This is a genomic window from Streptomyces iranensis (genome assembly GCF_017874715.1).
GTDB lineage: Bacteria > Actinomycetota > Actinomycetes > Streptomycetales > Streptomycetaceae > Streptomyces > Streptomyces iranensis.
In genome coordinates this window covers 1-54,286 of record NZ_JAGGLR010000008.1, presented here as the reverse complement: position 1 = coordinate 54,286, position 54,286 = coordinate 1, and the positions used below count along the sequence as shown (strand labels likewise).

The window sequence follows — 54,286 nt, the reverse complement described above, 5'->3', positions numbered from 1 at the left end:
GGGGGCCGCGCCAGCGGCCGGTCAAGACCCCAGCGGCGGTAGGCGTCGGACGCGCCCGCCGGGGCCGTACCGGGCGGCCCGGCGGCCGGGGCGGACGCCGGGGCGTCGCCGGAGGGCGACGCTTCCCGGGCCCGGCCGCCCTCGACCCCTCCGCCGTCCCCCTCGCCCTCCTCGCCCTCCTCGTACCCCTCGTCTCCCTCGCCCCCCTCGTACCCCGGCCCGGACGACGCCGGTGGCCGCTGCTGCGGCTCCCGTCCGGACGGCGGCTGCGACGGCGCCGAGGGCGGGTCGTCGAGCCGCGAGGCGAGGGAGGCCGGTGGCATGGGAGCGCCGTGGCGGGAGCCGGTGTGCGGCTCGGGGGCGGCGGCGAGGGATCCGCAGGCCGTGAGCACGGCCGCCGCGCCGACGAGAACCAGACAGCGAGGAAAACCAGTCTTGATCATCATCACATAAGTGATCTTCAACCCGAGGGGGCGCATATGCGCGCCGTGCGCGGGCGAATGCGCTCGCGGGAGCGGGGAGAATGGGCCATGTGGACGTTGACGCCTTCGATTCACTGCTCGGCGACGAGGGGCAGGCGCTGCTCTCCGCGCTCCGCGACTACGACCCGGCGAAGGAACTCGCCACCGCGACGCGGCTGCGCCGCGACCATCCCCCGGCGCTGGTCTCGGCGGCCCTGACCCAGGCCACGCTGCGGCAGCGGGCAGTGGCCAAATTCGGCCCCGAGGACGCGCACCGGATGTACTTCACGCCGAACGGCGTCGAGCAGTCCACCCGAACCTCCGTGGCCGCGTACCGCGCCTCCCGCTTCGCGGGGTTCGGCGTCCACCGCATGGCCGATCTGTGCTGTGGCATCGGCGGCGACGCGATCGCGCTCGCCCGCGCCGGGATCTCCGTGCTCGCCGTCGATCGCGACCCGCTGACCTGCGCCGTCACCCGTGCCAACGCCGACGCGCTCGGCCTGGCCGATCTCATCGAGGTCCGCTGCGCCGATGTCGCCGAGGTCGACACCCGGGACTTCGACGCGGTCTTCGTCGACCCGGCCCGGCGCGGCGGCCGGGGCCGCGTCTTCGACCCCGAGGCGTACTCCCCGCCCCTCTCCTGGGCCATCGAGGCCGCCCGCACCACTCCGCGCGCCGCCCTCAAGATCGCCCCCGGCGTGCCGCACGAGGCGGTCCCCGAGGACGCGGAGGCCGAGTGGATCTCGGACCACGGCCATGTGAAGGAGGCCGTCCTGTGGTTCGGCACCGCCCGCCCCGGGCTGCGCCGCGCCACGCTGCTGCCGAGCGGCCACTCCCTCATCGGCACCCCGCTCCTCCCCGACCCCGAGCCCGGCGCGGTCGGCCGCTGGCTCTACGAACCGGACGGCGCCGTCATCCGCGCGCATCTCGTGGCCGATGTCGCGGCCCGCGTCGGCGGCCGTCTGATCGACCCGACGATCGCCTACATCACGACGGACGAGCTGCGCCCGACACCGTTCGCCACCGCGTACGAGATCACGGATGTGCTGCCGTTCAACCTGAAGAAGCTCAAGGCGCTGCTGCGGGAGCGGGAGGTCGGCATCGCGACCATCAAGAAGCGCGGTTCGGCGGTCGAGCCGGAGCAGCTGCGCAAGAGGCTGCGGCTCGAAGGCGGGAACGCCTGCACCATCGTGCTGACGCGCTCGGCGGGCTCCCCCACGATGCTGCTGGGCCACCCGGCCCAGGCCCTGTCCGGCGGAGCGTGACGCCTGCGGCGGGCTGATCCGCCGCGTGGTGGGGCCCCGCCCCGGGCCCCGGCCCGACGCCCCAGGCGCGCGCAGGCGTCCGCCCAGTCCTTCCTGACGGCACCGGAGCGCCTGTGGCGGGCTATTCCCCTACCCGCCCCTTCCCGAAACTGGGGCTCCGCCCCAGACCCGCGGGCGGAGGACCCGGAACCCCCGGGCGGAGGACCCGGATGTGCGCGGGCGTCTGCCCGGTCACCCGCTGCGCCAGTTGTGCCGACCGTGACCAGCCCGCCGGTGCAGGTGCTCATGGCGGCGGCGGTCTGCCCGTCGCCGCCGGGGTCCAGGGGCGGAGCCCCCGGTACGGGAAGGGGCGGGGAGGGGAAAGACCCACCGGACCCGCCGCCCCAGCGTGCGTCAGCCGCTGCCTCCAGCCGCCAGGCCCCGCCATCCTGGCGTGCCAGTGCGCTAGGGGTGTCCGAGACTCCGCCCCCGACCGCGGCCCAACGACCGGGATCCGCTCGGCCATCCGCTCGGCCATCCGCCGTGTCGGCGTGCCGACCGCGACCGGCCCACCGGTGCGGGCACTCACGGCAGCGACGGTCGGCCCGTCGATCCCCCGGGTCCAGGGACGGGGAGGGAAAGACCGAGGCCGGGCGGACGGTGGGGAATTCCCTAAACCCGGTTCCACTTCGTGAGGCCGCTCGCGTCCCGGGCGTTACGGTCAACGCCTCGAGGGTTACGGTCAACGCGTCGGGAGTTACGGCAACGCGTCGACGTGACAGCGCGTTTGGGCCCGACGAAAGAGCGTGTGAGTATGACGGCTTCCGCCACCGAGAGCGACGCCAAGCGATCGTTCACCGTGTGTGCCGGAGAGGCGAGCGGTGACCGCATACGGCTGAGCGTCTACGACATGCTCATCGGCACGGTCTATACGCCCCGCGCCTTTTTCTACCGGGAGACGCTCGACGGCGAGGCGCTGCGCGCCTCCCTCGGCCGGACGTTGCGTAACTTCCCCGTCCTTTCGGGCCGCATGAAGAGGGACCCCGACGGCGGTCTCAGTGTGCTCTGCGACGACTCCGGAGTGCGCTTCGTCGAGGCACGGGCATCCGTGCCCATGCCGGACTACGGACCGCGTCACACGGCGAAAAAGGGACTGGATCGCCATCTCAGTCACGCCATGCCGTTCTGGGTGGTCGACCGCGATACGCCGCTTTTCACGGTGAAGCTCACCCATATGAAAGGCGGCGGCTCCATCCTGGGGCTCACGATGAACCACGCCGTGGGCGACGGAGCCAGCTATATGAGTTTCCTGGAGGCCTGGTCGCACGAGCACCGGGGTCTCGGATACGCCAAGCCCAGCCATGACCGCGGGGTCATCGACGCACTCGCCGCCTCGGCCTCCGGTGACCCCCGTACGGACGGCCTTACGGGCGGCCTCACGGGCAGTGCTCATCTCACCGTCACCGGGCGCGGTCAGAAGACCGCCTTCGTGGGCCGCGCCCTGCGGGGCAGCCTCGGCAGTGTGACGACGGTGACCACCCGCTTCACCGGCGCCGAGCTGACCGCCATGAAGGACGCCGCGATGACCGACCTGGCGGGTACGGATCGGTGGGTGTCCACCAATGACGCGCTCACCGCCCATCTGTGGAAAGTGCTCGGCGCATTGCGTGACCGGCCCGATACGAGCGAGGAAAGGCTCGGCCTCATCGCCGACTTCCGTTCGTTCGTCGGCGCGGCCGTACCGGATGACTACTGGGGCAACGCCGTCACCAACACCCGGCCCGGAATGACCGCCGCCGAACTCCGCTCCCGCCCGCTCGGCGAGATCGCCGCGGCGATCCGCGCGGGCTTTGCCGAGAACACCGAGGAGCGAATCCGCGAGGAAGCGGCGTTCCTGTGCGCCGAACGCGACGCGGGACGCCTCAAGCGGGTCATGACCACCATGGGCCTGGACGCGTTCGACGACACCATCGCGATCAACAACTGGTCCAAGCTGCCCTTCTATCGCATCGACTTCGGGCAGGGCGCGCCCTTCTGGTACGACTTCTCCCCCATCCCCATTCCCTGGACCGTGCATATCGCGCCGACCCCGGCCGACCAGGACGGCGGCCGCGATGTGCACATCGCGCTGCCCCGCACCCAGGCCCGGTCCCTTCAGGAGCCGTCCTGGGTCGGGCGGTTCCACCGTTACACGGATTCCGGCGAGACATTTCCGCTGACCTTTGTCGCGGCCGGCTAAGCCTCGTCCTCCTCCTTGCCCGCGAGTTCGAACCAGACCCCCTTGGCGTAGATGCCCACCGCGTCCCCCTCCGACGTCCCCCACGCGTCGGCCAGGGCCGCCACCAGCCCGAGGCCACGGCCGTGGAGACGGTCCCCCTCGGGGAGGCAGGCGGCGGTGGGGAGCTCGGCGGAGGCGTCGTAGACCAGGACGCGGAAGCGGGGCGGCTCGATCACCACGCGCAGCATCACGGAGTCGCCCTCGGCGTGCAGAAAGGCGTTGGTGGCCAGCTCCGAGGTGCACAGCGTCGCCGTGTCGACCAGCTCCTCCTGCCCCACGGAGTTCAGGACGCAGGCGACGAAGTCCCGGCAGACCCTGGCGGAGGTCGCGTGCCGACTGCTCTGCAGGGTGTAGACGTACGGATCCCTGGAGGGAACGGGCGGGCGGCGTGGGGGACGGTCGTCGGACTCGTGATCGGAATCCATGGGGCAACTCCCTGTGAAGGGGCCGACAGCGCGCGTACCGTTACGGCGATCAACGCGCAGTAGCGGCAACGACACCAACGGTAGGGCAGCGGCGCAAACAACTGCTACGGTCCCGTTGAATTTCCCCGACGATTACTCCTTGAGGGTTACGGAGGACCATGCCACCCAGGAACGTCCCGACCGCGCGTCAAGTCAGGCTCGGCACAGAACTCAGAAGGATGCGCGAAGGCGCGGGGCTCAGCATTCAGGAGGCCGCCGACCGACTGGGCATCAACCGCACCCACATCACCAACCTGGAGCTCGCGCGGTTCGGCGTGAGCGAGGAGCGGGTCCGGGCCCTCGCCGCCATCTACGCCTGCCCGGACAGCGCGTACGTCGACGCGCTCGTCGCCATGGCCCGGGAGCGCAAGGGCGGCTGGTGGGAGGAGTACCGGGGCTATATCGCCACCGGCGGGCTCGACCTGGCCGAGTTGGAGTACTTCGCCGCCAGCCTGCGCGTGCTGGAAATCATGCACATGCCCGGCCTGTTGCAGACGGAGGAGTACGCGCGGGCCGTGCTCGGCTCCACCGTTCCGCAGTGGTCCGCCACGGACCTCAGACGCAGGCTCTCCCACCGCATGAAGCGCCGCGACATCCTGGACCGGGACGACCCGCCGCAGTGCACCTTCATCATCCACGAGGCGGCGCTGCGCATGCGGTTCGGGACCGACCGCGTCCTGCGGGCGCAGCTGGACAGCCTGCTGGAGTCCTCCGAGCGGAAGAATGTCACCGTGCGCGTGCTGACCTTCGAGGCCGGAGGGTTCCATGTGCCCGGACTCTCGGTCACCTACGCCCTGGGGGCGGTGCCCCAGCTGGACACCGCGCAGCTCGACGCCGCCCACGGCCCGGTCTTCCTGGACGCGCAGTCCCAGCTCGTCAACCATCGTGGAGTCCTGGACCGCACCACCGAGGCGGCCCTCTCCGAGAAGGAGTCACGTGATTTCATTCGTGACATCGCTCAACAGACATGAAGGCGTGGAGATGACCGAGGTCAACTGGCAGAAATCCTCCTATTCCAGCGCGGGGGACGGGAACTCCTGCATAGAGCTCGCCTCCATAGGCACCACCGTCGCCCTCCGCGAGAGCGACGACCCCCGTACGGTCCTCACCACGAGCCCCGCGAGGCTGGGAGCCCTGCTCCAGTCGATCAAGGCGGGTGCGCTCGATCATCTCGCGGCGGTGCCGGAGACGTAACAGATCCACGAGGGATCCGGCGTTACGGTCGGCAGTATGGAACCAGCCCGTATCGCCCTTGACCTCGGCGCCTATCTGACGCGTATCGGCTGGACGGGCGACCGTCGCCCCGCCCCCACCGTGGAGACGCTGCGGGCGGCGCACCGGGCGCACCTCACGTCCATACCGTTCGAGAACCTCGACCCCCTCCTCGGCTCGGCCCCCTCCCTCGCCGTCCCCGACCTCGAGGCCAAGCTGGTCCACGGCCGGCGCGGCGGTTACTGCTACGAGCACAACACGCTGCTGACCGCCGCCCTCACCGCCCTCGGCTTCCGTGTCACCGGCCTCACCGCCCGCGTCCGGGTCGGAGCGGCCCCCGGGGCGGTCCGCCCGCGCACACACATGCTGCTGCTGGTCGGGATCCCGGGCGAGGAGCGGCGGTATGCGGCCGATGTGGGCTTCGGCAGCATCGGCGGCCTCCTGGAGGCCGTACCGCTCGTCGCCGACACCGAGTTCCACGACGGCACCCGCCGCCATCGCTACGTCCGCGAGCCGTACCCGGAGGGGCTGGAGGACCTGTGGGTGTTCCAGGCGTTCCTCGACGGCTCCTGGCAGGACCAGTACGCCTTCACCCGCGAGCCCTTCGAGGCGTCCGACTACGCGGTCATCAACTGGCACGTCGCCACCAACCCGCGCTCGCCCTTCCAGCACACCCTCCACGTCCAGCGCACCACCCCGGACCGCCATCTCCTCCTGTCCGGGGGGACTCTCATCGAGACCCGCTCCGACGGCAGCCGTAAGGAGCGCGAACTCGCCGAAAACGACCAGGTGCTGCGCGTTCTCGCCGCCGACTTCGGCATCGAGCTGCCCCCGGGCACGGTCCTGCCGGACTGACGGCAGAGGAGTTACCCCGGGTGGCTCTCCACACCGGCCCCGGTCATGGCACGATCATCCCGCTAATGGGCCGATGGGAGGGTGGCAGGGGCGGATGGAACATGAGTAAAGACAAACTGTCCGTATCGGACCAGGATCTGTCGGATCTCATCAAAGACCTTGAGGGAATGCTCAGTTACCTCGAGGAACAGATCGAGCGGCTCGGCCATCTGCGGCAGTCGGTGGACCCCGACGATCACAAGGGCCCGGCCGCCGCCGCGTACAAGAAGCTGGAGCGCGACGCCTATGCGGACGCCGTGCGGGTCAGGCAGCTGCTGACCCGTATCGAGGAGGTTGCCAAGGAGCGCGGGGAGACCCCGGGTGAACGGTACGAGGAGCTGCGGACCCGCTTTCAGTCTGATCTTGCAAGGAACCCCGGGTCTTCAGATCCGGGAGGGATTGCATCCTGAGCCGGGCGGCGCGGAGTGCCGCCGCATCGCTTCGTAAAGCTCCCACGATGAAGCCGCGCTCAGTCCGGGCGTTTCTGGTTCTCGATGTATTCCTTGATCACGGCCAGTGGTGCGCCGCCGCAGGAGCCGGCGAAGTACGACGGGGACCAGAAGTGTTCGTCCCACAGGTACTTGTTGATGTGGTCGGGGAAGTCCTGGCGCAGGCGGCGGGCGGAGACGCCCTTGAGGCTGCCGACGAGTTTGGACAGTGCGACCGTGGGCGGATAGTGCACGAGCAGGTGTACGTGGTCGGTCTCACCGTTGAACTCCCGCAGCTCTGCGCCGAAGTCGGTGCAGACCTTCCGCATGGCCTCCTCGCACCTGGTGAGGATCGCGCCATCGAAGACCTTCCGCCGGTACTTCGGCGTGAAGACCAAATGAGCATGGAGGGTGTGGACGACACTTCTTCCCCTACGTACATCGGGGCTTGACTCCCAGCGCGGTGACATAGGTCAATGCTACGATCAGGCCCGTGAAGATCGTGACGCAGGTGAAGCTGATGCCGGATGCCGTACAGGCTCCTGCATTTGAGCGCACCCTGCCAGCGATCAACGAGGCCGCGAATTGGGTCTCCGCCGTGTCCTTCGAGCACTGGGCGCTCAAGGGCAGCGTGCGTGAGCTGCGGAAGCGGTGTTACGGCGAGCTGAAGACCCGTGGGTTCGGCGCACAGGCCGCGCAGCACATCATCAAGCGCGTGGCCGACGCCTATACGACGCTGCGGGCCAACATCAAGGCCGGGAATCTCGGCCCCGAGCACTCCAAGCGCCGCCGCAAGGCGGAGTCCAAGCCGGTCGCCTTCCGTCCGCACGCCGCGCACACTTTTGACGACCGGTGCCTGAGCTGGAACTACGACACCCGGACCGTGAGCATCTGGACCCTGGACAGCCGGGTCAAGAACGTGCGGTTCACCTGCTCACCCGGCGCTCTCAAGCAGCTTGCCGAACACCGCCAGGGCGAATCCGACCTGGTGTTCCGCGACGGCAAATGGTTCCTGATCGCCACCTGCGAGATCCCCGAAGCGCCCCGGTTCGAGCCGAAGGGCTTCCTCGGCGTGGACCGGGGCATCACCAACCTCGCCACCACCTCCGACGGGGACAACCACTCCGGGCGCCGTCTGGGACGGTACCGCCGCTGGCAGGCCCGGAAGAAGGCCGAACTCCAGGCCAGGCGGACCCGGAGTGCGAGGCAGCTTTTGAAGAAGCGTGCGCGCCATGAGGCGCGGCACGCGACCCACACCAACCACAAGATCGCCAAGACTGTCGTTGCTGTCGCCCAACGCACCGGACGCGGCCTCGCCCTGGAACAGCTGACGGGCATCCGCGAGCGGGTCACGGTTCCCCGCGACCAGCGAGCACGCCAGTCCTCCTGGCCGTTCCACCAGCTCGGCTCGTTCATCGCCTACAAGGCCAAACGCGCCGGAGTACCGTTCATCGAGGTGGACCCGGCCTACACCTCGCAGCGCTGTCCGCGCTGCGGCCACACCGAGAAAGCCAACCGGCCCACTCGGGACCACTTCCGCTGTCGTCGGTGCGGCCTCGCTGGGCCGGCCGACCACGTCGCCGGGGCCAACATCGCACAGCGAGGAGCCACGGCGTGGGTATTCGTCAACATGCCCGACCCGGCCCCCGCATAGCGCGGGGACCGGTAGATGTGACCCGTGACCGTCCTGCCGTAGGGGACAGTCGGAAGCATAAGCAGAGCCGCAGCGAACCGAGTCAACAAGCTCGGTCGTCTACGGCCGAGTAGTTGGCTCACTGCAGAAGCCGTCGTCGGAGAGGCCGTAGCCGGAGTCCGGACGGCGGGCGTCCGGACCGCCGGTGTCGGGGCGGAGGGGGCGGAGTTCGCGGCTGACCAGGCGGTAGTAGTCGATCGCCTTGGCCATGCCGAGCACACCGGCGGCCACGAAGACCAGGCCGATACCGGCGACCGTGCCGACGCTCTCCGTGCCGACGTCCGAGAAGACCGCGAACCCGCCCAGCGCCAGCCCCAGACAGGTCAGCACGATGGACGGGCCCAGCCACAGGAGAGCGCCGCCGGAGACCCGCCAGCGCGGCAGCGACTGGGGATCGCGCTCCAGCTCCGCCCAGTCGCGCAGGCACGCGCCCACGAAGACATCGCGCCGGATACCGGAGGCCACCCCGAGGCTGGAGGGGACCGTGGCGCCGAGGGCGAGACCCAGGAAGATCACGCCCAGCACGTGCTCGATGAGCTCGCCCTTCACCAGGAACTGGAACCCCGAGACCGCGAGGCTCCACCCCAGCGAGAAGACGAGCGTGGCCAGCCACAACAGCAGTGCCCGGTGCGGCGCCAGGTACCACCGCGCCAGCGCCCCCATCGCCCGCGCGCGCTCATCGAGCAACCCGGCGCGGTCCTTCCACGGCCGCTCGTCCGGGGCGGGCGGCGGTGGCGGAAGCTCGTTGGGCGGCGTCATGGCGTCCTTCCTCATGGCACTCATGGCACTCATGGCACGCGGGGCATGCAGGGCACTGCGGTGTACGCCGACGCAGTCTCTCAGCTCACGAGGGCAGGCCACTTGACCTTCTCACTTGTGTGAGGGTTTCACGATGCCCATCGAGCGTCTACGAAGTTGACCGCCCCTCCACGAGCATCTTCCCCGACACCAGGGCGCTGGCGCCCTATCCGCTGAACTACGGCTGGCGGGACTACGGGCCCCGGGGCGGGATCTGGCGGCTGATCGAGAGCCTGGACCGGCACCAGGTGCGGGCGAGCGTGATGCTCAACTCCGATGTCGCCGAGCGCTACCCCCAGATCGTCCGGGCCGGGCGGGAGCGGAACTGGGTGTGGGCGGCGCACGGCAAGAACAACTCGATCCTCCAGGCGGACATGTCGCCCGAGTTGGGGCCGGCGCTGACCGAGACCTTCCGCACGCCGGAGCTCCTGGCCGAGCTGGGGCTGCGGTACGTACTGGACTGGGCCAACGACGACCAGCCGTACCGGCTGAACGTGCCGGGGATGCTGAGCGTCCCGTATTAGATCGAGGTCAACGACATCCAGCTCTTCGTCGGCAAGAGCCTCAGCGGGCCCGACTTCGTCCGCATCGTCAAGGACCAACTCGACCAGCTCTACGCGGACTCGGCCGGCAGCGGGCGGGTGATGTCACTCGTGCTGCATCCGTTCGTGATCAACCAGCCCTTCCGGCACAGGTACGTGGACCAGTCACTGGAGTACGTGGTGAACCACCCCGGGGTGTGGGTGACGACCAGCGACGAGATCGCCGACCACTACACCCGGACGGCGTGACGTCATGGGAAGCGGACCCTGACCGAGAGGCCGCCGTCCGGGTTGGCGTCCGCGGTGGCCTCGGCGCCGTGGGCCCGCGCGATGGACGCGACGATGGACAGGCCGAGTCCGGCGCCTTCCCCGGCGGTGTGCGTGCGCTCGTTCAGACGGCGGAACGGTTCGAAGAGCCGGTGGACGGTGTCCGCGGGGATCTCCGGGCCGGTGTTGGAAACCCGCAGTACCCGGTCGGCGAGATGGACGCGGATGCGGCCGCCCTGGTGGTTGTACGCCACCGCGTTGGCGACGAGATTGCGCACCAGATGGGCGAGCAGGACCGGGTCGCCCGGAACCGTCAGCGGCTCCACGGTGGTCGTGACGGTGATCGCCTTCTCACGGGCCTCGTCGGAGAAACCGGCGGTGACGGCCGCGACCGTCTCGTTCATCTCGACGTCCTCGCGGCGCTGGATGCCCTGGTCGGTGGAGGCGAGCAGGAGAAGCGACTCGATGAGTCTTTCGCTGCTGTCCGCGGCCTTGATCAGCTCGGCCCGGATCCACGCCACGCGTTCGGGGTCGGCGTCGGCCAGGCCGATCTCGGCGGCGGCCCGCTGGACGGCCAGCGGTGTGCGCAGCTCGTGCGCGGCGTTCGCCGCGAACCGCTGCTGGGCCGTCACCAGCTGTTCCAGCCTGCCCAGCATCTGATCGAAGGTGTCGGCCAGCGCTTTGAGCTCCCCGGGCGGCCCCTTGAGGCCGATGCGCTGGTGGAGGTTCTCCCCGGAGAGCTTGCGCGCGGTGGCGGTGATGACACCGACCGGGCGCAGCACCCGGCCCGCCATCCACCAGGCCAGGAAGAGCGAGAGCACCGCGAAGACGCCGAGCGCGATGCCCGAGACGGTCAGCAGGCGGCTGAGGGTGGTGGCGGTGAGGGCCGCCACCGTCCGTGTCTTGGCCGCCTCGCCCACCTCGTTCGTCGGGACGACGGTGTACTCGTCCCCCCGTACGGAGCCGGGAGGGATGTCTTCTTCGGAGGTGATCCGCGGCCCGCGCGGCACGGGGGTGACCGCCCTGCCGAAACGTGCGTCCAGGTCGTCCTGGACCAGTGCGTAGATAACGCCGGCCAGGACGCCTCCGGCCAGCAGCAGGAGCCCTCCGTACAGGGCGGTGAGACGGGCCCGCTCCGTGGTGGGACGCAGTCGGCGCACCATCGCGGCCATGGGAAGCGGTCGGCGCGTCATCGCCCGGCCCGCCCGGAACCGGAGGTGGGGACGATCCGGTATCCGGCGCCGGGTACCGTCTCGATCACCGGCGGGCCCCCGAGCTTGGTGCGCAGGCGGCTCAGGGCGACGCGCACGGGGTTGGTGTCGTACCCGGCGTTCTCCTCCCACACCTTCTCTATGAGGTCCTCGCCGCTGACGACGGCGCCGTTCGCGCGCATCAGCGTTTCGAGGACGGCGAACTCCTTGCGGGTCAGGGAGAGCGCCACGCCGTTACGGTCGGCCTGCCGGCGGGCGGTGTCCAGGGTGATCCCGGCACGCTCGATCACCGGCGGCAGCGCGGGCTGGACGCGGCGGCCGAGCGCGAGCACGCGGGCGAGCAACTCCTCGTAGGCGAACGGCTTGGTGAGGTAGTCGTCGGCGCCGAGGCTCAGCCCCGCCACCCGCTCGGGAACGGTCACCGAGGCGGTGAGCATCAGCACCCGGGTGAGCAGGCCCTCGGCGACCAGGCGGCGGCACACCTCGTCGCCGTGCATACCGGGTAGGTCGCGATCGAGTACGAGGACGTCGTAGTCGCCGAACTGGAGCTTGCGCAGAGCGCTGACTCCATCGAGGGCGACGTCGACCGTGATCGCGTCGCGACGCATACCGTCGGCGATCATCTCGGCGAGGAACGCGTTGTCTTCCACCACCAGAACACGCATGGCCCCTGTCTACCCGACGGGCGCCTTTCGCCGTTGTTACCCGTGTCCGCGATGCCGCCCCGCGGCGGCGGGCGGGGCGCCCACGCGTCTGTAAGAGAAACGAAACAGCCCCATCGACCACTCTCCGAGCTGTCCGCAACCACGCGGTCGCCGCACGGTGCGCAGCACGGTGCGGCGGCTCGTTCGCGAGGAGAGAGAACCATGAGGAACCACAGGCTCACCCTGACCCTGGCGGCCACCGTGGCCGGTCTGGCCCTGTCCTTGACCGGCTGCTCCGGCTCGTCCGACTCCGGCGGGTCCAAGGACTCGGCCTCGTCCGAGGACTCCGCCGCTTCGGGCGGGTCCGGCGGGTCCGGCGGCTCGGGCGGCTCGGACTCGGCCGCCTTCGACAAGGCCCAGAAGCTGCGCACGTGCCTTCGGGACAAGGGCATCGACGTTCCCGACCTCAAGCCGGGCGAGGACCCGCACTCGGCGACGCTCGGGCAGCCGGAGGGCACATCCGCGGAGAAGTGGTCCAAGGCGCTCAAGGACTGCGGCTCCGGCATGGCCGGGGGCGGCTCCGGCGGCGCCGCCGACCAGCAGGACTCGCTCGACCAGCAGGTCAAGATCGCCGAGTGCGTGCGGGGCAAGGGCTTCGACATGCCCGACCCGAAGCCCGGCCCCAACGGGGGCAACACCGGCTTCCGGATCCCGAAGGGAGCCGACCCCGACAAGTTCCTCAAGGCCCTCAACGAGTGCGCGGCATGAGGCGGGCAGCCATCGTCGCATCGCTGGTGGCGGTCGCGGCCGTCATCGGCGGCGGCGTCGCCGTGACGGGACTGGCCCAGCCGCACAAGGACGAATCCGGGCCGCGGCGGTCCCAACTGCCCGCGACGACACAACCCGTCGAGCGCGGCGACCTGACCAGCAGCACCAGCGTCGACGGCACGCTCGGCTACTCCCAGGAACGCAAGCTGAACGCCGGGGCGTCCGGCACCCTCACCTGGGTGGCCCGCAGCGGCTCCACGGTCAAGCGGGACGGCCGTCTGTACGCCCTGGACGGCAAGGACGTACGCCTGATGTACGGGAGCGAGCCGATGTACCGGACGCTGAAGAGCGGCGACACGGGCACCGACGTCAAACAGTTGAAGGAGAATCTCGTCGAGCTCGGGTACGGCGGCGCCCTCGTCGCCGACGACGAGTTCACCGCGGGCACGACCGCGGCCGTCGAGCGCTGGCAGGAGGACCACGGGCTGAAGGAAACCGGCCGGATCGGGTCCGACCAGATCACCTTCGCGTCCGGCCCGCTGCGGGTGCAGAGCGTGAACGCGTCGGTCGGCGACGTGGCGGCGCCGGGCCAGAAGATCATGACCACCACCAGTTCCGACCGGGTCGTACGCCTCGAGGTCAAGGTCTCCGAGGCCGCGCTGGCCAAGCCGGACCACAAGGTGCGGGTGGAGTTGCCCGACGGAACCGACGCGGACGGGACGGTCTCCTCCGTGGGCGAGGTCGCCACGACGGGGGACGACCCGAACGACAAGACCCCGAAGGTCGGCGTCACCGTCACCTTCGACGATCCCGGCGCGGTGGAGGGTGTCGACAAGTCCCCCGCCACCGTCAGGTTCACCGGCCGGACCCGCAAGGACGTGCTCAGCGTTCCGGTCAGCGCTCTGCTCGCTCTGGAGGACGGCTCGTTCGGCGTCCAGGTCGTCGCGGGCAGCAAGGCACGCGAGGTCAAGGTGCGGCTCGGCATGTTCGCCCAAGGCCGGGTCGAGGTCTCCGGCGCCGGGCTTCGGGACGGTATGCGGGTCGGGGTGCCCACGACATGACCGCCCCTGACAACGCTGCCCGGACCGGACCCGTGGTGCGGCTGACGGGTGTGACCAAGGAGTACCCGGGCGGGGTCGTGGCCCTGCGCGGTGTGGATCTGACCATCGGCCGCGGCGAACTGGTGGCCATCGTCGGCCCGTCGGGGTCGGGCAAGTCGACCCTGCTGCACATCGTGGGCACCCTCGACCAGCCCACGGCCGGTTCGGTCACCATCGCGGGCCATGACGCGGCCGGGCTCGGCGACCGCGGCCTGTCCGCGCTGCGCGCCCAGCACATCGGCTTCGTCTTCCAGGCGTTCCACCTCGTACCGGGCATGAGCGCGCAGGCCAACGTCGCCGAGGGCCTGCTCTACTCCGGTCTGCCGCGCGCCGAACGCCGCAGGCGCGCAGTCGAGACCCTGGAACGGGTCGGCCTCGGCGACCGGCTGAACCACCGGCCGCATGAGTTGTCCGGCGGTCAGAAGCAGCGAGTCGCCATCGCCCGTGCGGTCGTGGGCGAGCCCGATCTGCTCCTCGCCGACGAGCCGACCGGAGCTCTGGACTCCGCCTCCGGCGAGGCCGTCGTGGAACTCATCCACGAACTCAACGAGGAGGGCGCGACCATCGCGGTCATCACCCACGACGCTGAGATCGCCGACCGGCTGCCCCGGCAGGTGCGGATCCGCGATGGCAACATCGTCCAGGACACCGCTCACGACCAAGGGCACGCGGGTACCCACGGCCCCGGCCCCGGCCCCGGCCCCGGCCACAGCCACAGCCACGGCCCCGTACCGAGCGAGGCCCGGTGAGGCGGCGGGGGTCGGTACTCAAACCGGCCCGTCTGACACCGCTGGACATCCTGCACACCGGGATGGCCGGGATGCGCAACCGCCCGATGCGCGTCGTGCTGTCCGCTCTCGGTATCGCCATCGGTATCGCGACGATGATCTCGGTGGTGGGCATCTCCGCCTCCAGCAAGGAGAACCTCCTGCGGGAACTCGACAAGCTCGGCACGAACATGCTGGTCGTCACCCCCGGCACGGATCTGGTCACCCAGAAGGAGGTGCCGATGGCCAAGGACGCGGCAGGCAGGGTGGCCCGGATCGACGGCGTCGAGCACGTCGGCGCCACCGGCCTGCTGAATCACACCGTCCGCCGGTCGGAGAAGATCGACGACATGATCACCGGCGGTATCTCGGTCCAGAGCGCCACCGAGGACCTGCTGATCACCCTGCGGGGCGGCATGCGCAGCGGCACCTGGCTCAACGCGGCCACCGGCAAGTACCCCTCGGTGGTGCTCGGCGACGTCGCGGCTCGGCGCCTCGGCATCACCGAGCCCGGCCAGCGGGTCTACATCGACGACGAGTACTTCACCGTCCTCGGCATCCTCGACGAACTGCCGTTGGCCCCCGAGATCGCCCGCTCCGCCCTGGTCGGCTGGGAGGTCGGACAGACGCGACTCGGCTTCGACGGCCGACCGACCACGATCTACGAACGCTCCGCCGACGACAGGGTGGAACCGGTCCACAGCCTGATCCCGCGAACGGTCGACCCCCAAACGCCCCACAACGTCGAGGTCACCGACCCGTCATCCGGGCTCCAGGCCAAGGCCGCCGCCGAGGGCGCCTTCAGCAACCTGCTGCTCGGACTTGGCGGAGTGGCTCTCCTGGTCGGCGGGGTCGGCGTCGCCAACACCATGATCATCTCGGTGCTGGAGCGCCGCTACGAGATTGGCCTGCGCCGCTCCATCGGCGCGACCCGAGGCCAGATCCGGGGCCAGTTCGTCACCGAGTCGCTGCTGCTGTCCGGACTCGGCGGTCTCGTCGGCATCCTCCTGGGCGCCGCCGTCACCGGCGGCTACGCGATCAGCAACGGCATTCCCTGGGTGATCCCGCCATGGACGATCGGTGGCGGTTTCGGCGCCACCCTCGTCATCGGCACCCTCGCGGGCCTCTACCCGGCGGTCCGCGCTTCCCATCTGTCCCCGACCCTCGCTCTCCACGCGACCTGATGCGGGCGGCCCCGCCATGATGTGGGCGCGACATGTGACGACGACTCCTAGCGGGAGAGCAGCCCGCGCAGCGCCTTGGCGATGTCGGCGGGCGCCTCCTCCGCCATGAAGTGGCCGTAGCCGACGGTGTAGTGCTCCAGGTCGTCGGCCCAGGCGCGCCACAGCGCCGCCGCGTCATAGCCGAGGGCGGCGCCCCAGTCCTGCTGGACGACGGTGAGCGGCATCGTCAGCCGGCGCCCGCCGTCCCGGTCGGCCCGGTCGTGATCGACGTCGACACCGGCGGAGGCCCGGTAGTCGGCCACGATCGACGGCACCGCGGCGCGGCAGGCGTCCAGATAGGCGGCGCGGACCTCGGCGGGGATGGCCCGCGGATCGCCCGCCCACAGGTCGAGGAAGTGGCCGAAGAAGTCGTCGGGGCAGGCGGCGATCATCCGCTCGGGCAGCCCCGGGGGCTGCGCCATCAGAAAGAGATGGAAGCCGACGGCGGCGGTGGTGCCGTGCAGCACGTCCCACATGTCGAGGGTCGGCAGCACGTCCAGGCAGGCGAGATGGGTGATCGCCGCAGGGTGGTCGAGGCCCGCCCGGAAGGCGACCAGGGCGCCGCGGTCATGACCGGCCAGCGCGAAGCGGTCATGCCCGAGCGCGCGGGCCAGGGCGACGATGTCGGCGGCCATGGTGCGCTTGGCGTACGCGGCGGAGTCGGCGTCGGTGTCCCCGTCGGCATCGGCCGCCGGTTTGTCGCTGGCGCCGTAGCCACGCAGGTCGGGGCAGATCACGGTGTGATCGGCCGCGAGGTCGGCGGCCACGTGCCGCCACATGAGGTGGGTCTGCGGGAAGCCGTGCAGCAGGACGACGGGGCTGCCCGAGCCCGCGACGGCCACGTTCAGGGACACGCCGTCGGCGACGGGGACGCGGCGGTAGTCGAAACCGGGAATGACAGGGGCCATGGGTGAGCGCGCTTTCTGTGGAGGATCCGGGCGACCGGACGACGTAAGTGACTGACGAGATGGCTGTCAGCCTGCCTGGTGCGGATGAGCATCCGATCAGCGGCGAGCTACCGTGACCGCATGCGGGTCGGTTTCGGGGTGCTGGGGCCGGTGGTGGCCTGGGACGCGGACGCCGACGGGCGCGCGATCGCGCTCAAGGGGCCACGGCACCGCGCGGTGCTGGCCCGGCTGATCATCGCCCGCCGCCGCGTCGTACCCGTCTCCCGGCTGATCGAGGATCTGTGGACGGAGCCGCCACCGGGCGCGGTGGGCGCGGTGCGTACGTTCGTGGCCGCGCTGCGCCGCGCGCTGGAGCCGCAGCGCCCACCGCGCACCCCGGCCCGGCTGCTGGTCACCGAGGGCCCCGGGTACGCGCTGCGGGCCGACCCGGACGCGGTGGACGCCTGGCGCTTCGAACAGGACGTGGCCGCCGCCACGACCCTGCCGCCGGACGGCGCGCTGCCCCGGCTGGAGAAGGCGCTGAGCCGATGGCGCGGACCCGCGTACGCGGAGTTCGCCGACGAGGGCTGGGCCCGGGGCGAGCGCTCCCGGCTGGCGGAGCTGCGACTGCACACCGTAGAGCGGCAGGCGGAGGCCCGGCTGGCGCTGGGCCGGGCCGCCGAGGCGGTGCCGGACCTGGAGGCGCATCTGGCCGAGCACCCCTGGCGCGAGGGCGCCTGGCGGGCGCTGGCACTCGCGCTGTACCGCACCGGCCGCCAGGGCGACGCGCTGGCGGTACTGCGCCGGGCCCGCGCCCTGCTGGTCGAGCAGCTGGGCGTGGACCCCGGCCCGGAACTGCGCCGTCTGGAGACGGACATCCTCGGCCAGGCGCCCCACCTCGACCCCGCCGCGGCGCGGGGCGGCGCGGCGGCCCAGGTGTGGGCGGACGCGACCGCCGCATACGACCGCACCGTGGCCTCCGGCGCCCGGACCCGCCTGGAGTCGACGGCCGCCCTGCTCCGCGACCTCTCGATGACCGGTGGCGGCGGCCTGCTGACGGCCCGCCAACAGCGCGTGGCGGCCGTCGCGGCGGCGGAAGAACTGGGCGACCCCGAACTGACCGCCCGCGTCATCGGCGCCTACGACGTCCCCGCGATCTGGACCCGCCTGGACGACCCCGAACAGGCGGCATCGATCGTGGCCGCGGCCGAACGCACGTTGACCGCGCTCGCGGCCGGCTCCGGGCCGGGCGGCCATGACGCGATTCGGGCCCGGTTGTTGGCGACGATCGCCGTGGAGTCGCGGGGTGGGCGGTCCGAGCGGGGGCGACAGGCGGCTCGGCAGGCTGAGGAGATCGCTCGGCGGCTGGACGATCCCGGGCTGCTGGCGTTCGCGCTGAACGGCGTCTTCATGCAGAGCTTCGAGCGCGCGGGGCTGGCGCCGCGCCGGGACGCGACCGGGGCCGAGCTGATCGCCCTTGCGGCGCGGCACGGGCTGGTCGCCTTCGAGGTGCTCGGCCATCTCATCCGGCTCCAGGCCCGCAGCGCGCTCGGCGACTTCGCGGCGGCCGACCGGCACGCGGCCGCCGCCGAGCGGCTGGGTGAGCGCCATGAGCGGCCGCTGGTGGGGGTGTTCACCGCGTGGTACCGGGCCCTGCGGCTGGCCGCGACGGGACGGGCGGACGAGGCCGCGGACGGGGCGGTGGTCCAGGCCGCGGACGAGGCGGTGGTCGAGGCGGCCTACCGGGACGCCGCCGCGCGGCTGGACGGCTCCGGGATGCCCGGCCTGGAGCGCGGCCTGCCGCCGCTCGCGCTGCTCTGTCTGCGCGTTGAGCGGGGGCGGCCCGCCCCGACCGGCGCGGACCTCGACTGGGGGCCGTACGGGCCCTGGGCCCGCCCGCTGGTGCTGCTGGCCCAGGACCGCCGCGCCGAGGCCGCGGCGGCGCTGCGCAAAGTCCCGGAGCCGCCCCGCGATCTGCTGCTGGAGGCCCTGTGGTGTCTCACCGGGCGGGCGGCCATCGCCATCGGCGACCGGGAGACGATCGCGCGCGCCCACACCGCGCTGGCCCCGGCGGCGGCCGAGCTGGCCGGAGCGGGCAGCGGGCTGCTCACCCTGGGCCCGGTCTCCCGGCACCTGGCCGATCTGGCCGAGGCCCTGCGGTAACGGCACGGCCCAGCGCCGTACCGCTACGGGGCGTCCGGCGGGTCTTTCCCCTCCCCGCCCCTTCCCGATACCAGGGATTCCACCCCTGGCCCCCGGGGTCTGGGGCGGGGCCCCGGCCCGGGGTCTGGGGCGAAGCCCCGGCCCGAGGCCCGAGGCGGAACCCCGACCCGGGGTCTGGGGCGAAGCCCCGGCCCGAGGCCCGAGGCGGAACCCCGACCCGAGGCCCGAGGCGTGGCCCCGGCCCGAGGCCTGAGGCAGGGCCCCGGCCCGGGGTCCGAGGGCTGGGGCAGGGCAGGACCCGGAGTCTGAGGCGAAGCCCCAGCCCGAGGTCCGAGGCGAAGCCCCGGCCCGGAGTCTGAGGCAGGGCCCCGGCCCGAGGTCCGAGGCAGAACCCCGGCCCGGAGTCCCAGGCGGAACCCCGGCCCGAGGCCCGAGGCGTGGCCCCGGCCCGAGGCCTGAGGCAGGGCCCCGGCCCGGGGTCCGAGGGCTGGGGCAGGGCAGGACCCGGAGTCTGAGGCGAAGCCCCAGCCCGAGGTCCGAGGCGAAGCCCCGGCCCGGAGTCTGAGGCAGGGCCCCGGCCCGAGGTCTGGGGCGGAGCCCCGGCCCGGAGTCCCAGGCGGAACCCCGGCCCGAGGCCTGAGGCGGAACCCCGACCCGGAGTCTGGGGCGAAGCCCCGGCCCGAGGCCTGAGGCGGAGTCCCGGCCCGGGGTCTGGGGCGGGGTCCTAGTTTCGGGAAGGGGCGGGGAGGGGAGCAGCCCGCCGCAGGCGTCAAGAGTCGCCGGACGCCCCCTAGCCCCCGTCCGCTACCGTCTCGAAGCGCCAGCGGTGGACCGCACGCCGCACCAAGTCCTCCCCCGGCTCGGGGAGTTCCGGCAGGCCCTGGGTGTCGTAGGCGCCGTCCCACCAGGTGATGACCAGGACGCGGTCCTCGGGTGCGCGGAAGGTTTCGCGGCGGAGCGGGGGCGGGTCGAGGGGCTGATGGGTGGCCCAGGTCAGGAGTTCCGCGCCCTTTCCGGCCACGGCTCGGGCTTCCCACATCAACGCGACGGTCATGCGTACAGGTTCTTCCGGCTCAGCTCGTGCACATGGTCGTGGGAGTGAGAGTGAGAGTGGGCGTGGGAGTGCGCGTCCGGGTCGGGGACGTGGGGGTCGGTCACCGGGAGGGACGAGTCGGCCGACAGGTCCCACGCCGAGGCCGACCGCCCCCGCGCCACCATCTCCGCGCCGAGCGCAGCCACCATCGCCCCGTTGTCCGTGCACAGCTTCGGCCGCGGCACCCGCAGGGTGAGGCCCGCGTCCTCGCAGCGGCGTTCGGCCATCGCCCGCAGCCGGGAGTTGGCGGCGACGCCGCCGCCGATCATCAGGTGCTCCACGCCCTCGTCCTTGCAGGCGCGAACGGCCTTACGGGTCAGCACGTCCACGACCGCCTCCTGGAAGGAGGCCGAGACATCGGCGATCGGGACCTCCTCGCCCGCCGCCCGCTTCGCCTCGATCCAGCGGGCGACGGCGGTCTTCAGCCCGGAGAAGGAGAAGTCGTACGCGGCGTCCCGCGGGCCGGTCAGCCCGCGCGGGAAGGCGATCGCGGCCGGGTCGCCCTCGCGGGCGATGCGGTCGATGACGGGGCCGCCGGGGAAGCCCAGGTTCAGCACCCGGGCGATCTTGTCGAACGCCTCGCCCGCCGCGTCGTCGATGGTCGAGCCGAGCGGGCGGACGTCGGCGGTGATGTCGGGCGCGAGGAGCAGCGAGGAGTGGCCGCCGCTCACCAGCAGCGCCATCGTCGGCTCGGGCAGCGGACCGTGCTCCAACTGGTCGACACAGATGTGGGAGGCGAGGTGGTTGACGCCGTAGAGCGGCTTGCCGAGGGCGTAGGCGTACGCCTTGGCGGCCGAGACGCCGACCAGCAGCGCGCCCGCGAGCCCGGGGCCCGCGGTGACGGCGATGCCGTCGAGGTCGGAGGCGGCGACCCCGGCCTCCTTCAGCGCGCGCTGGATCGTGGGGACCATCGCCTCCAGATGGGCGCGGCTGGCGACCTCCGGGACGACCCCGCCGAAGCGGGCGTGCTCGTCCACGCTGGAGGCGACGGCGTCGGCGAGGAGGGTGTGGCCGCGGACGATGCCGACGCCGGTCTCGTCGCAGGAGGTCTCGATGCCGAGGACGAGGGGTTCGTCAGCCATGGGTCTCGGTTCCTTGTACTGAGGTCGCGGGGTTCGCTGTGTGCGCGGTGGATGCCGTGTTCGCCGCCGTGGGTTCGATGGGCTCGCCGGGCTCGCCGTTCGCGGTCGTCGCGGCGCTCACCGTCGCCGCACTCGCCGTCGCCGCGCTCGCCGTCGCCGGGTCGGCCAGCCGCATGACCAGGGCGTCCACATTGCCGGGCTGGTAGTACCCCTTGCGTATGCCGATGGGTTCGAAGCCGAAGCGCTCGTACAGCCGCTGGGCGCGAGCGTTGTCCACCCGCACCTCCAGCAGTACCTCACGGCACTCGAAGGCGGTGGCGGCCGTAAGGAGGTCGGTGAGGAGGCGGGCGCCGAGGCCGGTGCCCCATTGGTCGCGGGCGGCGGCGATGGTCTGGACGTCGCCGGTGCGGTCGACGACCGCGAGCCCGGCGTACCCGACCAGCCGGGGCCCGTCCTCCGCCACCACATAGTGACGGGTGGCGTCCCCGCCCCGGGCATGGGCGAGCTCGGACCAGAACATCCCCCGCGACCAGGCGTCCTCGGGGAACAGCTCCTCCTCGAGCTCCATCACCCGCTCCAGGTCCCACCAGCGCATCTCGCGCAGGGTCACGGTCGTGCCGGTGCCGGTCACCTCGGGGTGACCACCTTGTAGTTGGCGGGCACCTTCGCATCGGGGCGGCGCAGATACAGCGGCCGGGGCGGCGGCAGCTCCTCGCCGCGCGCCAGCTTCTCGACGGCGAGCGAGGCGAGCGCCCCGGCCGACTGGTGCTCCGGCATCCCGGGCGGTACGTCGGCGAAGGCCGCCGGATAGAGCAGCGCGCCCGCGCCGACCGCGGGCAGCCCGGCCACCCGCTCGGCGAGATCGGCGGGGTGGTCGACGGCGGGCTCGGTGACGCGGGTGCGGGCGTCGTCGTAACGCGCCCAGTAGACCTCCTTGCGCCGCGCGTCCGTGGCCACGACGAAGGGGCCTTCCAGACCGGCCTGCCCGGCGGCGTACGCGATCCCGTCCAGCGTGCACAGCCCGTGGACGGGGACGCCGAGCGCCGACCCGAAGGTGGCCGCGGTCACCAGGCCCACGCGCAGTCCGGTGTACGGGCCGGGGCCGGCGCCGACGACGATCTCCGTCACCGCGCCCAGCTCGGTGCCCGCGGCTTTCAGCGTCCGGTGCACGGCGGGCAGCAGGAGCTCGCCGTGGCGCCGGGCGTCCACGTCGGCGGACTCGGCGAGCACTGCGGAGCCGTCGTGCAGGGCGACGGTCACGGCGGGGGTGGCGGTATCAAGAGCGAGCAACAGCACGAGAACAGCCTACGGCGCGCCGGGAGGTCGTTCTTCCGTACCGGCCTCGGTACCGGCCCTGGAACCGAAGCCGGTACCGCCTCTCGTACCGGCCTCGGTACGCGCTTTCGTACCGACGGTGGAACAGCTCGGCCACCGGACGCCCGGAGCGCGGCCGGGCGGCGGGCGCCGGTGCTACCGTCACCGTAAGTGTGTACGGGCCGTCAGCACGTACTGACCGCAGGAGAGGGAAGCCGCCGTGCCAAGGAGCAGTACCGGGCCAGCTGTGGCCGTACTCACCGCCGCCGCACTGGGCGTCGTCGGGTTCCTCGGCTACCAGGCCGCCGCGACCGCGCCCGACCATCCGACCCAGGCCCGGCCGGGGTCGCACTCCGCCGAGTCCAAGAAGAAGGACAAGGACGACGCGGGGTCGAAGAAGAAGTCCACCGCCCTTCCCGCCCGCTCCGGCAGCGGCGTACGGGTCGTCTACGCCCTCGGCGACAAGCGGGTCTGGCTGGTCGGCGCCGACGGCAAGGCGAGCCGCACCTTCGAGGTGGGCCCCAGCCCGGCCAGCCCCAACCCGGGGACCTACACGGTGACCTCGCGCAACAAGGGCGGGGTCGGATCGGACGGAGTGCAGGTCGAGCACGTCGTCGTCTTCCACTCGGAAGGGGGCGTCGTGTTCGGATTCAGCGCGGCCGTGGACGGGTCGATGCCGGACCCGAACGCGCGCAAGCGGACCGGAGCCGTCCGGGAAAGCCGGGCGGACGGTACGGCGATGTGGGAGTTCGCTCAGGTCGACATGAAGGTGATCGTCGTCCCCTAGCGGACCCGGCCGGGTCAGACCTGGATGACGCAGCGGGATTACGCACCTGGATGACGCACCCGAATGGCGTAGCCGGATGACGCACCCGAATGACGTAGCCCTGCGCGGCTACGCCGCGTCCCGCTCCTCGTCATCCGCCTCGGGCTCGACGGACGCCGACGTCTCCTCCTCGGCCGGCCGCGGAGGCGTCGAGACCGCGCTCGCCGCCGCACACGCCGCCAGGAGCTCCGACATCGACGGTGACCGGTCGTCGCGCGCGGCGCCGGTCCCGGCCACAGGGTCGTGGGCCGACATGGATGCCTCCTGAGGGTCCTGGGGCAGTCGAGCGGAGTTAGGTAGACCTAACCCACGCTTCCTCCCCCCATGTGACCACGGGTGATGCCCGGAATGCAACAGCATGCCGACGGCTTGTCGGAAACTACGCGGCATCTGCACGCGAGCTCTACCAGCGGCTTGACCGTTTGACCGGGTAGCGCCACCCGGCGGCGCCGGCCCGCCGCACTACCCCGCGAGCGACGCCAGGTCCTCCCCCGCCCAGCGGGTGCCCACGCCCGTCACCACCACGTCCCGTACGTCGTCCACGTCGGCGGCCATCGTGTCCGTGACGGCCATGTCGCTGCCCACCGTCCGCTGGATCACCACATGCAGCCGGTCCTCCGCCAGCTCCTCGACCTTGCCCTCGCCCCACTCCACGGCCACCACCGAATCGGGCAGGGAGACATCGAGGTCCAGGTCCTCCATCTCGTCGAGGCCGCCGTTCAGCCGGTAGGCGTCGACATGGACCAGCGGCGGGCCGTCGCCCAGCGAGGGGTGCACCCGGGCGATCACGAAGGTGGGCGAGGTGACGGCGCCCCGGACGCCGAGGCCCTCGCCGAGGCCCCGCGTCAGGGTCGTCTTGCCCGCGCCGAGTTCACCGGTGAGCAGCACCAGATCGCCGGGGCGCAGCAGCTTGGCGAGTCTGCGGCCCAGGTCCCGCATCTGGTCGGGAGAGGTGACGGTGATGCGCGTGCCTACGTCCATACTCGCCGATGGTACGGGCCCGAAAAGCCCGCCGCGGACCAGCGTGCGGCCACCCCGAACGCCCCGGCCGGGCCGCCGGAACGGCCGGGCAGGGGGGTACCGTCCGTCAGCCCGTCACGCCCCGCCGCGCCCGGTCGCCGACCCCGTCCACCGACCGGATGAGCAACTCCGTCAGGTGGCCGTTGACCACCTCCGGGTGCTCGAGGATCACCAGGTGTCCGGCCTCCTCGAGGATCACCAGCTCGGCGCCCGGAAGCAGTTCCGCGATTGCCTCGCTGTGTTCCATCGGGGTGATCAGGTCCTTGTCGCCCGCGAGCACCAGCACCGGCAGGCCGTCGAAGTGCGGCAGCGCGGCCGCCTTGTCGTGGGCGATGAACGCCGGGTAGAACTCCGCGACCACATCGATCGGCGTGGCCTCGATCAGCCGCTCGGCGAACCGCGCGACCCCCGGGTCCACATCCTTCGAGCCGAACGAATAGCGCTTGATCAGCCCCGCGAACAAGTCCGCGGTCGCCCGCCGCCCCCGCTCGACCAGGTCGGCCTGCCAGCCCAGCGCCTTCAGCAACCCGGGCAGCACCCGCCGCACCGCGTTCACCCCGACCACCGGGAGGCCGAAGCTGACCTCGCCCAGCCGGCCAGCCGAGGTGCTGATGAAGGCCGCGCCGATCACGCGCTCGCGGATCAGGTCGGGATACTGCGCGGCCAGCGCCATCATCGTCATGCCGCCCATGGAGTGGCCGACGAGCACCAGCGGCCCCTCGGGCGCCGTCGCGTCGATCACCGTCTTCAGATCGCGGCCGAGCTGGTCGATGCTGATCGCCTCGCCGTCCGCCTGGGCGCAGCCGCGCGCCGAGCGGCCGTGGCAGCGCTGGTCCCAGTAGACGGTGCGGACCACCCCGGGCAGCGCGGAGCGCTGGAAGTGCCAGGAGTCCTGGGCCAGGCAGTAGCCATGGCTGAAGATCATGGTGACGGGGGTGGGGGCGCGGCGCCCGAACCGCCGCTTGCGCCGGGGCGAGGGCGCGGCGGCGTTCTCCCGCATCTCCTCGACCTCGTAGTAGATCTCGGTGCCGTCGTCGGCGACCGCCGTCCCCGGGGTGCCGCGCAGCGTGCCGTACGGGCCCTCGGCGTCCAGGGCCAGCCGCGCCTTGCGCCGTACGCCGCGGCCGACCGTCAGCCGCTCGAGCGCGACACCCGCCGCCGCCCCCGCCGCCAGCACACCGATCGCGGCACCCGCGAATCCGGCACCCCGGCGCCAGCTCACGGCTGTGGCCCCCGCCGCGACTCGTGTCGCCATCTCTGCCGTGCTGACGGCCGTGGTCTCGTCGCCCATGGTCAGTTCCCTGTGCCCCCGTCCTCACCTACATAAACGCGGGGAATACGGGCCGAGATCCTGGTCACGATCTCGTAGCCGATCGAGCCCACGGCCCGCGCCCAGTCCTCGACGGTCGGCTCGCCCCGGTCCCCCGGACCGAACAGCACCGCCTCGTCCCCCGGGGCGGCGGTGTCGCCGCCCAGATCCACAACGAACTGGTCCATGGCGACCGTGCCCGCGATGGTCCGCCACTTTCCCGCGACCAGTACCGGGCCGGTGCCCGAGGCATGGCGCGGGATGCCGTCCCCGTAGCCGACGGGCACCAGCGCGAGGGTCGTCTCGCCGGGGGTCACATAGCGGTGCCCGTAGGAGACGCCGTGCCCGCCCGGCACCCGCTTCACGGAGGCGAGCGCGGCGGACAGCGTCATTACCGGGCGCAGTCCGAAGTCGGCGGCCGTGCCGAGTTCGGGGCTCGGGCAGATGCCATAGGTGGAGATGCCGGTCCGGACGAGGTCGAAGTGCGACTCGGGCACGGTCAGGGTCGCCGGTGAGTTGGCGATGTGGCGCACCTCCGGCCGCAGCCCCGCCTGTTCGGCGTGCGCCACCATCTCGCGGAAGACCGACAGCTGGGCGGCGATGGACGGATGGCCCGGCTCGTCCGCACACGCGAAGTGGGACCACAGCCCCGTCACCCGGATGGCCCCTTCCGCCTCGGCGGCGCGGGCCTCGGCGACCAGGGCGGGCCAGTCGGCGGGCTGGCAGCCGTTGCGGCCGAGCCCGGTGTCCGCCTTCAGGTGCAGCCGCGCGGTACGTCCGCACGCGCGGGCCGCGGCGACGGCCTCGCGCAGCGCCCACAGCCCGCTGGCCGAGACGTCGATGTCCGCCTCGACGGCCCGCCGCCAGGGGCCGCCGGGCGTCCACAGCCAGCACATCAGCCGACCCGTGTCCCCCGCCGCCCGCAGCGCGAACGCCTCCTCCGGCGTGGCCGCGCCCAGCCAGTCAGCGCCCGCCGCGCGGGCGGCGCGCGCGCACGGGACCATGCCGTGGCCATAGGCGTCCGACTTGACCACGGTCATCAGCTCGGCCGTGGGTGCCGCGGCGCGCAGCGCCCTCACGTTGGCCCGTAGGGCGGCCAGATCGACCACAGCACGGGCGCGCATCGGTGTCTCGTCCATCTCCGTCAGTCTCTCAGGCCCGTCCCCCGACCGGAGTGTGTGCTTCTGCGCTTCTGCGCATCTACGCACGGAGTGCCTCGCTTCCACGCAAGGAGTGCCCTCAGTTCGGGAGACTATGGGCATGAGGATTGCCTACAGCGTCGAGACCGTACGGGCCGCCGAGCGCGAGCTGATGGCACGGCTGCCCGAAGGAGCACTCATGCAGCGCGCGGCGGCGGGACTCGCGGCCGCGTGCGCCGATCTGCTGGGCCGGGTGTACGGCTCCCGGGTGGCCCTGCTCGTCGGCAGCGGCGACAACGGCGGCGACGCGCTCTACGCGGGCGCCCGCCTGGCCCGCCGCGGCGCGGGCGTCACGGCGGTACTGCTCAACCCCGACCGGGCGCACGGGGGCGGCCTCGCCGCCTTGCGGGCGGCGGGCGGGCGGGTGGCCGCCGTTGGCGGCGGAGGCGAGGCGACCGGTGACGCCGAGGCGATCGTCGCCCGCGCCGATCTCGTCGTCGACGGCATCGTCGGCATCGGCGGCAAGGGCGGGCTGCGGCCCGACGCGGAGCGGCTGGTCCGGGCGGTGCGCGGCACCCTCGTCGCCGTGGACCTGCCCAGCGGGGTCGACGCCGACACGGGCGAGGTGCGCGGCTCCGCCGTACGCGCGGACGCCACGATCACCTTCGGCACGTACAAGCCGGGGCTGCTCATCGACCCCGCCCGCACCCACGCGGGCGCCCTGCGGCTGGTCGACATCGGCCTGGACGCGCACCTCCCGGCCGACCCCGACGTGGCGGCGCTGCAGCACGAGGACGTGGCGGCGCTGCTGCCCAGGCCCTCGGCGGAGAGCGACAAGTACCGGCGCGGCGTGGTGGGCGTGGTCGCGGGCTCCGCCCGCTACCCGGGCGCGGCCGTGCTGGCCGTCTCGGGCGCGCTGCGAGGCGGTGCGGGGGCCGTGCGCTACGTCGGCCCCGGGGCCGACACCGTCATCGCGCGCTTCCCCGAGACCCTCGTCCACTCCGGGCCCCCGGCCAAGGCGGGCCGGGTCCAGTCGTGGGTCGTCGGCCCCGGCCTCGGCGACGGCGCGGCGGCCCGGCACTCCCTGGAGGACGTCCTCGCCTCCGATGTCCCGGTCCTGGTCGACGCCGATGGGCTCCATCTGCTGCCCACCGACAGTGACCTGCGCAAACGCGAGGCGGCCACGGTCCTCACCCCACATGCGGGCGAGGCGGCGGCGCTGCTCGGCGTGAGCCGCGAGGAGGTCGAGGCGGGCCGGCTGGCCGCCGTACGGGCACTGTCCGAGCGCTACGGCGCGACCGTGCTGCTGAAGGGGTCGACCACGCTGATCGCCGCCGAGCACCAGCCGGTACGCGTCAACCCCACCGGCGTCGGCTGGCTGGCCACGGCGGGCAGCGGCGATGTGCTGTCCGGCCTGATCGGCTCCCTGCTCGCCACGGGCCTCCCCGCCCGCGACGCGGCCTCGGTCGGCGCCTACCTCCACGGCCTCGCCGCCCGCCGCACCACGGCCCCGCATGGCGCGCCCATCGCCGCGTACGACGTGTCGACGGCGCTGACGGACACGTGGCGGGACGTGCTGGCCTGAGGGTTCCGCGGGGTCCGCGGGGTCCGCGGGGTCCGCGGGGTCCGCGGGGTCCGCGGGGTCCGCGGGGTCCGCGGGGTGCGGGTGCGTGGGTGGTGCGCCGGGGTGCGTGGGTGGTGCCGGGGGCGGGGCCTCCGGGGCGGCGCCCTGGACCGTATATTTACGGCGCCATTGGCCGGGGGCTTGCGTGGGCCGGAGATCGGCGCCACAAATACACGTAAGCGTCCAGGACACCACCCCTGCGACCCCGCCCCCTCCCGCCGTCCCGCGGCTACCCGCCCGATCCGCGTAGGTCGAGCACCATCACGTCATGCAGCACCGCGCCCTCCCACGGGCGGGCCTCCCCCACCTTGCGGTACCCCCACGACCGGTACGCGGCCTGCGCGGCCCCGACGTCCGGCCGCGCGTTGAGCAGCGCGCGCTCCACCATGGTGTCGGCGAGCACCGCCTCGTGCATCCGGCGCGCCACCCCCAGACGGCGCCACGGGGCCCGTACGGCGAGCTCCATCAGCCCGAACGTCCGCCACCCGTCCTCACGGCGCAGCTCGTCGTCCACGGGCGTGGTGAGCCGGTTCCACCAGCCGGTGCTCGGGCTCAGCGGATAGCCATAGGCGATGCCGACCGGCTCACCGTCGCCCGTGCGGGCGAGTGCTGCTGAGAAGGTCTTCTTCCGGACCTGCGAGCGGAACCGCCGGAAGTTCGCGTCAACTGAGTCCGAAGTCTTGTCGTATGGCGGTTCGGCGAACGCCTCGGCATAGACCAGAGTGAACGCGTCCTCAGCCCGCGCCGCAGCGGCACCATCCATGCGCTCAACCGTGATCGTCTCTGGCGTCGTCATCGGTCGCCCCCTCTCGTTGTCTCGCGGATGCGCTCCACGGTGTCTCGCGCAGCGGGAACATCGGCGCGCACGGCGATCCGCTCGAATGTATGCAGGCGACGACGCAACTTCTCCGAGGACACCCCGTTACAAGCGTCGAGTACGCCCATCATCTCGTGGCACGCCTCCTCCACCTCGTTCGTGTCGAACAGCGTCTGCGCGAGTCGGGCCCGGTACCAGGCCGTGTTGCGGGTGTAACCACCGCCGAGACCGACAACCGCCGAGCGCAGGAACGGGACGGCCCGCGTGAGCTGTCCTTTCCCGGTGTAGTAGGCCGCCGTCGCGTAATCCACCTCGACAGGACCAGCGAACCGCGCCCACCTCGGTACGTCCGTGTCCGTATCCGTACGCCCCTGGTAGGAAACGGCTCGGCTCAGCGCACGGCCTGCACTGGCCGAGTCGCCCGCATGCGTCGCCGCACTGGCCTCGCGCAGTGAGATCACCAAATGCACCGTGGCACCCGCGCCTGCCCGGCGGGCAAGGCTGTACGCGTTCTCGACAGCCGATGCCGCCTCCCACATGCGACCTGTATCGGCGGAGAGCAGGGAAAGCGTATTGAGCGCGCGAACCTGCAAGAGGGGTTCGTCGATGAGCTGTGCGGCCGTCATCGCCTCCATACAGGCGGCGCGAGCCTGTTCAGGAGGCCCACCGTCGTATCCGAACCAGGCGCGGTGACAAGCGAGTTCACAGAGCATGGTGTGAAGATCACGGCCCACTCTGCTCATGTAGACGCTGCTGTTGAGCACGCGCGTGATCTCCTGCTCCAGCTGCGTGGCACGCGCCTTCGCGGGAATTCCGCCCGACCGGTGGTCGACGGTGTAAAGATCGGCCAGCCGTGCGCGGAACGCCGCCACCTCACTCGCACCGACACGCGGCCCTTGCCCGCTCGGGAGAACCGCCGCCGCCGCGATCGCACCCGGCCCCGTGACGAACGATCGACGTTTCACCTCTCCATCGTCGCCGATCCTCTCGACGGTCGAATAGCGATGCGAAGGGACATCGAATCCCATCTCGGCAAGCGGTAGACCGAACATCGCCTCCAACACGGCCTGTTGACTCGGGTGCGGTAACGGCGGCGGCGACTCGCTCTCCCACCGACGGAGCTGGCGGACGCTCACCGAGGCGTCGATGCGCAGTCGGGCAGCCTCGCGGGCGAAGGCCGCGACGAAGGTCACCTGCGTGTATCCCGCCGCGCAGCGCAGCGATGCCAGCTTTCCCAGCGTTGTGCCTGCCATCCGCATCCCCCACCACTTGCGAACCGTCCCCCTCACCGTAGCGATTTCGCCCACCCGGCATAGACGGAAACGTCCGCCTAAATGTCCGGTCCCAGATGGCCTGCGGTTCCCGCCGAAACGGTGGACTTACACAAGACCCCCGCGACGTTGCGGGACGTCCGGGGGCATGGCCCACCAGCTGACAGGAGCTGATGAACATGAACCACTTTATGGCCAATACCCCCAAATGGGTGAGAGCGATTCTCGCCCCTCTCCGGGAGGCCGCCGGATGAACACGATGACCGGCCTGCGCTTACTGCCCTGGTCCGATCCGGAGGGCAAGCCGTGCTATCTGGCGTCGGACAGCGACAACAGTCCCCTGAACCGACGAGCGGACCAGGTCGAGGCACTCCAGCTGTCCATGGGGACGGAGCTCCTCGGCCACGCCCAAGCCCTGCTGGGCGAACACAAAGCAGATACAAGAGAGCTCCGTTTCCTCACGAACCGGCTCTGTGAGGCACTGCGCGACGCACTGCGGGTGGCCGAGAGCCGAGGCAGACGCCTGCCTGTCCGAATGACGGAACGGGCCGGGCCGACGGGCGAGTAGCCTCAGAGAAGCCGGGAGGAACCTGGCCGGGTCCTGTGCTACCTCGCTGAGCAGGTGTTTCAGAGCGCCCTTCGGCAAAGTGCCCTGGCAGAAGGTCAGTCCTTTCGGCACCAAGGTGCCGTGCTCGCGAATCTGGCCGCCATCGGCATCAAGCGCAAAAAACCCGGAGCATCCTCCGGTTACGTCGCTCGTAGACTCCAGGCCCTGCGTACGGACCTCGGCTCCCTCGCCCGCGATGTGCGGGTTGCCGAGTTGGATGCCGAGATCAAGGCACTGAGCGTGAACTGACGAAAGAGGCAGGGATGTCGCGGACCGAGGGTGCCCGGCTGTTCCGGGAGGCGTGGATCGCGGGAGTGCGGCGGCACTTCCCCGGGGAGCCCAAGCCGGGATATGTGACCCCCTGGGAGGAGACCCCGGAGTGGGAGCGGGTGGCTGCCGGGGCGGTGTACGAGCAGGTGAGGCAGTTCCTGGAGGTGAGCGAGGGGCACGCGGGGCGACTTACGCGGGAGCAGAAGGGGCGCTTCGTCGCTACGTGCTGGACCGCCCAGATGTACCGGCACTTCGAGGACCCGAAGCCCGGGTACGTCGCCGACTGGCCGGATCTTCCCGGGTGGCAGCAGGAGACGGACGCGGACATCTTCGAGGCGATCGTGAAGGACGCCGACTGACCGGCATCAGGCCCCAACGGTCGTGGAACGGCCCTGGCGGGCGCACCCGATCGGACGGGGCCGGGGCCACCGGCGGGTAGCCGCAGGACGGCGGGAGGGGGCGGGGTCGCAGGGGTGGTGTCCTGGACGCTTACGTGTATTTGTGGCGCCGATCTCCGGCCCACGCAAGCCCCCGGTCAATGGCGCCGTAAATATACGGTCCAGGGCGCCGCCCCGGAGGCCCCGCCCCCGGCACCCACCACGAACAGCAGGCGCACCACCCACGCACCCGCACCACACCCGTCACCGGAGCGACCGCGCGGGGTCCGGGGCGGAGCCCCGGCGGGGGTGTGGGGGCGGAGCCCCCGCGCCCACACCCGCACCCGCCCACACCCGCCCACACCCGCAGCCGCCCTCACCCCTCCGCGATCACCACCGCCGACGCGACCCCCGCGTCATGGCTCAGGGAGACGTGCAGGCCCCGCACCCCCAGCCGTTCCGCGCAGGTGGCGACCGTGCCGCGGACCGAGAGGCGGGGGCGGCCGCTCGGTTCGGTGAGGATTTCGGCGTCGGTCCAGCGCAGGCCGCCGGGGGCGCCCAGGGACTTGGCCAACGCCTCCTTGGCCGCGAAGCGGGCGGCCAAGGAGGCCATGCCGCGGCGCTCCCCGCTCGGCAGCCACAGCTCGCGCTCGACGAACAGGCGGTCCGCCATGCCGGGGGTGCGCCGCAGCGCGTCGTCGAAGCGGTCGATCTCGGCGACGTCGATTCCGACGCCGATGATCACGGTGTCGCTCGACGAGGCACTCGACCGGCCCGACGGCTCACTCGACCGTCACCGACTTGGCCAGGTTCCTCGGCTGGTCGACCTCGTTGCCGCGCGCCGTCGCCAGCTCGCACGCGAAGACCTGCAGCGGCACGGTCGCGACCAGGGGCTGCAGCAGCGTGGGCGTGGCGGGGATCTCGATCAGGTGGTCGGCGTACGGGGCCACCGTCTCGTCGCCGCGCTCGGCGATCACGATGGTGCGGGCGCCACGGGCCCGGATCTCCTGGATGTTGGAGACGATCTTGTCGTGGAGGACGGAACGCCCGCGCGGCGACGGGACGACCACCACGACCGGTACGTCCTGCTCGATCAGCGCGATCGGCCCGTGCTTGAGCTCGCCCGCCGCGAAGCCCTCGGCGTGCATGTACGCGAGCTCCTTGAGCTTGAGCGCGCCCTCCAGGGCGACCGGGTACCCGACATGCCGCCCCAGGAAGAGCACGGTGTTCTTGTCGGCCAGGGTGCGGGCCAGCTCCCGTACCGGTTCCATGGTCTCCAGGACCTCTTCCACCTGGGTCGCGATCTCCGACAGCTCGCGGATCACGGAGAGGATCTCGTCGCCCCACTTGGTGCCGCGCACCTGGCCCAGGTAGAGAGCCACCAGGTAGCAGGCCACCAGCTGGGTGAGGAACGCCTTGGTGGAGGCGACGGCGACCTCGGGACCGGCGTGGGTGTAGAGCACCGCGTCCGACTCACGCGGAATCGTGGAGCCGTTGGTATTGCAGATGGCCAGCACCTTCGCGCCCTGCTCACGGGCGTGCCGCAGCGCCATCAGGGTGTCCATGGTCTCGCCGGACTGCGAGATGGCGATCACCAGCGTCCGCTGGTCCAGGATCGGGTCGCGGTAGCGGAACTCGCTGGCCAGCTCCATCTCGCAGGGGATCCGGGTCCAGTGCTCGATGGCGTACTTGGCGATCATGCCCGCGTGGGACGCGGTGCCGCACGCCACGATCACGACCTTGCTCACCTCGCGCAGCACCGGGGCCGGGATGCGCACCTCGTCCAGGCAGAGGTTTCCGGCCAGGTCGATCCGGCCGAGCAGGGTGTCCGCGACGGCCTTCGGCTGCTCGGCGATCTCCTTGAGCATGAAGTAGTCGTAGCCGCCCTTCTCGGCGGCGGAGGCGTCCCAGTCCACGTGGTACGGGCGGACCTCGGCCGGCGCCCCCTCGAAGTCGGTGACGGTCACACCGTCCCGGCGGGCCTCCACGACCTGGTCCTGGCCCAGCTCGATGGCCTCGCGGGTGTGGGCGATGAAGGCGGCCACATCGGAGGCGAGGAACGCCTCCTCCTCGCCGACGCCGACGACCAGCGGCGAGTTACGGCGCGCCCCGACCACCACATCGGGCGCGTCCGCGTGCACCGCGACCAGGGTGAAGGCCCCCTCCAGCCGGCGGCAGACCTGCCGCATCGCCTCGGCGAGGTCGCCGCAGGACGAGAACGACTCGGCGAGCAGATGCGCCACGACCTCGGTGTCGGTCTCGGAGACCAGCTCATGGCCGCGCTCGGCCAGCTCGGTGCGGAGCGCGGCGAAGTTCTCGATGATGCCGTTGTGGACGACGGAGACCCGGCCCGCGTTGTCCAGGTGCGGATGGGCGTTGGCGTCGGTCGGGCCGCCGTGGGTGGCCCAACGGGTGTGGCCGATGCCGGTGCCCCCGGTGGGCAGCGGGCGGTCGGCCAGCTCCTTCTCCAGGTTGCCCAGCTTGCCCGCCTTCTTGGCCGCCGCCAGCCCACCGTCGGCCAGCACGGCGACGCCCGCCGAGTCATAGCCGCGGTACTCCAGCCGCTTGAGCCCGGCGAGGACGACATCGAGGGCCGACTGCCCTCCCACATAACCAACGATTCCGCACATGGACGCAGCGTACGGCCCCCGGCCCCGGCCCGGGGTGACCGACCCCACGCCTCCACACCGCTCACTCGGCCGGTCCCTGCCATGACAATGAGGGGGTGATCACGTCAACCGCGCGCGCGGCGCGCACCGTGCGCGGCCCGCAGCGGCGGAGCGGCGAAGCGACTCCGTACGTCGATCTGTCCCGCTCCGAGTGGAGCGCGCTGCGGGACAAGACGCCGCTGCCGCTGACCGCCGACGAGGTCGAGAAGCTGCGGGGACTCGGCGATGTCATCGACCTCGACGAGGTGCGGGATGTCTATCTGCCGCTGTCCCGGCTGCTCAACCTCTATGTGGCCGCCACCGGCAATCTGCGCGGCGCGCTCAACACCTTCCTGGGTGACACCAAGCGGGGCACCGGGGCCCAGCCCGGTACACCGTTCGTGATCGGCGTGGCGGGGAGCGTCGCGGTCGGCAAGTCGACCACCGCGCGGCTGCTCCAGGCGCTGCTGGCCCGCTGGCCCGAGCATCCGCGGGTGGAGCTGATCACCACGGACGGCTTTCTGTATCCCAACGCCGAGCTGCGGCGCCGTGGGCTGATGTCCCGCAAGGGGTTCCCGGAGAGCTACGACCGCAGGGCGCTGACCCGCTTCGTCGCCGATGTGAAGGCGGGCCGGGCGGAGGTGTCGGCGCCGGTCTACTCCCACCTGATCTACGACATCGTGCCGGACGAGCGGCTGACCGTGCACCGCCCCGACATCCTGATCGTCGAGGGGCTCAATGTGCTGCAGCCCGCGCTGCCGGGGAAGGACGGGCTGACCCGGGTCGGGCTCGCGGACTTCTTCGACTTCAGCGTCTACGTGGACGCCCGGACCGAGGACATCGAGCGCTGGTACCTGGGCCGCTTCAGGAAGCTGCGGGAGACGGCCTTCCAGGACCCGTCCTCGTACTTCCGCAAGTACACCCAGGTCTCCGAGGAGGAGGCGCTGGACTACGGGCGGATGATCTGGCGGACCATCAACAAGCCCAATCTGAAGCAGAATGTGCAGCCCACGCGCGGGAGGGCCACGTTGGTGCTGCGCAAGGGGCCGGATCACAAGGTGCAGCGGCTGTCCCTGCGCAAGCTGTGAGGAGCGTCGGGCCATGCTGCACTTGAGGTTGATCGTCCCCACCGACCGCACCGAGGCCGTGGTGCGCGCGATCGAGAAGACGGTCGGCACCACCCATCTGGTGGTGCTGCCGGGCGCCGCCCGCGACCCCGCGGGGGACGTCGTCATGTGCGACGTGGCGCGCGAGGCCGGGGACGCGCTGCTGGGCGACCTGCGTGAGCTGGGTCTTGACGAGGCCGGTTCGATCGCGGTGGAGAACATCGACCTGTCGCTGTCCAAGCGCGCCGACAAGGCGGAGGAGGAGGCGCCCGGCGAGGGCGCGGACGCGGTCCTGTGGGAGCACCTGGCGGACGCCACCCACGAGGAGTCCACGCTCTCGGTCACCTATCTCGCCTTCCTCGTCATCGCGACGATGATCGCGGCATGCGGTGTGGTGCTGGACAACGCCATCCTGATCGTCGGTGCGATGGCGGTCGGCCCCGAGTTCGGGCCGCTGGCGGGGCTGTGCACCGCGCTGGTGCGGCGCGCGCCGCGGCTGGCCGCCCGCTCGGCGATCGCGCTGCTGGTCGGATTCGCGGCGGCGATGGCGCTGACCACCGGCTTCAGCATCGCGATGGACGCGGTGGGTCTCTTCGGCAAGGACATGCTGGAGCGTGCCCGGCCGAACACGGACTTCATCTGGAAGCCGGACATGTTCTCGTTCGTGGTCGCCGTGCTCGCGGGGATCGCCGGGACGCTCTCGCTGACCTCGGCGAAGTCCGGCGCGCTGGTGGGCGTGGCGATCTCGGTGACCACGGTGCCGGCGGCGGCCAACGCGGCGGTGGCCCTCGGGTACGGCGAGATCGACCAGATGTGGGGCTCGACGGAGCAGCTGCTGCTGAATCTGGTGGGGATCGTGGTGGCGGGGACGCTGACGCTGCTGGCGCAGAAGGCGTTGTGGGGACGGCGGAGGTAGGGTGCGGGGCTCCGCCCCGGACCCCGCTCCTCAAACTCCCCCAGCTACCGCTGGGAGGTGCCCCCTGGAGGGGCTGGAAAATCCAGCCCCTCCGGCGCGAGGAAGCGACAGGACGGCCTCCGTGCCCCGACTGCGAGCGCGCGGCGCCTAGCCCAGGGCCGACTTGACCGCGTCCGCCAGGCGCCCCGCGACCGAGCGGGCCTGCTCGATGTCGGCGGCCTCGACCATGACCCGCACCAGCGGCTCCGTGCCCGAGGGGCGGAGCAGTACCCGGCCGGTCTCGCCCAGCTCGCGCTCGGCCTCGGCGACGGCCGCGGCCACGTCCGCGCTGGAGGCGACGCGGGACTTGTCCACGTCGGGGACGTTGACCAGCACCTGCGGCAGCCGCTCCATGACGCCCGCGAGGTCGGCCAGGGTGCGGCCGGTCGCGGCGACGCGGGCCGCCAGCAGCAGACCGGTGAGGGTGCCGTCACCGGTGGTGGCGTGGTCGAGGACGATCACATGCCCGGACTGCTCGCCGCCCAGGGCGTAGCCGTGGGACTTCATCTCCTCCAGCACATAGCGGTCCCCGACCGCCGTCTGGACCAGCTGGACGCCCTCGCGCCGCATGGCCAGCTTGAAGCCGAGGTTGGACATCACGGTGCCGACCACCGTGTCCCCACGCAGGTCACCCGCCTCGCGCATGGCCAGGGCCAGGACGGCGAGGATCTGGTCGCCGTCGACCTCGCGGCCCGTGGCGTCCACCGCGAGACAGCGGTCGGCGTCCCCGTCGTGGGCGATGCCCAGGTCGGCCCGGTGCTCCACGACGGCCGCCTGGAGGCGGGCGAGATGGGTGGAGCCGTAGCCGTCGTTGATGTTGAGCCCGTCCGGGTCGGTGCCGATCGTCACGGCCTCGGCCCCGGCCCGCGCGAACGCCTCCGGGGAGACCCGGGCGGCGGCGCCGTGCGCCCCGTCGATGACGACCTTGAGACCGTCGAGCCGGTTGGGGAGGACGCCGACCAGATGGGCGACATAGGCGTCGAAGCCCTCGTCGTAGTCCCGGACCCGGCCCACCCCGGTGCCCGTCGGCCGGTCCCACGGCTCACCGGAGGCGTGCGCGCGGTAGGTGGTCTCGATACGGTCCTCCAGCTCGTCGGCCAGCTTGTGGCCGCCGCGGGCGAAGAACTTGATGCCGTTGTCGGGCATCGGGTTGTGGCTCGCGGAGAGCATCACTCCGAGGTCCGCGTCCAGCGCCCCGGTCAGCTGCGCGACGGCCGGCGTGGGCAGCACGCCGACCCGCAGTACGTCGACCCCGGCGCTGGCCAGCCCCGCCACCATGGCCGCTTCCAGGAACTCCCCGGACGCTCGCGGATCCCGCCCGACCACCGCCACCGGTCGATGGCCCTCGAAGGTTCCCGCCTCGGCGAGCACATGCGCCGCCGCTACCGACAGGCCGAGCGCCATCTCAGCCGTCAGATCGGCGTTCGCGACGCCGCGCACACCATCCGTACCGAAGAGTCGTCCCACTGGTGTCCTCCGAAGTTACGAGCTGGGGGGCTGAAGCTTGCTTGTAGGTATACGCCCCCCGATGGCGATAGCCGAACGCCCCGGAGGCACAGGTGGTGCCGCCGGGGCGTTCGGGTGAAGCAGCGGTGCCGCGATGGGCGTCAGCGCTTGCTGTACTGCGGCGCCTTACGGGCCTTCTTCAGACCGGCCTTCTTACGCTCGGTGGCGCGGGCGTCACGGGTCAGGAAGCCGGCCTTCTTGAGGGGGCCGCGGTTGTTGTCCACGTCCGCCTCGTTCAGCGCGCGGGCGATGCCCAGACGCAGCGCCCCGGCCTGGCCGGAGACGCCGCCGCCCGAGATGCGGGCGATGACGTCGTAGCGGTCGTCCAGCTCGAGCACCTTGAAGGGCTCGTTGACTTCCTGCTGGTGAACCTTGTTGGGGAAGTACTCCTCGAGAGTACGTCCGTTGATCTTCCACTGCCCGCTGCCCGGCACGATGCGGACACGCGCCACGGCGTTCTTGCGGCGGCCGGTGCCGGCGGCGGGCTGCGGGTCACCGAAGCGGGAAGCGAGCGACTCGGAGGTGTACTCCGACTCGACCGTCTCGACGCTCTCGGTGGTGTACTCCTCGACATCGAGGGGGGTCTCGGCGGTGGTCTCGGCCACGATGCTCCTCAGATTCTCTTCGTCGTAAGGGGTGGCCGGGACTACTGCGCGACCTGGGTGATCTCGAACGGAACCGGCTGCTGAGCGGCGTGCGGGTGCTGGTCGCCCGAGTACACCTTCAGCTTCGAGAGCATCTGACGGCCCAGGGTGTTCTTGGGGAGCATGCCCTTGATGGCCTTCTCGACGGCCTTCTCCGGGCTCTTCTCCAGCAGCTCGTCATAGCGGATGGAGCGCAGACCACCCGGGTAGCCGGAGTGGCGGTACGCCATCTTCTGGGTCCGCTTGTTGCCGGAGAGGTGCACCTTGTCGGCGTTGATGATGATGACGAAGTCACCAGCGTCGACATGCGGCGCGTACACCGGCTTGTGCTTGCCCCGCAAAAGGGTGGCGGCCTGGGTGGCCAGACGGCCCAGAACCACGTCGGTGGCGTCGATGACATGCCACTGACGCTGAACGTCGCCGGGCTTGGGGCTGTACGTACGCACGGTCGTAGCCTTCGCTTCTTCAGTGAGTGGAGTCTCCCCGAGCCCGCGAGGGCCGGGAGGACAGGTCCGGACAAGGCCACCCGGACGATCACGACAGCCGTGGCCGCACCTCGGTGACGCATGCCGAGTGCTTGCCGCTGGTCATCGGCCCGGTGGACCGGCGTAACGGCCTCTCACGTGAGAACGAGCAAGCCAATACGCATAACGAACTGGCAGAATACCGGCCCGCCCCCACCCGGGTCAAAACGCCCCCCACGCCCCTCACCCGGGCCCCGGCCGCCGCCGCAGCTGCCTGCCCGCCGGGGCACTGGGGCCTCGTGCGACGGGCTGGGACCCGCCGGCGGGTCCATCCTGTCACTCGGCCGGTCTAAGATGCGCGCCATGAGCTTTGGGCAAGGGGGGCCTTATGGGCCCGGGGGTTCTCAGCCGCCTCAGCCGTCGACGCCGGACTGGGCGGCGCTCGCCGATCAGTCCGCCGCGCGCAGCCGCCGCCGCAAGTTGCTCTTCATCGGGGGCGGGGCGCTGGCGACCGCAGCCGTGGCCGCGATCGTCGCCACCGCCGTGGTCAGCAGCGGCCACAAGGACAGCGGGGGCGGCGATTCGGCCGGTGGGCTGCCCACCCCGCAGGACCTGCCCAGCGAGTCGGGGACGCCCGAGCCGACCTTCTCCAATGTGGCGCCGCCCGCGCCGCCGAAGCCGCTGGACATCATCTCCAGCGCCCGGCGGGACAAGGCGCCGCTGAGCGCGGCCACGCTCTTCCCCGACAAGCGTGCCGCGAAGGACGACCGCTCGTACACCAGGGCGGCGTCGGCCTCCACCACCAGCTGCTCGGCCGCGACCCAGGGGGCGCTCGGCTCGGTGCTGGTGAACAACGGCTGCCGCAAGCTGCTGCGCGCCACCTTCACCCGGGACGGCGTCGCGGTGACGATCGGTGTCGCCGTCTTCGACGGCAAGGCGGCGGCCGAGAAGGCCAAGGACCGGTACCAGCCGAACATCGCCTCGCTCTCGGGCGGGGGCGTCCCGACCTTCTGCCGCCGGACGGCCTGCCAGAGCTCGGCGAACGCGATCGGGCGGTACGCCTACTTCACGATCTCCGGCTATACGTCGGGCAAGGCGGTCACGTCGTCGGACACCGCCACCGTCCAGGCCGGCCGCGATGTGGCCGACTACACCTTCCGCCGGATCCTGGCCCGGGGCAGTGCCCAGGCGTCGGCGGAGGCCGCCTCAGCCGCCTCCGCCACCAACTGAGACCGGGCCGGTCGGCGGAAGGCCGGGCCGCCGGCCTTTAGGACGCGGCGCCCTTCGTGGCCTTCGCCACCTTCGCCACCTGGGCGTCCACCAGCGCGGCCGGGATCTCGGACTTCGCGGGGTCGGCGATGTTCACCCCGAAGAACACCATCACCTGCGGCCCGGTCCGCACGACCGTGAACTTGATGACGGCCTTCTCCTTGCCCGCGTCATGCAGGCTGAAGGACAGCGCCTCGTCCCCGGCCTTCGGCGCGTCGAGCGGTGTCACCTTCTTGACGTCCGCCTTCCCGCCCGAGCCGTCCTCGGCGGGGAAGCCGCCCCGGCAGGCGGTGACGGCCTCGCGCAGGTCCTTCACCGTGCGCTCGGCGTCGCCCGGTCCGTAGGAGGAGATCCGGATCAGGCCGGTGCCGCCGACCTTCGCCTTGGTCAGGCCGGTGGCGTAGGCGCGGTGGACGCTGGCCTTGGGCACCGGGTCGTACCGGCTCCCCATCAGCGCGGCCATCGGCCGGCACGCGGCCTTTCCGGTCTTGGCCGAGCCGCCCTCGCTGACCTCCTTGTCCGTCATCTTCTGTACCTCGACCCCCTTGACCTCGCCGTTGGTCAGGGCGGCCCGCTGCAGGGCGGACGCGGACAGCGGCTTGGCGGCCGGGTCGGAGCTCGCGGCCTTGTCCCCCCGCGAAGCGCCGTCGCCCTGCCCGGCGCTGCCCGCCTGCTTGGCGCCGTCCGCCTTGCCGTCGCCGGAGTCGCTGCCGCATCCGGTCATCAGCCCGAGCGCCGCCACCACCGCGATGGCCGCGCCCACGGTCCGCTTCGCACCGGAGTCGTTCATTTCTCTGTCCACCCCTGGTCGGTATCGAGCCCATACGGCCTCCGCACGGACACCCCGCAGACTCCCAGAACCCGGGGAGGGTTGTAATCCCTTTTCCGAATGTGGTGGATCCCATATCACCACACGCATACGCAACCTTCGCGGCTCCAGCCAGTCTTACCGACCGAACGGTCCTTATTGGCTCCGTCTCGGAGGGGAGGGCACGACGCGGCAGTTCAGCCCCGCCGCGCGTACATCACCATGAAGATTTCTTTCCTGCTCCACAACGCCTATGGCATCGGCGGAACCATCCGGTCGACCTTCAATGTGGCCGAGGCGCTCGCCGCCCACCACACCGTGGAGATCGTCTCCCTGATCCGCACCATCGACGCCCCGAACCTCCCCCTCCACCCCGCCGTGCGGCTCAGACCCCTGATCGACCTGCGCCCCCAGGAAGACCCGCCCCGCGCCGGGCGCCGCGCCGCCGACCCCGGCCATCCGCTGCTGACCCGCCCCAGCGCCCACATCCCCGCCGCCGAGGCCAGGGGCACCACCAACTTCAACGCCCTCACCGACGAGCGCGTCGCCGAGTACCTCGACCGCACCGACGCCGATGTCGTGATCGCCACCCGCCCCGGCCTGGTCATCTATCTCGCCGCGCTCGGCCGCGCCGGCCGCTTTCTGCGGATCGGCCAGGAGCACCGCCTCTACGGCACCCACCGCGCCGAGATCCGCGCCGCCTGCGACGCCGCCATACCCCACCTCGACGCGTACACCTCCGTCTCCGAGGCCGACGCGGCCACCCACCGGGCCCATCTCCCCGGAGTCACCACCCGGCTGACCGCCCTGCCCAACGGGGTGCCCGCCACCGGGATCGAGCCCTCCGACGGCCGCGCCAAACTCGTCGTGGCCGCGGGCCGGCTGATCCCCGTCAAACGCTACGACCTACTGGTGGCCGCCTGGGAGACGGTGGCCGCCAAGCACCCCGACTGGCGGTTGCGCATCTACGGCCGCGGCCCCCAACTCCCCGCGCTGCGCCGCCAGATCGACGAGCTCGGGCTGGCCGGCCACATCACCCTCATGGGCGCCCACTCCCCCATCGAGACCGAGTGGGCCAAGGGCGCGATCGCCGCCGTCACCTCCCGCGAGGAGTCGTTCGGCATGACGATCGTCGAGGCGATGCACTGCGGGGTACCCGTGGTCGCCACCGACTGCCCGCACGGTCCGGGCGAGATCATCACCGATGGCCGGGACGGTCTGCTGGTGCCGGTGGGCGACGCGGACGGGATCGCCAAGGGGCTGCTGACCCTGATCGAGGACGACGAACTGCGCCGCTCGATGGGCGCGGCGGCCCGGATCGCGGCGGAGCGCTACGCACCCGAGCGCGTGGCGGCCGCCTACGAGCGGCTCATCGAGGAGCTCCACACCGCCCGTGGCACCACGGCCCCGGCCCACCGGCGCCGTACGGCCGCGCCGTTGCGGGGCCGGCCGGCCGGAGCGCCGCTGACCGGCGCCCTCAAGGACACGGTCAAGCAGCTGATCCGCAAGCCCCTGCGGCCCGTCGCGTCCTGCCGGGTCACCCCCGAGGGCAATCTGTCGGTGCTGCTGGAGCCCGCCGGTCTGCACGGCGGTGAGCTCGAACTGACCGTCACCCGCCGCAAGAGCGAAGAGCCCCCCTTCCGCGTACCGCTGCTGCCCCCGGTCGGCGCCGCGCCGTCCGCGCCCTGGACGGCCACCCTGGACCGCGCGACGCTCGACCTCGACGAGGGCCGCTGGGATCTGCATGTGGTCCGTCCCTCCGACGGCGTCCGCCGCCGGGTCGGCTGCCGCTTCGCCGAGGGGCGCGGGCTGCTGGACCTGGAGCCGCTGCCCGGCTCCCCGTTCACCTGGTGGATCCCCTACTCCACCGTCGACGGCTATCTCGCGCTGCGCGCCTGGCGGCGCCCGGCCCACGCCGAGGCCCGGGTGATCCGCCTGGACGCCGAGGGGCTCGCCGTCGAAGGCACCCTGCACGGCGCGCGCTTCGGGCCCGACGCCACCCCGGCCGCGGTGGCCACCCCGTCCAAGGGCCCGGCCCGCCCGTTCCTCACCGGGGTCACGGCGCTCGACGGCGGCCGGTTCCGCTTCACCGTCCCGTACGAGCGGATCCGGGAGGCCCATGACGGCGAAGAGGGCACCGCGGGCTGGACCCTGACGCTCCATAAGTCCGCCCGGGGCGGGACCCCGATCCGGATCGGACGCATCGTCGGCGACATCGTGGACCGCGACAAAACGGACCTCTTTCCGATCACTCACGGTGTCCGACCCCACCTCACCCGCACCGGTGACCTCGCCATCATCTCCGTCACCACAGGGAATTGAGAGAATCGGTCCACAGGTGCCGTGTTTGCCGCCGAGATGACCGGTAACACTCGGTGATACCAGCCTCGAGCGAGGAAAATCTCTGCGGAAGGCACAGCGATGTCAACAGTCACGCTCATCATCCTGCTGGCGGCACTGGCCGCCATGGCCGGCCTTGTGATCGCCCCCTCGGTGCGGCAGGGCCGCAAGGGCGAGCTGCCGGTCCGAAGCCTGCCCCCGGAAGCCAGGGAGCAGTACGCGGCGCGGTGGGCGGGCCTGCAGGAGCGGTTCGTGGACTCCCCCGGATGGGCCCTGCGCGAAGCCGACCGGCTGCTGGGCGCGTTGGCCGTCGACCGCGGCTATCCGGCCGAGTCCGAGGAGAAGCGGATGGACGCGCTGTCCGTCCGTCACCCCGAGGAGGTCGAGGGCTACCGCCGGCTGCACGCCATGGCGGCGCGGGCGCACGAGGGCGAGCCGGCCACGGAGCGGATGCGGGAGGCGCTGGTCGCGGCGCGTCCCCTGTTCGAGCGGCTGGTCCGTGCCCAGCCGCATGACGAGCGCCCGCTCCCGCCTCCGGTCCCCCGTCAGCGGGACCTCCAGCGGGGCCGTATCCCGCGGCAGCGCCTCGGCCCGGCCGCCGATCACTGACCGGTGAGCCGCACCGCCAGCGCGAGGGTGTCATCCGGATGCAGGATCACCGTGTGCATATCCTCCGCGATGGCGCCGGGGACCTCCTCCGTCGGGCTCCGCAGATGCTTGTGCGCGGCCTCGATCAGGCGCTTCTCGCCCTCGATCGGGTCCCGGCGGCTCTCGGTGAGACCGTCGGTGTAGAGCAGGAGGAGGTCCCCGGGGGCCAGCCGCTCGGTCAGCGGGGTCTCGCTGCCGGGCAGCGGAAAGCCGATTCCACGCCCACGGGCCTCCAGATACCGGGCCGTCCCGTCACGGCGCAGCAGCAGCGCGGGCGGATGGCTCCCATTGGCCAGCCACAGCTCGCCGGTGGCCGGATCGATCCGGGCGAGCTGCACGGTGGCCATCACGGACCGGTCGAAGGGGCGCAGGATCTCGTCGGTGCGGGCCACGATCGACTCGAGCCGGTGGCCCTCCAGGGCCAGGGTGCGCACCGCGTGGGTGACGTTGAGCGCGCTGCGCGTACTGGTCACCCCGTGGCCCAGCGCGTCCACGATGGTGATGTGGACAGTGCCGTCGGGCAGCACGAACCAGTCGTACAGATCCCCGCCGGTCGGCGCGTCGGTGCCGGCCGGCTCGTAGTGCACGGCGAGTTCGAGACCGTCGGCCTTGATGGGCGCCGGGCGCAGCGCGTCCTCCAGCTCCCGCAGGGTCTGGCCGTGCGCGGTGCGCAACTGCTTGTCCCGCTCGTCGAGCTGGACGTAGAGCGCGAGCACCCCGCTGTTGGTCTCCGCGAGTTCGTCGTTGAGACGGCGGTGCTCGGAGGTGAGCGCGTCGGCGGCGGCCACGACCGCGCGCAACTCCTCCGCGGCGAGGGCGTCCTCGCCGGGCGCCTCGTCCGCGGCGTCGGACGGGTCGGATGGAGGTGACGCCGGAAGGCGCCAGACCACCTCGCCCCCGGTCACCTCGTCGGGGGCGACCGGGAGATCCGCCGTCACCGGACCCGTATCGCCCGGGGTCCGCAGCACCACCGTGAGCAGTCCCCCGGCCGGTTCGTAACCCCACTCGAGGCCCGTCTCCCGCCCGGCCCGCAGCGCCGCCCCGGCGGCCTCGGCGGCGGACAGCACAAGGCGCGCCCGGACCGCGGGGTCCAGGGCGTGCTCCCGGGCCAGCGCCCGAACGGCCCGGCTGAGCCCCGCCGTCGTGGCGCAGGTGAGGTTCCTCGTCGTCATGGAAGCCTTAAGGGGGACCTGGCCGCGAGCACCGTGGCGTCGTCGCGTACGCGGCGATGGCCATGGGCGAGTGCGGCGGACAGCAGGGGCGGCGGGAGGCGGAGCACGGACGGGGGCGGGTCGAGCGACCAGCGGGCGTCGATGCCGTCGCTGTGCAGCACCGCCGTACCGCCCTGGGGCAGCGGGAAGTCGTGGACGCGGGGGGTGGGCATTCCCCAGCCGACGATACCGGGCTGCCCGGTCAGCCGGTGCCGAACCCTGTCGTGGGTCAGGGCGAGGGCGCGGATGTTGCCGACACCGCAGTAGACGGCGTGCTCGGGATGCAGCCGCAGCACGCCCACGGCGGCCCCTCGGGTGTGCCGCAGGGCCCGGTTCATCCGGGTGAGCACCTCCGGCAGCGGCCGGTCGGGGTCGGTGTGGAAGGTCCGCAGCGCCGCCTGGGCCGCCTCGGCGGCGGGATGGCCGTGACCCAGACCGTCCAGGACGACCGCGGTGCGGGCGGAGTCCGTGTCGACGATCGCGCAGGCGTCGCCACAGCCCTCCTCCCCCTCGGCGGGCAGACAGATCGCGCCCACCCCCTGCCACTCCGGCCGCTGCTCGCCCGGCGCGATGAGGCGGGCGCAGGCCCAGGTGCCCGTGTGGGTGCGGTCGGCGCTGCGCATCTGGAAGTGGGTCGCCATCCGCTTGACGGCGCCGAGCCCTACCCCCAGCGTCCCGGAGGTGGTGTAGCCGTCCGCCAGACAGCGCTCGGGGTCGTGCATACCGGGGCCGCGGTCGGCGGCGAGGATCTCCACCCCGTGGCCCAGCGGCAGCGGCTGGACGTAGAGCGTGCCGTCGCTGGCGTGCTTGTCCAGGTTGGTCGCCAGCTCCGAGGCGATCACAGCCGCCTGGTCGGGCAGCGCGCCCGGCAGCTCGCACTCCCGGGCCACCTCACGCGCCGCCTCGGCGGCCAGATGCACGGCGCTGCGGTGGTCGACGCGCACCTGGACGGTGGGCGCCTTGAACATATGGGTCACCGCACCGTCCAGCGGGTGACGACCACCTCCGTGCCCTCACCCGGGCCGGTGCGCACCGAGAACTCGTCCATCAGCCGCCGGGCGCCGCCCAGCCCGTGGCCCAGGCCCGAGCCGGTGGTGAAGCCGTCGGTGAGCGCCGCGTCGAGGTCGGCGATCCCCGGCCCCTCGTCCTTGACGACCAGCCGCAGCCCCCGCCGTCCGCGGGGGTCGCGCGGATACTCCAGGGTCACCGTGCCGCCACCCCCGTGGACATAGGCGTTACGGGCGAGCTCGCTGGCGGCCGTGACCACGCGGGTCTGGTCCACCAGGCCGAAGCCCACCTCGACGGTGGCCGCGCGCACGGCATGGCGGACCGTCAGCAGGTCCTCCTCCGTGCGCACCGGGTACGAGGCCGGCGCGGGCGGGCGCCGGCCGTCCGTCCGCGAGGGCTTCTTGGGCCCGCGGGAGGCGAGGGTGAATTCACCGGGCAGTGCCACGTCGGGCCCCTTCCAGGGGCTGTGGGGCCTGACGCCACCCCAGCGCGGCCAACCCCTGCTCCGGATTGAGTGCGGTCTCCACGCCGACGAGCTCGATCCCGAGCTCGACCAGGGTGATCGCCACCGGCGGTCGCATCCCGGCCACGATCACCCGCGCTCCCAGCAGCCGGGCGACCGTGGTCAGCTCCATCAGCGTCCGGGCCACGAAGGAGTCGATGACCTCCAGCCGGGAGATGTCGATGAGCACCCCACGGGCGCCCTCGGCCGAGATCCGCTCGGTCAGCTCCTCGGTGAAGAGGATGGCCGTCCGGTCGTCGAGCTCATTGAGCAGGCCGGTGACCAGGACATCTCCCAGTCGCAGAATCGGAACGCCGGGCTGGGGCTGACCGGTCACCGGCCGTCTCCTTCGTCACCGTCGGGTCCGGGCCCGTCGATCAGCTTGATCGCGGCGGCCAGCGCGTCGGCCAGCGTCGCCCGCGTGAGGATGGTGGAGAGATCGATGCCGAGCTGGGCGATGGTCTGGGCGATCGAGGGGCGCACCCCGCTGATCACACAGTCCGCGCCCATCAGCCGCACCGCGTTCACGGTCTGCATCAGATGCTGGGCGACGGCGGTGTCCACCGTCGGCACACCCGTGATGTCGATGATCGCGACCAGCGCCTCATGGTCCTGGATGGCCTGGAGCAGATTCTCCATCACCACCTGGGTCCGGGCGGTGTCCAGCGTGCCGATCAGCGGCACGGCCAGCACCTGCCGCCACAGCCGCACCACCGGCGTCGACTGCTCCATCAGCTGCTGGCTCTGCCGGCGGATGATCTCCTCCCGGCCATCCACATACGTCTCGAAGGACAGCGCCCCGGCCACATCGAGCAGCCGGTTCATGAAGACGGCCGAGGCGAAGAGCTCCTCGGCGTCCCGGGTGTCCCGCTGCACCGCCTTCAGCAGCGCCTCCTTGAGCGCCAGCACCGCGAGCGAGGTCGCCGTCGGGGTGGCCCCGGCCCGCGCCCGGCGCATCGACAGGCCGACCACCGCCTCGTGCAGCCCCGGGCTGGAGGTCACCACACGGTCCACCGGCACACCGCTCTGCAGTCCCGGGACCAGCGCCTCGATCAAGGCGTCGGCCTCCTCGCGGAGTTCGGCCTCCCCGATGTCGGTGTCGAGCAGGGCCTGCTCCATCTGCAGCTCGACCCAGCGATCGGCGATCTCGTCGCCGCGTTCATGGAGCGCCCTGGTCAGACGCTCTCGCACAGCGGCCTCGCTGGTACTCACGCGGTTCCCTTCGCGGTCGGCGACCGTTGTCGGTTGGCAAATTTTATCGATCTTCCGGGGGCCCCGGAAGCCGCATCATGCCGATCGCCGCCCCGCCGTGACCTGTTCTCGTCCCGCCGTTCGCACACGATGCGCGTGGCGAGTACCCCGTGATCGCCCGCCCACACCCGCCCACACCTCAGCAGCAGCCGGAACCGATCGCCGTCGCGCCCGGCAGAGAGCGCTTGTTGCGGGACTCGCGGTTACGGGCCGCGAGTTGGCCGTCGGCCGGGTAGCCGACCTCTTCCAGGGTCAGACCATGGGGGCGCACGACATGGACGGCGGAGTCGCGCAGCCCGGCGGAGAGCACCTTGGCTGGCCAGTCCGGCGGGCGGTGACCGTCGCCGACGAAGAGCAGCGCGCCCACCAGAGAGCGCACCATGTTGTGGCAGAAGGCGTCCGCCCGCACCGTGGCCGTGATCACGCCGTCCGCCCCGCGCGCCCACTCCAGCCGCTGGAGGGTGCGGATGGTGGTGGCACCGTCGCGCTTCTTGCAGTACGCGGCGAAGTCGTGCTCGCCCAGGAGCCGTGTCGAGGCCGCGTTCATGGCGTCCACGTCCAGCGGCCAGTCATGCCACAGCACATGGCCGCGCAGCAGCGGGTCGACCCCGCCGGGGTGGTCGGTGACCCGGTAGGCGTAGCGCCGCCAGATCGCGGAGAAGCGGGCGTTGAACCCGGACGGGGCCTCGGCGACCTTCCAGACCCGTACGTCATGGGGCAGCCGGCCGGCCAGCCGCCGCAGTAGCCTGTCCCGGTGCTCGGCCCACAGCTCCTCGGGCAGATCCGCGTGCGCCACCTGGCCGCGGGCGTGGACCCCCGCGTCAGTACGGCCCGCGACGGTCAGCTGAGGGGTCTCCGAGGAGCGCGTCACCGTCCGCAGCGCATTCTCCAGCTCGCCCTGTACGGTGCGCCGCTCGCGCTGCTTTGCCCAGCCCGAGAAGTCCTTGCCGTCGTAACTCAGATCCAGCCGGACCCGTACGAAACCGGGCGCCGCCTCGTCACTCACTGGGCCGTTCCTCTCCATGCGGAACGGGCCCGCTCCCAGGATCTGGGGGCGGGCCCGTCCGTACGACGAAAGCCGTCGGAACGCCTCAGGCGTCCTTCGACTCCTCGGCCTCGGCCTCGGCCGGAGCCTCGGCGGCCTCGGCAGCCGGGGTCTCCTTCTTGAGGTCCGCGACGGCCTGGTCACCGGCGGCGTCCTTGGCGGTGCGCTTGGTGGCGGCCTCGGCCTCGCCGACCGCCTCCTGCTGCACGGTCAGCGCCTCGACCAGCTCGATGACCGCCATCGGGGCGTTGTCGCCACGACGGTTACCGATCTTGGTGATGCGGGTGTAGCCACCCGGCCGGTTCTCGTAGCGCGGCCCGATCTCGGTGAAGAGAGTGTGCACGACGCTCTTGTCGCGGATGGTCTGGAGCACCAGACGGCGGTTGTGAAGGTCGCCCTTCTTCGCCTTGGTGACCAGCTTCTCCGCGACCGGGCGCAGGCGGCGGGCCTTCGCCTCGGTGGTGGTGATCCGGCCGTGCTCGAACAGCGCGGTGGCGAGGTTCGCCAGCAGGAGCCGCTCGTGCGCAGCGCTGCCGCCCAGACGGGCGCCCTTGGTGGGCTTCGGCATGTATATCTCCTAGATGTCTGCACCGGCCGTATCAGGTACCGGTGTCAGTGAACAAAATCCAGCCCGTCCGGCGGTTGAGGACAAGACCTCAACCACAGCGGACCAGCAGGTTCTAGTACTGCTCGGTCTCGACGAATCCAGCGTCCGCGTCGTCATCGGCGCCGAAGGCGTCAGCGGCGGCGGTCGGGTCGAATCCGGGCGGGCTGTCCTTGAGCGCCAGGCCCATACCGGCCAGCTTCGCCTTGACCTCGTCGATCGACTTGGCGCCGAAGTTCCGGATGTCGAGCAGGTCCGCCTCGGACCGCGCCACGAGCTCACCCACGGAGTGGATGCCCTCGCGCTTGAGGCAGTTGTACGACCGAACGGTGAGCTCGAGCTCCTCGATCGGCAGCGCCAGGTCGGCGGCGAGGGCGGCGTCCGTCGGGGACGGGCCCATGTCGATGCCCTCGGCGTCCACGTTCAGCTCGCGGGCCAGGCCGAACAGCTCGACCAGGGTCTTACCGGCCGACGCCATGGCGTCACGCGGCCGCATGGCCTGCTTGGTCTCGACGTCGACGATCAGCTTGTCGAAGTCGGTGCGCTGCTCGACACGGGTCGCCTCGACCTTGTAGGTGACCTTGAGCACCGGCGAGTAGATCGAGTCGACCGGGATCCGGCCGATCTCCTGGCCGACCTGCTTGTTCTGCACCGCGGAGACATAGCCGCGACCGCGCTCGACGGTCAGCTCCATCTCCAGCTTGCCCTTGCCGTTCAGCGTGGCCAGGACCAGGTCGGGGTTGTGCACCTCGACACCGGCCGGCGGCGCGATGTCGGCGGCGGTGACCAGACCCGGGCCCTGCTTGCGCAGGTACATCACGACCGGCTCGTCGTGCTCCGAGGAGACGACCAGCTGCTTGATGTTGAGGATCAGGTCGGTGACGTCCTCCTTGACGCCCGGCACGGTGGTGAACTCGTGCAGGACCCCGTCGATCCGGATGCTGGTCACAGCCGCACCGGGGATCGAGGAGAGGAGCGTACGACGCAGGGAGTTTCCGAGGGTGTAGCCGAAGCCCGGCTCCAGCGGCTCGATCACGAACCGGGAGCGGAACTCGTCGACGACCTCTTCGGTCAACGAGGGACGCTGAGCGATCAGCATGGGTTTGCCTCCAGTCTCCGGCGCCCGCTATTTGACGCCGAACCCTTTAATGGTACGGGCGGTACGTGCCAAACGGCTCCGTACCGCCCGACCCTCACATCAGCCGGCCGCGCCGGCGGGCCTCGCTACTACTTGGAGTAGAGCTCGACGATCAGCTGCTCCTGCACCTGGGTGTCGATCACCTGGCGCTCGGGCATGGAGTGCACGAGGATCCGCAGCTGCGACGGAATGGCCTCGAGCCACGCCGGCACGGTGCGCTCGCCGGCCTCGGCCTGAGCCACCTGGAAGGGGGTCAGGGTCCGGGACTTCGGACGAACCTCGATGATGTCGTTCACGGTGACGCGGGCCGACGGAATGTCGGTCTTGCGGCCGTTCACGTTGATGTGGCCGTGGCGGACCAGCTGACGGGCGTGGTCGCGGGACTTGGCGAAGCCGGCCCGGTAGACCACGTTGTCGAGTCGGGTCTCGAGGATGCGAAGAAGGTTCTCACCGGTCTTGCCGGTCTTCTTGTTCGCCTCCGCGTAGTAACCACGGAACTGCTTCTCAAGGACGCCGTAGATGCGGGTCGCCTTCTGCTTCTCACGGAGCTGCAGCAGGTACTCGCTGTCCTTGGTGCGCCCGCGACCGTGCTCACCCGGGGGGTAAGGACGGATCTCGATCGGGCACTTCGCGCTCTCGCACTTGCTCCCCTTGAGGAAGAGCTTCTGCTTCTCCCGACGGCAACGCTTGCAGTCGGCCCCGGTGTAACGCGCCATTGTTTCTGTTGTCTCCTACTTCAGCCGGTCAGACACGCCGACGCTTGGGCGGGCGGCATCCATTGTGCGGAGTCGGGGTGACGTCCTGGATCGAACCCACCTCCAGGCCGGTGGCCTGGAGCGAGCGGATCGCGGTCTCACGGCCGGAGCCCGGACCCTTGACGAACACGTCGACCTTGCGCATGCCGTGCTCCTGCGCGCGGCGGGCGGCCGACTCGGCGGCCATCTGCGCGGCGAACGGAGTGGACTTGCGCGAGCCCTTGAAGCCGACGTGGCCGGCCGAGGCCCAAGAGATCACGTTCCCGGTCGGGTCCGTGATCGAGACGATGGTGTTGTTGAACGTGCTCTTGATGTGAGCGTGCCCGTGGGCGACGTTCTTCTTTTCCTTGCGGCGCACCTTCTTGGCGCCGGCCGTCCTGCTCTTCGGAGGCATTCTCGAAATCTCCCGTGGAGGTGGTCGGTCCTACAGCTCGGACCGCTTGTCAGCGTCCGGTGCGGACTACTTCTTGCCCGGCTTCTTCTTGCCGGCGATCGCGCGACGCGGGCCCTTGCGGGTGCGGGCGTTGGTCGACGTGCGCTGGCCGTGGACCGGAAGGCCACGGCGGTGGCGCAGACCCTGGTAGCAGCCGATCTCGACCTTGCGGCGGATGTCGGCCTGGATCTCGCGACGGAGGTCACCCTCGGTCTTGATGTTGTTGTCCACGTACTCGCGGATCTTGACCAGGTCCTCTTCGCCCAGGTCCCGAACGCGGGTGTCCGGGCTCACACCGGTGTTGGCGAGCGTCTGCTGGGCAAGGGTGCGACCGATGCCGAAGACGTAGGTGAGGGCGACCTCGACGCGCTTGTCGCGCGGGAGATCAACGCCTGCGAGGCGTGCCATGAATCTGGCTCCAGATGGTTGTCGGAGGTCTTCCGCAGCACCACTCCCGGCCGCCCTACGGGACGGCTCGCGGGTCCCCGGCCTCCGACCGGGGGTGTCGTCCCCGCCAGGCGGGAACGGGTGACTGCGTATGTACGAAAAGTTATGACGTCGCGCGAAGATACTGCGAGTGGTGCAGGATTTCGGCCGGTGTGCGTCAGCCCTGGCGCTGCTTGTGGCGCAGGTTGTCGCAAATGACCATGACCCGGCCGTGACGGCGGATCACCTTGCACTTGTCGCAGATCTTCTTGACGCTCGGCTTGACCTTCATGGGTGTGAGGTTCTCCGGGTCGTGAGATCTACTTGTAGCGGTAGACGATCCGTCCGCGCGTGAGGTCGTACGGAGACAGCTCCACGACCACCCGGTCATCGGGCAGGATGCGGATGTAGTGCATACGCATCTTGCCGCTGATGTGCGCGAGGACCTTGTGACCGTTCTGAAGCTCCACCTTGAACATCGCGTTCGGCAGAGACTCGATCACGGTGCCCTCGATTTCGATGGCGCCTTGCTTCTTGGCCATGTCCTGCTTTCGGGATCGGCTACCTTGATCGGCTCGCGACATGCGGGAGGGCATGCGAGAGCCGACGGGTCAGTCTACGTCAGGGCATCCCGAAACACGAATCCGGGGCATCATGCCCCGATTTTGAGATCTTTATGCCCACGGAGATCTCAGACGGAGATCGTCAGGTCAGCGGGTCGGGCGCGGTCTCCACGCCCAGCTCGGCCAGCTTGGCCTTGCCGCCGTCCACGGCGGTCAGCACCAGCGGGCCCTCGTCGGTCAGCGCAACCGAGTGCTCCCAGTGGCTGGACCAGGTGCCGTCGTCCGTCTTGACCGTCCAGTCGTCGGCCAGCACATGCGTCTTCGCGGTGCCCAGGCTCACCATGGGCTCGATCGCGATGCAGAAGCCGGAGACCAGCCGGGGGCCCTTGCCGCGCTTCTTGGAGACGTAGTTCAGCAGATGCGGGTCCATGTGCATCTGGGTGCCGATGCCGTGGCCGCCGTAGTCCTCGATGATCCCGTATTTGCCGGAGGCTGGGCGGGGCTGGCGGCGGACGTAGCCCTCGATCGCCTTGGAGATGTCGACCAGCCGGTTGCCCTTGCGGACCGCCGCGATCCCGGCCCACATCGACTCCTCGGTGACCCGGCTGAGCTCGTACAGCTCCGGGGCGTGACCGGTGCCCACGAAGGCGGTGAAGGCGGCGTCGCCGTGCCAGCCGTCCACGATCGCGCCCGCGTCGATGGAGATGATGTCGCCGTCCCTGAGGACGGTCTCCCGGTCCGGGATGCCGTGCACCACGATGTCGTTCACCGAGGTGCAGATGGTGGCGGGGAAGCCGCCGTACCCCAGGAAGTTCGACTTGGCGCCGTGGTCGGCGATGACCTTACGGGCGACATCGTCCAGGTCCTTGGTGCTGGCGCCGGGGACGGCCGCCGCCCGCGTCGCCTCGTGAATGGCGGCGACGACCAGTCCCGCCTCACGCATCTTCGCGATCTGCTCGGGAGTCTTGATCTCCACCATGGGGGTGCCTTCCGGGTCAGTCTCTGGTGCCGGTCTGTGCCGTGACGTATCTGCTCAACAGTATGGCCGTGGGGCCCCCCAGGGGGGCCCCCGCCATAAAGCCCGGGGTTTACGGGGCGGCCGGCCGCCCAGGGGGGCCCGGGGGCCCACCCCCGCGGGGTGGCCCCCGACACCATGGCCACCCCCGCGA

61 protein-coding genes (1 of these 61 cut by a window edge) are annotated in these 54,286 nt (G+C 71.5%); 24 read left to right on the top strand and 37 right to left on the bottom strand.

Features of this window, described 5'->3' with window-relative positions; all coding sequences use genetic code 11:
• Positions 1-446, bottom strand: the 5' end (the start) of a protein-coding gene (locus tag J2Z30_RS15740) for a polysaccharide deacetylase family protein (RefSeq protein WP_245388047.1). Its footprint begins 643 nt before the window's first position; the window shows 446 of its 1,089 coding nt (coding positions 1-446); the start codon lies at positions 444-446; the stop codon falls past the left edge of the window.
• Positions 447-523: 77 nt separating this feature from the next.
• Here J2Z30_RS15740 and J2Z30_RS15735 point away from each other — a divergent pair, with 77 nt between their 5' ends.
• Positions 524-1,726, top strand: a complete 1,203-nt coding sequence (locus J2Z30_RS15735) for a class I SAM-dependent methyltransferase (protein ID WP_078956726.1) — start codon at positions 524-526, stop codon at positions 1,724-1,726.
• A gap of 793 nt (positions 1,727-2,519) precedes the next feature.
• Entirely contained in the window at positions 2,520-3,944 is a 1,425-nt protein-coding gene (locus J2Z30_RS15730) for an acyltransferase (protein ID WP_044571561.1), read from the top strand.
• On the opposite strand, the gene J2Z30_RS15725 is transcribed toward J2Z30_RS15730, so the two are convergent.
• Positions 3,941-4,408, bottom strand: a complete 468-nt coding sequence (locus tag J2Z30_RS15725; protein WP_044571563.1) for an ATP-binding protein — start codon at positions 4,406-4,408, stop codon at positions 3,941-3,943. The two genes, J2Z30_RS15730 and J2Z30_RS15725, sit on opposite strands and share 4 nt — an antisense overlap.
• 158 nt (positions 4,409-4,566) lie before the next feature.
• On the opposite strand from J2Z30_RS15725, the gene J2Z30_RS15720 reads away from it, so the two are divergent.
• The 4 genes from J2Z30_RS15720 to J2Z30_RS15705 are packed head-to-tail and all read left to right on the top strand — an operon-like array spanning position 4,567 to position 6,963.
• Entirely contained in the window at positions 4,567-5,418 is an 852-nt protein-coding gene (locus J2Z30_RS15720) for a helix-turn-helix domain-containing protein (protein ID WP_044571565.1), read from the top strand.
• A gap of 10 nt (positions 5,419-5,428) precedes the next feature.
• A complete protein-coding gene (locus J2Z30_RS15715) occupies positions 5,429-5,641 on the top strand; it encodes a DUF397 domain-containing protein (RefSeq protein ID WP_044581576.1) in 213 nt (70 codons plus the stop codon).
• 51 nt (positions 5,642-5,692) lie between these two features.
• On the top strand, positions 5,693-6,514 hold the full coding sequence (locus J2Z30_RS15710) for an arylamine N-acetyltransferase family protein (RefSeq protein WP_044581577.1): 822 nt from the start codon (positions 5,693-5,695) through the stop codon (positions 6,512-6,514).
• A 20-nt stretch (positions 6,515-6,534) separates the two neighbouring features.
• Positions 6,535-6,963, top strand: coding sequence for a hypothetical protein (locus tag J2Z30_RS15705; protein ID WP_308279936.1), 429 nt, complete (start codon positions 6,535-6,537; stop codon positions 6,961-6,963).
• A gap of 59 nt (positions 6,964-7,022) precedes the next feature.
• On the opposite strand, the gene tnpA is transcribed toward J2Z30_RS15705, so the two are convergent.
• Positions 7,023-7,451 (bottom strand): IS200/IS605 family transposase, encoded by a 429-nt coding sequence (gene tnpA, locus J2Z30_RS15700; protein WP_078956728.1) that lies wholly within the window; start codon positions 7,449-7,451, stop codon positions 7,023-7,025.
• Positions 7,452-7,501: 50 nt separating this feature from the next.
• On the opposite strand from tnpA, the gene J2Z30_RS15695 reads away from it, so the two are divergent.
• The gene (locus J2Z30_RS15695; protein ID WP_044581578.1) at positions 7,502-8,635 is read left to right on the top strand and encodes an RNA-guided endonuclease InsQ/TnpB family protein; all 1,134 of its coding nucleotides are present in this window, start codon (positions 7,502-7,504) and stop codon (positions 8,633-8,635) included.
• Between the two features lie 99 nt (positions 8,636-8,734).
• Here the strand turns inward: J2Z30_RS15695 and J2Z30_RS15690 are convergent, their stop codons facing one another.
• On the bottom strand, positions 8,735-9,457 hold the full coding sequence (locus J2Z30_RS15690; RefSeq protein WP_245388046.1) for a hypothetical protein: 723 nt from the start codon (positions 9,455-9,457) through the stop codon (positions 8,735-8,737).
• 95 nt (positions 9,458-9,552) lie between these two features.
• Between J2Z30_RS15690 and J2Z30_RS49600 the strand changes: the two genes are divergently transcribed.
• Both J2Z30_RS49600 and J2Z30_RS49595 read left to right on the top strand, forming a co-directional pair.
• On the top strand, positions 9,553-9,996 hold the full coding sequence (locus J2Z30_RS49600; RefSeq protein WP_245388045.1) for a polysaccharide deacetylase family protein: 444 nt from the start codon (positions 9,553-9,555) through the stop codon (positions 9,994-9,996).
• A gap of 120 nt (positions 9,997-10,116) precedes the next feature.
• A complete protein-coding gene (locus tag J2Z30_RS49595; RefSeq protein WP_245388044.1) occupies positions 10,117-10,263 on the top strand; it encodes a hypothetical protein in 147 nt (48 codons plus the stop codon).
• Positions 10,264-10,265: 2 nt separating this feature from the next.
• Here the strand turns inward: J2Z30_RS49595 and J2Z30_RS15680 are convergent, their stop codons facing one another.
• Together J2Z30_RS15680 and J2Z30_RS15675 are read right to left on the bottom strand one after the other, a co-directional pair.
• Positions 10,266-11,444 carry a sensor histidine kinase gene (locus J2Z30_RS15680; RefSeq protein ID WP_052702073.1) on the bottom strand — a complete coding sequence of 393 codons (1,179 nt, stop codon included), beginning with the start codon at positions 11,442-11,444 and terminating at the stop codon, positions 10,266-10,268.
• Between the two features lie 26 nt (positions 11,445-11,470).
• Complete coding sequence (locus tag J2Z30_RS15675; RefSeq protein ID WP_044571579.1) at positions 11,471-12,157, bottom strand: response regulator transcription factor; 687 nt, start codon at positions 12,155-12,157, stop codon at positions 11,471-11,473.
• 201 nt (positions 12,158-12,358) lie between these two features.
• On the opposite strand from J2Z30_RS15675, the gene J2Z30_RS15670 reads away from it, so the two are divergent.
• From J2Z30_RS15670 to J2Z30_RS15655, 4 genes are all read left to right on the top strand, one after another.
• On the top strand, positions 12,359-12,904 hold the full coding sequence (locus tag J2Z30_RS15670) for a hypothetical protein (protein ID WP_052701427.1): 546 nt from the start codon (positions 12,359-12,361) through the stop codon (positions 12,902-12,904).
• Entirely contained in the window at positions 12,901-13,965 is a 1,065-nt protein-coding gene (locus J2Z30_RS15665; RefSeq protein WP_044571581.1) for an efflux RND transporter periplasmic adaptor subunit, read from the top strand. The genes J2Z30_RS15670 and J2Z30_RS15665 overlap by 4 nt, the downstream gene beginning before the upstream one ends.
• A complete protein-coding gene (locus J2Z30_RS15660) occupies positions 13,962-14,753 on the top strand; it encodes an ABC transporter ATP-binding protein (protein WP_209468687.1) in 792 nt (263 codons plus the stop codon). The genes J2Z30_RS15665 and J2Z30_RS15660 overlap by 4 nt, the downstream gene beginning before the upstream one ends.
• 62 nt (positions 14,754-14,815) lie before the next feature.
• Entirely contained in the window at positions 14,816-15,955 is a 1,140-nt protein-coding gene (locus J2Z30_RS15655) for an ABC transporter permease (protein ID WP_078957331.1), read from the top strand.
• Positions 15,956-16,002: 47 nt separating this feature from the next.
• Here J2Z30_RS15655 and J2Z30_RS15650 read toward each other — a convergent pair whose 3' ends face one another.
• A complete protein-coding gene (locus J2Z30_RS15650) occupies positions 16,003-16,902 on the bottom strand; it encodes an alpha/beta fold hydrolase (RefSeq protein ID WP_044571586.1) in 900 nt (299 codons plus the stop codon).
• 120 nt (positions 16,903-17,022) lie between these two features.
• Between J2Z30_RS15650 and J2Z30_RS15645 the strand changes: the two genes are divergently transcribed.
• Complete coding sequence (locus J2Z30_RS15645; RefSeq protein WP_044571587.1) at positions 17,023-19,044, top strand: AfsR/SARP family transcriptional regulator; 2,022 nt, start codon at positions 17,023-17,025, stop codon at positions 19,042-19,044.
• A 790-nt stretch (positions 19,045-19,834) separates the two neighbouring features.
• Here the strand turns inward: J2Z30_RS15645 and J2Z30_RS15640 are convergent.
• Genes J2Z30_RS15640 through tsaB form a run of 4 tightly spaced genes read right to left on the bottom strand, consistent with a single transcriptional unit; the run spans position 19,835 to position 22,515 of the window.
• Entirely contained in the window at positions 19,835-20,098 is a 264-nt protein-coding gene (locus J2Z30_RS15640; protein WP_044571589.1) for a hypothetical protein, read from the bottom strand.
• Entirely contained in the window at positions 20,095-21,219 is a 1,125-nt protein-coding gene (tsaD, locus tag J2Z30_RS15635; protein WP_044571591.1) for a tRNA (adenosine(37)-N6)-threonylcarbamoyltransferase complex transferase subunit TsaD, read from the bottom strand. Before tsaD ends, J2Z30_RS15640 begins: the two co-directional genes overlap by 4 nt.
• Complete coding sequence (gene rimI, locus J2Z30_RS15630) at positions 21,212-21,814, bottom strand: ribosomal protein S18-alanine N-acetyltransferase (RefSeq protein WP_078957332.1); 603 nt, start codon at positions 21,812-21,814, stop codon at positions 21,212-21,214. Before rimI ends, tsaD begins: the two co-directional genes overlap by 8 nt.
• A gap of 32 nt (positions 21,815-21,846) precedes the next feature.
• Positions 21,847-22,515 carry a tRNA (adenosine(37)-N6)-threonylcarbamoyltransferase complex dimerization subunit type 1 TsaB gene (tsaB, locus tag J2Z30_RS15625; RefSeq protein WP_044571593.1) on the bottom strand — a complete coding sequence of 223 codons (669 nt, stop codon included), beginning with the start codon at positions 22,513-22,515 and terminating at the stop codon, positions 21,847-21,849.
• A 265-nt stretch (positions 22,516-22,780) separates the two neighbouring features.
• Here tsaB and J2Z30_RS15620 point away from each other — a divergent pair, with 265 nt between their 5' ends.
• Positions 22,781-23,320 (top strand): hypothetical protein, encoded by a 540-nt coding sequence (locus J2Z30_RS15620; RefSeq protein ID WP_044571595.1) that lies wholly within the window; start codon positions 22,781-22,783, stop codon positions 23,318-23,320.
• A 108-nt stretch (positions 23,321-23,428) separates the two neighbouring features.
• On the opposite strand, the gene J2Z30_RS15615 is transcribed toward J2Z30_RS15620, so the two are convergent.
• From J2Z30_RS15615 to alr, 4 genes are all read right to left on the bottom strand, one after another.
• The gene (locus J2Z30_RS15615) at positions 23,429-23,614 is read right to left on the bottom strand and encodes a hypothetical protein (protein ID WP_044571597.1); all 186 of its coding nucleotides are present in this window, start codon (positions 23,612-23,614) and stop codon (positions 23,429-23,431) included.
• Positions 23,615-23,821: 207 nt separating this feature from the next.
• Entirely contained in the window at positions 23,822-24,340 is a 519-nt protein-coding gene (gene tsaE / locus J2Z30_RS15610) for a tRNA (adenosine(37)-N6)-threonylcarbamoyltransferase complex ATPase subunit type 1 TsaE (protein WP_044571599.1), read from the bottom strand.
• Positions 24,341-24,446: 106 nt separating this feature from the next.
• Positions 24,447-25,670: an alpha/beta fold hydrolase gene (locus J2Z30_RS15605; RefSeq protein ID WP_044571601.1), complete on the bottom strand. Its 1,224-nt coding sequence runs from the start codon at positions 25,668-25,670 to the stop codon at positions 24,447-24,449.
• 2 nt (positions 25,671-25,672) lie between these two features.
• Positions 25,673-26,827 carry an alanine racemase gene (gene alr, locus J2Z30_RS15600; protein ID WP_044571605.1) on the bottom strand — a complete coding sequence of 385 codons (1,155 nt, stop codon included), beginning with the start codon at positions 26,825-26,827 and terminating at the stop codon, positions 25,673-25,675.
• A gap of 121 nt (positions 26,828-26,948) precedes the next feature.
• On the opposite strand from alr, the gene J2Z30_RS15595 reads away from it, so the two are divergent.
• Complete coding sequence (locus J2Z30_RS15595) at positions 26,949-28,412, top strand: bifunctional ADP-dependent NAD(P)H-hydrate dehydratase/NAD(P)H-hydrate epimerase (protein WP_044571610.1); 1,464 nt, start codon at positions 26,949-26,951, stop codon at positions 28,410-28,412.
• A 268-nt stretch (positions 28,413-28,680) separates the two neighbouring features.
• Here J2Z30_RS15595 and J2Z30_RS15590 read toward each other — a convergent pair whose 3' ends face one another.
• Both J2Z30_RS15590 and J2Z30_RS15585 read right to left on the bottom strand, forming a co-directional pair.
• Positions 28,681-29,247, bottom strand: coding sequence for a GNAT family N-acetyltransferase (locus tag J2Z30_RS15590; protein ID WP_044571611.1), 567 nt, complete (start codon positions 29,245-29,247; stop codon positions 28,681-28,683).
• Positions 29,244-30,521, bottom strand: coding sequence for an NsdA family TPR-like regulatory protein (locus J2Z30_RS15585; protein WP_044581582.1), 1,278 nt, complete (start codon positions 30,519-30,521; stop codon positions 29,244-29,246). The genes J2Z30_RS15590 and J2Z30_RS15585 overlap by 4 nt, the downstream gene beginning before the upstream one ends.
• Positions 30,522-30,789: 268 nt before the next feature.
• On the opposite strand from J2Z30_RS15585, the gene J2Z30_RS15580 reads away from it, so the two are divergent.
• The 3 genes from J2Z30_RS15580 to J2Z30_RS15570 all read left to right on the top strand — a co-directional run bounded on the left by J2Z30_RS15580 (position 30,790) and on the right by J2Z30_RS15570 (position 31,775).
• Positions 30,790-31,107, top strand: coding sequence for a hypothetical protein (locus J2Z30_RS15580; RefSeq protein WP_044571613.1), 318 nt, complete (start codon positions 30,790-30,792; stop codon positions 31,105-31,107).
• Positions 31,108-31,227: 120 nt separating this feature from the next.
• Entirely contained in the window at positions 31,228-31,395 is a 168-nt protein-coding gene (locus tag J2Z30_RS15575; RefSeq protein ID WP_209468725.1) for a hypothetical protein, read from the top strand.
• A 14-nt stretch (positions 31,396-31,409) separates the two neighbouring features.
• Positions 31,410-31,775 carry a hypothetical protein gene (locus J2Z30_RS15570; RefSeq protein WP_044571614.1) on the top strand — a complete coding sequence of 122 codons (366 nt, stop codon included), beginning with the start codon at positions 31,410-31,412 and terminating at the stop codon, positions 31,773-31,775.
• Between the two features lie 394 nt (positions 31,776-32,169).
• Here the strand turns inward: J2Z30_RS15570 and J2Z30_RS15565 are convergent, their stop codons facing one another.
• Together J2Z30_RS15565 and glmS are read right to left on the bottom strand one after the other, a co-directional pair.
• Positions 32,170-32,538: a holo-ACP synthase gene (locus tag J2Z30_RS15565; RefSeq protein ID WP_044571618.1), complete on the bottom strand. Its 369-nt coding sequence runs from the start codon at positions 32,536-32,538 to the stop codon at positions 32,170-32,172.
• Between the two features lie 37 nt (positions 32,539-32,575).
• Positions 32,576-34,423 (bottom strand): glutamine--fructose-6-phosphate transaminase (isomerizing), encoded by a 1,848-nt coding sequence (gene glmS, locus J2Z30_RS15560; RefSeq protein WP_044581584.1) that lies wholly within the window; start codon positions 34,421-34,423, stop codon positions 32,576-32,578.
• 95 nt (positions 34,424-34,518) lie between these two features.
• On the opposite strand from glmS, the gene coaA reads away from it, so the two are divergent.
• Both coaA and J2Z30_RS15550 read left to right on the top strand, forming a co-directional pair.
• Positions 34,519-35,529, top strand: coding sequence for a type I pantothenate kinase (gene coaA / locus J2Z30_RS15555; RefSeq protein ID WP_044571620.1), 1,011 nt, complete (start codon positions 34,519-34,521; stop codon positions 35,527-35,529).
• Between the two features lie 13 nt (positions 35,530-35,542).
• Positions 35,543-36,463, top strand: coding sequence for a DUF389 domain-containing protein (locus J2Z30_RS15550; protein WP_044571622.1), 921 nt, complete (start codon positions 35,543-35,545; stop codon positions 36,461-36,463).
• 147 nt (positions 36,464-36,610) lie between these two features.
• On the opposite strand, the gene glmM is transcribed toward J2Z30_RS15550, so the two are convergent.
• From glmM to rplM, 3 genes are all read right to left on the bottom strand, one after another.
• On the bottom strand, positions 36,611-37,969 hold the full coding sequence (gene glmM / locus J2Z30_RS15545) for a phosphoglucosamine mutase (protein ID WP_044571624.1): 1,359 nt from the start codon (positions 37,967-37,969) through the stop codon (positions 36,611-36,613).
• A 140-nt stretch (positions 37,970-38,109) separates the two neighbouring features.
• On the bottom strand, positions 38,110-38,613 hold the full coding sequence (gene rpsI / locus J2Z30_RS15540) for a 30S ribosomal protein S9 (RefSeq protein ID WP_044571626.1): 504 nt from the start codon (positions 38,611-38,613) through the stop codon (positions 38,110-38,112).
• Between the two features lie 41 nt (positions 38,614-38,654).
• On the bottom strand, positions 38,655-39,098 hold the full coding sequence (gene rplM, locus J2Z30_RS15535) for a 50S ribosomal protein L13 (protein WP_044571628.1): 444 nt from the start codon (positions 39,096-39,098) through the stop codon (positions 38,655-38,657).
• Between the two features lie 381 nt (positions 39,099-39,479).
• Here rplM and J2Z30_RS15530 point away from each other — a divergent pair, with 381 nt between their 5' ends.
• A complete protein-coding gene (locus J2Z30_RS15530) occupies positions 39,480-40,346 on the top strand; it encodes a hypothetical protein (RefSeq protein ID WP_078956730.1) in 867 nt (288 codons plus the stop codon).
• Positions 40,347-40,383: 37 nt separating this feature from the next.
• On the opposite strand, the gene J2Z30_RS15525 is transcribed toward J2Z30_RS15530, so the two are convergent.
• Positions 40,384-41,175: a hypothetical protein gene (locus J2Z30_RS15525; protein WP_044571629.1), complete on the bottom strand. Its 792-nt coding sequence runs from the start codon at positions 41,173-41,175 to the stop codon at positions 40,384-40,386.
• A 240-nt stretch (positions 41,176-41,415) separates the two neighbouring features.
• Between J2Z30_RS15525 and J2Z30_RS15520 the strand changes: the two genes are divergently transcribed.
• Positions 41,416-43,515, top strand: a complete 2,100-nt coding sequence (locus J2Z30_RS15520) for a glycosyltransferase family 4 protein (RefSeq protein WP_044571631.1) — start codon at positions 41,416-41,418, stop codon at positions 43,513-43,515.
• A gap of 99 nt (positions 43,516-43,614) precedes the next feature.
• On the top strand, positions 43,615-44,142 hold the full coding sequence (locus tag J2Z30_RS15515; RefSeq protein WP_044571632.1) for a hypothetical protein: 528 nt from the start codon (positions 43,615-43,617) through the stop codon (positions 44,140-44,142).
• Here J2Z30_RS15515 and J2Z30_RS15510 read toward each other — a convergent pair.
• The 14 genes from J2Z30_RS15510 to map form a co-directional block, all read right to left on the bottom strand.
• On the bottom strand, positions 44,136-45,353 hold the full coding sequence (locus J2Z30_RS15510; protein WP_044571634.1) for a PP2C family protein-serine/threonine phosphatase: 1,218 nt from the start codon (positions 45,351-45,353) through the stop codon (positions 44,136-44,138). The genes J2Z30_RS15515 and J2Z30_RS15510 overlap by 7 nt on opposite strands.
• Positions 45,350-46,360 (bottom strand): SpoIIE family protein phosphatase, encoded by a 1,011-nt coding sequence (locus tag J2Z30_RS15505; RefSeq protein ID WP_044571635.1) that lies wholly within the window; start codon positions 46,358-46,360, stop codon positions 45,350-45,352. Before J2Z30_RS15505 ends, J2Z30_RS15510 begins: the two co-directional genes overlap by 4 nt.
• 5 nt (positions 46,361-46,365) lie before the next feature.
• Positions 46,366-46,845, bottom strand: coding sequence for an anti-sigma regulatory factor (locus J2Z30_RS15500; protein WP_044571637.1), 480 nt, complete (start codon positions 46,843-46,845; stop codon positions 46,366-46,368).
• The gene (locus J2Z30_RS15495) at positions 46,829-47,239 is read right to left on the bottom strand and encodes an STAS domain-containing protein (RefSeq protein WP_044571639.1); all 411 of its coding nucleotides are present in this window, start codon (positions 47,237-47,239) and stop codon (positions 46,829-46,831) included. The genes J2Z30_RS15500 and J2Z30_RS15495 overlap by 17 nt, the downstream gene beginning before the upstream one ends.
• The gene (locus J2Z30_RS15490) at positions 47,236-48,114 is read right to left on the bottom strand and encodes an STAS domain-containing protein (protein ID WP_044571640.1); all 879 of its coding nucleotides are present in this window, start codon (positions 48,112-48,114) and stop codon (positions 47,236-47,238) included. Before J2Z30_RS15490 ends, J2Z30_RS15495 begins: the two co-directional genes overlap by 4 nt.
• A 178-nt stretch (positions 48,115-48,292) precedes the next feature.
• Positions 48,293-49,159 (bottom strand): tRNA pseudouridine(38-40) synthase TruA, encoded by an 867-nt coding sequence (truA, locus tag J2Z30_RS15485; protein WP_044571642.1) that lies wholly within the window; start codon positions 49,157-49,159, stop codon positions 48,293-48,295.
• Between the two features lie 85 nt (positions 49,160-49,244).
• Positions 49,245-49,766, bottom strand: coding sequence for a 50S ribosomal protein L17 (gene rplQ / locus J2Z30_RS15480; protein WP_044571643.1), 522 nt, complete (start codon positions 49,764-49,766; stop codon positions 49,245-49,247).
• Positions 49,767-49,878: 112 nt separating this feature from the next.
• The gene (locus J2Z30_RS15475; protein ID WP_009715858.1) at positions 49,879-50,901 is read right to left on the bottom strand and encodes a DNA-directed RNA polymerase subunit alpha; all 1,023 of its coding nucleotides are present in this window, start codon (positions 50,899-50,901) and stop codon (positions 49,879-49,881) included.
• A gap of 128 nt (positions 50,902-51,029) precedes the next feature.
• On the bottom strand, positions 51,030-51,656 hold the full coding sequence (gene rpsD / locus J2Z30_RS15470) for a 30S ribosomal protein S4 (RefSeq protein ID WP_044571646.1): 627 nt from the start codon (positions 51,654-51,656) through the stop codon (positions 51,030-51,032).
• A 28-nt stretch (positions 51,657-51,684) separates the two neighbouring features.
• Positions 51,685-52,089: a 30S ribosomal protein S11 gene (gene rpsK / locus J2Z30_RS15465; RefSeq protein ID WP_009715860.1), complete on the bottom strand. Its 405-nt coding sequence runs from the start codon at positions 52,087-52,089 to the stop codon at positions 51,685-51,687.
• 66 nt (positions 52,090-52,155) lie between these two features.
• A complete protein-coding gene (rpsM, locus tag J2Z30_RS15460) occupies positions 52,156-52,536 on the bottom strand; it encodes a 30S ribosomal protein S13 (RefSeq protein ID WP_044571648.1) in 381 nt (126 codons plus the stop codon).
• A 196-nt stretch (positions 52,537-52,732) separates the two neighbouring features.
• Positions 52,733-52,846, bottom strand: coding sequence for a 50S ribosomal protein L36 (rpmJ, locus tag J2Z30_RS15455; RefSeq protein ID WP_003956441.1), 114 nt, complete (start codon positions 52,844-52,846; stop codon positions 52,733-52,735).
• A gap of 28 nt (positions 52,847-52,874) precedes the next feature.
• Positions 52,875-53,096 carry a translation initiation factor IF-1 gene (gene infA, locus J2Z30_RS15450; protein ID WP_003956442.1) on the bottom strand — a complete coding sequence of 74 codons (222 nt, stop codon included), beginning with the start codon at positions 53,094-53,096 and terminating at the stop codon, positions 52,875-52,877.
• Positions 53,097-53,259: 163 nt separating this feature from the next.
• A complete protein-coding gene (gene map, locus J2Z30_RS15445) occupies positions 53,260-54,096 on the bottom strand; it encodes a type I methionyl aminopeptidase (protein ID WP_044571650.1) in 837 nt (278 codons plus the stop codon).
• Positions 54,097-54,286: the final 190 nt, after the last annotated feature.

Coding starts and splice junctions, on each gene's coding strand:
- J2Z30_RS15680 (WP_052702073.1), bottom strand. CDS start 11,444: ATGGTGCGCCGACTGCGTCCCACCACGGAGCGGGCCCGTCTCACCGCC.
- rimI (WP_078957332.1), bottom strand. CDS start 21,814: ATGCGCTGGTGGGACCTGGAGCGGGTGATGGAGCTCGAGGAGGAGCTG.
- J2Z30_RS15515 (WP_044571632.1), top strand. CDS start 43,615: ATGTCAACAGTCACGCTCATCATCCTGCTGGCGGCACTGGCCGCCATG.
- J2Z30_RS15650 (WP_044571586.1), bottom strand. CDS start 16,902: ATGGCCCCTGTCATTCCCGGTTTCGACTACCGCCGCGTCCCCGTCGCC.
- J2Z30_RS15695 (WP_044581578.1), top strand. CDS start 7,502: ATGCCGGATGCCGTACAGGCTCCTGCATTTGAGCGCACCCTGCCAGCG.
- J2Z30_RS15585 (WP_044581582.1), bottom strand. CDS start 30,521: ATGGCAGGCACAACGCTGGGAAAGCTGGCATCGCTGCGCTGCGCGGCG.
- rplQ (WP_044571643.1), bottom strand. CDS start 49,766: ATGCCGAAGCCCACCAAGGGCGCCCGTCTGGGCGGCAGCGCTGCGCAC.
- J2Z30_RS15525 (WP_044571629.1), bottom strand. CDS start 41,175: ATGAACGACTCCGGTGCGAAGCGGACCGTGGGCGCGGCCATCGCGGTG.
- tsaE (WP_044571599.1), bottom strand. CDS start 24,340: ATGGACGTAGGCACGCGCATCACCGTCACCTCTCCCGACCAGATGCGG.
- J2Z30_RS15475 (WP_009715858.1), bottom strand. CDS start 50,901: ATGCTGATCGCTCAGCGTCCCTCGTTGACCGAAGAGGTCGTCGACGAG.
- tnpA (WP_078956728.1), bottom strand. CDS start 7,451: ATGTCACCGCGCTGGGAGTCAAGCCCCGATGTACGTAGGGGAAGAAGT.
- rpsM (WP_044571648.1), bottom strand. CDS start 52,536: ATGGCACGCCTCGCAGGCGTTGATCTCCCGCGCGACAAGCGCGTCGAG.
- alr (WP_044571605.1), bottom strand. CDS start 26,827: ATGGACGAGACACCGATGCGCGCCCGTGCTGTGGTCGATCTGGCCGCC.
- rpsK (WP_009715860.1), bottom strand. CDS start 52,089: ATGCCTCCGAAGAGCAGGACGGCCGGCGCCAAGAAGGTGCGCCGCAAG.
- J2Z30_RS15510 (WP_044571634.1), bottom strand. CDS start 45,353: ATGACGACGAGGAACCTCACCTGCGCCACGACGGCGGGGCTCAGCCGG.
- J2Z30_RS15735 (WP_078956726.1), top strand. CDS start 524: ATGGGCCATGTGGACGTTGACGCCTTCGATTCACTGCTCGGCGACGAG.
- J2Z30_RS15590 (WP_044571611.1), bottom strand. CDS start 29,247: ATGACGACGCCAGAGACGATCACGGTTGAGCGCATGGATGGTGCCGCT.
- tsaD (WP_044571591.1), bottom strand. CDS start 21,219: ATGGCTGACGAACCCCTCGTCCTCGGCATCGAGACCTCCTGCGACGAG.
- J2Z30_RS15530 (WP_078956730.1), top strand. CDS start 39,480: ATGAGCTTTGGGCAAGGGGGGCCTTATGGGCCCGGGGGTTCTCAGCCG.
- J2Z30_RS15690 (WP_245388046.1), bottom strand. CDS start 9,457: ATGAGTGCCATGAGGAAGGACGCCATGACGCCGCCCAACGAGCTTCCG.
- J2Z30_RS15725 (WP_044571563.1), bottom strand. CDS start 4,408: ATGGATTCCGATCACGAGTCCGACGACCGTCCCCCACGCCGCCCGCCC.
- J2Z30_RS15580 (WP_044571613.1), top strand. CDS start 30,790: ATGAACACGATGACCGGCCTGCGCTTACTGCCCTGGTCCGATCCGGAG.
- rpsD (WP_044571646.1), bottom strand. CDS start 51,656: ATGGCGCGTTACACCGGGGCCGACTGCAAGCGTTGCCGTCGGGAGAAG.
- J2Z30_RS15645 (WP_044571587.1), top strand. CDS start 17,023: ATGCGGGTCGGTTTCGGGGTGCTGGGGCCGGTGGTGGCCTGGGACGCG.
- J2Z30_RS15605 (WP_044571601.1), bottom strand. CDS start 25,670: ATGGGCGACGAGACCACGGCCGTCAGCACGGCAGAGATGGCGACACGA.
- J2Z30_RS15505 (WP_044571635.1), bottom strand. CDS start 46,360: ATGTTCAAGGCGCCCACCGTCCAGGTGCGCGTCGACCACCGCAGCGCC.
- J2Z30_RS15655 (WP_078957331.1), top strand. CDS start 14,816: ATGGCCGGGATGCGCAACCGCCCGATGCGCGTCGTGCTGTCCGCTCTC.
- J2Z30_RS49595 (WP_245388044.1), top strand. CDS start 10,117: ATGTCACTCGTGCTGCATCCGTTCGTGATCAACCAGCCCTTCCGGCAC.
- J2Z30_RS15615 (WP_044571597.1), bottom strand. CDS start 23,614: ATGTCGGCCCACGACCCTGTGGCCGGGACCGGCGCCGCGCGCGACGAC.
- J2Z30_RS15595 (WP_044571610.1), top strand. CDS start 26,949: ATGAGGATTGCCTACAGCGTCGAGACCGTACGGGCCGCCGAGCGCGAG.
- glmS (WP_044581584.1), bottom strand. CDS start 34,423: ATGTGCGGAATCGTTGGTTATGTGGGAGGGCAGTCGGCCCTCGATGTC.
- J2Z30_RS15720 (WP_044571565.1), top strand. CDS start 4,567: ATGCCACCCAGGAACGTCCCGACCGCGCGTCAAGTCAGGCTCGGCACA.
- J2Z30_RS15520 (WP_044571631.1), top strand. CDS start 41,416: ATGAAGATTTCTTTCCTGCTCCACAACGCCTATGGCATCGGCGGAACC.
- infA (WP_003956442.1), bottom strand. CDS start 53,096: ATGGCCAAGAAGCAAGGCGCCATCGAAATCGAGGGCACCGTGATCGAG.
- rpmJ (WP_003956441.1), bottom strand. CDS start 52,846: ATGAAGGTCAAGCCGAGCGTCAAGAAGATCTGCGACAAGTGCAAGGTG.
- J2Z30_RS15640 (WP_044571589.1), bottom strand. CDS start 20,098: ATGACCGTCGCGTTGATGTGGGAAGCCCGAGCCGTGGCCGGAAAGGGC.
- J2Z30_RS15660 (WP_209468687.1), top strand. CDS start 13,962: ATGACCGCCCCTGACAACGCTGCCCGGACCGGACCCGTGGTGCGGCTG.
- J2Z30_RS15715 (WP_044581576.1), top strand. CDS start 5,429: ATGACCGAGGTCAACTGGCAGAAATCCTCCTATTCCAGCGCGGGGGAC.
- J2Z30_RS15670 (WP_052701427.1), top strand. CDS start 12,359: ATGAGGAACCACAGGCTCACCCTGACCCTGGCGGCCACCGTGGCCGGT.
- J2Z30_RS15675 (WP_044571579.1), bottom strand. CDS start 12,157: ATGCGTGTTCTGGTGGTGGAAGACAACGCGTTCCTCGCCGAGATGATC.
- J2Z30_RS15730 (WP_044571561.1), top strand. CDS start 2,520: ATGACGGCTTCCGCCACCGAGAGCGACGCCAAGCGATCGTTCACCGTG.
- J2Z30_RS15665 (WP_044571581.1), top strand. CDS start 12,901: ATGAGGCGGGCAGCCATCGTCGCATCGCTGGTGGCGGTCGCGGCCGTC.
- J2Z30_RS15570 (WP_044571614.1), top strand. CDS start 31,410: ATGTCGCGGACCGAGGGTGCCCGGCTGTTCCGGGAGGCGTGGATCGCG.
- map (WP_044571650.1), bottom strand. CDS start 54,096: ATGGTGGAGATCAAGACTCCCGAGCAGATCGCGAAGATGCGTGAGGCG.
- J2Z30_RS15550 (WP_044571622.1), top strand. CDS start 35,543: ATGCTGCACTTGAGGTTGATCGTCCCCACCGACCGCACCGAGGCCGTG.